General features: G+C 61.1%; 48 protein-coding genes (1 of these 48 running past the window's edge). 7 read left to right on the forward strand and 41 right to left on the reverse strand.

The window, feature by feature from the left end:
- Positions 1–102 precede the first annotated feature (102 nt).
- The 13 genes from DW943_RS06790 to tmk all read right to left on the reverse strand — a co-directional run bounded on the left by DW943_RS06790 (position 103) and on the right by tmk (position 13943).
- Positions 103–1188 carry a hypothetical protein gene (locus tag DW943_RS06790; RefSeq protein ID WP_117862576.1) on the reverse strand — a complete coding sequence of 362 codons (1086 nt, stop codon included), beginning with the start codon at positions 1186–1188 and terminating at the stop codon, positions 103–105.
- 126 nt (positions 1189–1314) lie between these two features.
- On the reverse strand, positions 1315–2400 hold the full coding sequence (locus tag DW943_RS06795; protein WP_117862577.1) for an isocitrate/isopropylmalate dehydrogenase family protein: 1086 nt from the start codon (positions 2398–2400) through the stop codon (positions 1315–1317).
- Positions 2401–2406: 6 nt separating this feature from the next.
- Complete coding sequence (locus DW943_RS06800) at positions 2407–3105, reverse strand: HEAT repeat domain-containing protein (RefSeq protein WP_117862578.1); 699 nt, start codon at positions 3103–3105, stop codon at positions 2407–2409.
- Positions 3106–3120: 15 nt separating this feature from the next.
- Positions 3121–3549 carry a hypothetical protein gene (locus DW943_RS06805; RefSeq protein ID WP_055310425.1) on the reverse strand — a complete coding sequence of 143 codons (429 nt, stop codon included), beginning with the start codon at positions 3547–3549 and terminating at the stop codon, positions 3121–3123.
- A gap of 5 nt (positions 3550–3554) precedes the next feature.
- The gene (locus DW943_RS06810; protein WP_117862579.1) at positions 3555–4634 is read right to left on the reverse strand and encodes an NAD(P)-dependent oxidoreductase; all 1080 of its coding nucleotides are present in this window, start codon (positions 4632–4634) and stop codon (positions 3555–3557) included.
- Positions 4635–4732: 98 nt separating this feature from the next.
- Positions 4733–5686: a DegV family protein gene (locus tag DW943_RS06815; RefSeq protein ID WP_117862580.1), complete on the reverse strand. Its 954-nt coding sequence runs from the start codon at positions 5684–5686 to the stop codon at positions 4733–4735.
- 79 nt (positions 5687–5765) lie between these two features.
- Entirely contained in the window at positions 5766–6350 is a 585-nt protein-coding gene (gene hpf / locus DW943_RS06820) for a ribosome hibernation-promoting factor, HPF/YfiA family (RefSeq protein ID WP_055285508.1), read from the reverse strand.
- Between the two features lie 317 nt (positions 6351–6667).
- The gene (locus DW943_RS06825) at positions 6668–7660 is read right to left on the reverse strand and encodes an ABC transporter substrate-binding protein (RefSeq protein WP_158566129.1); all 993 of its coding nucleotides are present in this window, start codon (positions 7658–7660) and stop codon (positions 6668–6670) included.
- A gap of 750 nt (positions 7661–8410) precedes the next feature.
- Positions 8411–9520 (reverse strand): hypothetical protein, encoded by a 1110-nt coding sequence (locus DW943_RS06830; RefSeq protein ID WP_117862582.1) that lies wholly within the window; start codon positions 9518–9520, stop codon positions 8411–8413.
- Between the two features lie 10 nt (positions 9521–9530).
- A complete protein-coding gene (locus DW943_RS06835; RefSeq protein ID WP_233543618.1) occupies positions 9531–10337 on the reverse strand; it encodes a ComF family protein in 807 nt (268 codons plus the stop codon).
- 102 nt (positions 10338–10439) lie between these two features.
- Complete coding sequence (locus DW943_RS06840; protein WP_117862583.1) at positions 10440–12140, reverse strand: regulatory iron-sulfur-containing complex subunit RicT; 1701 nt, start codon at positions 12138–12140, stop codon at positions 10440–10442.
- Positions 12131–13258 (reverse strand): ATP-binding protein, encoded by a 1128-nt coding sequence (locus tag DW943_RS06845; RefSeq protein WP_117797513.1) that lies wholly within the window; start codon positions 13256–13258, stop codon positions 12131–12133. The genes DW943_RS06840 and DW943_RS06845 overlap by 10 nt, the downstream gene beginning before the upstream one ends.
- 1 nt (position 13259) lies before the next feature.
- On the reverse strand, positions 13260–13943 hold the full coding sequence (tmk, locus tag DW943_RS06850; protein WP_117797514.1) for a dTMP kinase: 684 nt from the start codon (positions 13941–13943) through the stop codon (positions 13260–13262).
- A gap of 239 nt (positions 13944–14182) precedes the next feature.
- On the opposite strand from tmk, the gene DW943_RS06855 reads away from it, so the two are divergent.
- Positions 14183–15166, forward strand: a complete 984-nt coding sequence (locus DW943_RS06855) for a zinc-ribbon domain-containing protein (protein WP_117862584.1) — start codon at positions 14183–14185, stop codon at positions 15164–15166.
- Between the two features lie 142 nt (positions 15167–15308).
- On the opposite strand, the gene DW943_RS06860 is transcribed toward DW943_RS06855, so the two are convergent.
- The 7 genes from DW943_RS06860 to DW943_RS06890 form a co-directional block, all read right to left on the reverse strand.
- Positions 15309–17903, reverse strand: a complete 2595-nt coding sequence (locus tag DW943_RS06860; protein WP_117862585.1) for a DNA topoisomerase I — start codon at positions 17901–17903, stop codon at positions 15309–15311.
- A gap of 54 nt (positions 17904–17957) precedes the next feature.
- Positions 17958–18641: a hydrogenase nickel incorporation protein HypB gene (gene hypB, locus DW943_RS06865; RefSeq protein WP_117583579.1), complete on the reverse strand. Its 684-nt coding sequence runs from the start codon at positions 18639–18641 to the stop codon at positions 17958–17960.
- Positions 18642–18696: 55 nt separating this feature from the next.
- Positions 18697–19053 carry a hydrogenase maturation nickel metallochaperone HypA gene (gene hypA, locus DW943_RS06870; RefSeq protein ID WP_117565013.1) on the reverse strand — a complete coding sequence of 119 codons (357 nt, stop codon included), beginning with the start codon at positions 19051–19053 and terminating at the stop codon, positions 18697–18699.
- Positions 19054–19059: 6 nt separating this feature from the next.
- Positions 19060–19851, reverse strand: a complete 792-nt coding sequence (gene tatC / locus DW943_RS06875) for a twin-arginine translocase subunit TatC (RefSeq protein WP_055285525.1) — start codon at positions 19849–19851, stop codon at positions 19060–19062.
- Positions 19851–20423 carry a twin-arginine translocase TatA/TatE family subunit gene (locus tag DW943_RS06880; protein WP_158564964.1) on the reverse strand — a complete coding sequence of 191 codons (573 nt, stop codon included), beginning with the start codon at positions 20421–20423 and terminating at the stop codon, positions 19851–19853. Before DW943_RS06880 ends, tatC begins: the two co-directional genes overlap by 1 nt.
- Before the next feature lie 153 nt (positions 20424–20576).
- On the reverse strand, positions 20577–20891 hold the full coding sequence (locus DW943_RS06885) for an STAS domain-containing protein (RefSeq protein ID WP_089572422.1): 315 nt from the start codon (positions 20889–20891) through the stop codon (positions 20577–20579).
- Between the two features lie 66 nt (positions 20892–20957).
- Positions 20958–22262 carry an aminotransferase class I/II-fold pyridoxal phosphate-dependent enzyme gene (locus DW943_RS06890; protein ID WP_117806781.1) on the reverse strand — a complete coding sequence of 435 codons (1305 nt, stop codon included), beginning with the start codon at positions 22260–22262 and terminating at the stop codon, positions 20958–20960.
- Between the two features lie 150 nt (positions 22263–22412).
- Between DW943_RS06890 and DW943_RS06895 the strand changes: the two genes are divergently transcribed.
- On the forward strand, positions 22413–22667 hold the full coding sequence (locus DW943_RS06895) for a hypothetical protein (RefSeq protein ID WP_022093864.1): 255 nt from the start codon (positions 22413–22415) through the stop codon (positions 22665–22667).
- A gap of 86 nt (positions 22668–22753) precedes the next feature.
- Here DW943_RS06895 and nhaA read toward each other — a convergent pair whose 3' ends face one another.
- The 3 genes from nhaA to DW943_RS06910 form a co-directional block, all read right to left on the reverse strand.
- Positions 22754–24112, reverse strand: a complete 1359-nt coding sequence (gene nhaA / locus DW943_RS06900; RefSeq protein WP_117757644.1) for a Na+/H+ antiporter NhaA — start codon at positions 24110–24112, stop codon at positions 22754–22756.
- Between the two features lie 268 nt (positions 24113–24380).
- Complete coding sequence (locus DW943_RS06905; RefSeq protein ID WP_006235927.1) at positions 24381–25304, reverse strand: manganese-dependent inorganic pyrophosphatase; 924 nt, start codon at positions 25302–25304, stop codon at positions 24381–24383.
- A gap of 168 nt (positions 25305–25472) precedes the next feature.
- On the reverse strand, positions 25473–26426 hold the full coding sequence (locus DW943_RS06910) for an ROK family protein (RefSeq protein ID WP_233514534.1): 954 nt from the start codon (positions 26424–26426) through the stop codon (positions 25473–25475).
- Positions 26427–26766: 340 nt separating this feature from the next.
- On the opposite strand from DW943_RS06910, the gene DW943_RS06915 reads away from it, so the two are divergent.
- Positions 26767–27486 (forward strand): GntR family transcriptional regulator, encoded by a 720-nt coding sequence (locus tag DW943_RS06915; protein WP_117785968.1) that lies wholly within the window; start codon positions 26767–26769, stop codon positions 27484–27486.
- 75 nt (positions 27487–27561) lie between these two features.
- Entirely contained in the window at positions 27562–28494 is a 933-nt protein-coding gene (gene manA, locus DW943_RS06920) for a mannose-6-phosphate isomerase, class I (protein ID WP_370448075.1), read from the forward strand.
- Positions 28495–28817: 323 nt separating this feature from the next.
- Here the strand turns inward: manA and DW943_RS06925 are convergent, their stop codons facing one another.
- Positions 28818–31718 carry an ATP-dependent helicase gene (locus DW943_RS06925; protein WP_117862587.1) on the reverse strand — a complete coding sequence of 967 codons (2901 nt, stop codon included), beginning with the start codon at positions 31716–31718 and terminating at the stop codon, positions 28818–28820.
- Between the two features lie 251 nt (positions 31719–31969).
- Entirely contained in the window at positions 31970–32944 is a 975-nt protein-coding gene (locus DW943_RS06930; RefSeq protein ID WP_117862588.1) for an undecaprenyl-diphosphate phosphatase, read from the reverse strand.
- A 249-nt stretch (positions 32945–33193) separates the two neighbouring features.
- On the opposite strand from DW943_RS06930, the gene DW943_RS06935 reads away from it, so the two are divergent.
- Positions 33194–33631, forward strand: a complete 438-nt coding sequence (locus tag DW943_RS06935; protein WP_117583590.1) for a universal stress protein — start codon at positions 33194–33196, stop codon at positions 33629–33631.
- Between the two features lie 312 nt (positions 33632–33943).
- Here DW943_RS06935 and DW943_RS06940 read toward each other — a convergent pair whose 3' ends face one another.
- The 4 genes from DW943_RS06940 to purH all read right to left on the reverse strand — a co-directional run bounded on the left by DW943_RS06940 (position 33944) and on the right by purH (position 38410).
- Positions 33944–34987: a sensor histidine kinase gene (locus DW943_RS06940; protein ID WP_117564916.1), complete on the reverse strand. Its 1044-nt coding sequence runs from the start codon at positions 34985–34987 to the stop codon at positions 33944–33946.
- Positions 34988–34996: 9 nt separating this feature from the next.
- On the reverse strand, positions 34997–35668 hold the full coding sequence (locus DW943_RS06945; RefSeq protein WP_117862589.1) for a response regulator transcription factor: 672 nt from the start codon (positions 35666–35668) through the stop codon (positions 34997–34999).
- Positions 35669–35847: 179 nt separating this feature from the next.
- On the reverse strand, positions 35848–36579 hold the full coding sequence (locus tag DW943_RS06950) for a hypothetical protein (protein ID WP_117862590.1): 732 nt from the start codon (positions 36577–36579) through the stop codon (positions 35848–35850).
- A gap of 223 nt (positions 36580–36802) precedes the next feature.
- Complete coding sequence (gene purH, locus DW943_RS06955) at positions 36803–38410, reverse strand: bifunctional phosphoribosylaminoimidazolecarboxamide formyltransferase/IMP cyclohydrolase (protein WP_117862591.1); 1608 nt, start codon at positions 38408–38410, stop codon at positions 36803–36805.
- Between the two features lie 271 nt (positions 38411–38681).
- Here purH and DW943_RS06960 point away from each other — a divergent pair, with 271 nt between their 5' ends.
- Complete coding sequence (locus tag DW943_RS06960) at positions 38682–39323, forward strand: N-acetyltransferase (RefSeq protein WP_117862592.1); 642 nt, start codon at positions 38682–38684, stop codon at positions 39321–39323.
- 452 nt (positions 39324–39775) lie between these two features.
- Here DW943_RS06960 and DW943_RS06965 read toward each other — a convergent pair whose 3' ends face one another.
- The gene (locus DW943_RS06965) at positions 39776–41719 is read right to left on the reverse strand and encodes a DUF2207 domain-containing protein (protein ID WP_158566131.1); all 1944 of its coding nucleotides are present in this window, start codon (positions 41717–41719) and stop codon (positions 39776–39778) included.
- A gap of 395 nt (positions 41720–42114) precedes the next feature.
- Between DW943_RS06965 and gluQRS the strand changes: the two genes are divergently transcribed.
- Positions 42115–43233 (forward strand): tRNA glutamyl-Q(34) synthetase GluQRS, encoded by a 1119-nt coding sequence (gene gluQRS / locus DW943_RS06970; RefSeq protein ID WP_255415008.1) that lies wholly within the window; start codon positions 42115–42117, stop codon positions 43231–43233.
- A 15-nt stretch (positions 43234–43248) separates the two neighbouring features.
- On the opposite strand, the gene DW943_RS06975 is transcribed toward gluQRS, so the two are convergent.
- The 11 genes from DW943_RS06975 to DW943_RS07015 form a co-directional block, all read right to left on the reverse strand.
- Positions 43249–43974, reverse strand: coding sequence for a metallophosphoesterase (locus DW943_RS06975; RefSeq protein ID WP_117862594.1), 726 nt, complete (start codon positions 43972–43974; stop codon positions 43249–43251).
- A complete protein-coding gene (locus DW943_RS06980) occupies positions 43971–44609 on the reverse strand; it encodes a hypothetical protein (protein ID WP_117635617.1) in 639 nt (212 codons plus the stop codon). The genes DW943_RS06975 and DW943_RS06980 overlap by 4 nt, the downstream gene beginning before the upstream one ends.
- 48 nt (positions 44610–44657) lie before the next feature.
- The gene (locus tag DW943_RS06985) at positions 44658–45374 is read right to left on the reverse strand and encodes a metallophosphoesterase (RefSeq protein WP_117635618.1); all 717 of its coding nucleotides are present in this window, start codon (positions 45372–45374) and stop codon (positions 44658–44660) included.
- A gap of 129 nt (positions 45375–45503) precedes the next feature.
- Positions 45504–45869 carry a hypothetical protein gene (locus DW943_RS10375; RefSeq protein WP_147348638.1) on the reverse strand — a complete coding sequence of 122 codons (366 nt, stop codon included), beginning with the start codon at positions 45867–45869 and terminating at the stop codon, positions 45504–45506.
- A gap of 98 nt (positions 45870–45967) precedes the next feature.
- Positions 45968–49318: a CAP domain-containing protein gene (locus tag DW943_RS06990; RefSeq protein ID WP_158566133.1), complete on the reverse strand. Its 3351-nt coding sequence runs from the start codon at positions 49316–49318 to the stop codon at positions 45968–45970.
- Between the two features lie 86 nt (positions 49319–49404).
- The gene (locus DW943_RS10380) at positions 49405–49635 is read right to left on the reverse strand and encodes a hypothetical protein (protein WP_117797533.1); all 231 of its coding nucleotides are present in this window, start codon (positions 49633–49635) and stop codon (positions 49405–49407) included.
- 158 nt (positions 49636–49793) lie between these two features.
- Complete coding sequence (locus DW943_RS06995) at positions 49794–51689, reverse strand: hypothetical protein (RefSeq protein ID WP_117778999.1); 1896 nt, start codon at positions 51687–51689, stop codon at positions 49794–49796.
- Complete coding sequence (locus tag DW943_RS07000) at positions 51673–55623, reverse strand: hypothetical protein (protein ID WP_117862596.1); 3951 nt, start codon at positions 55621–55623, stop codon at positions 51673–51675. The genes DW943_RS06995 and DW943_RS07000 overlap by 17 nt, the downstream gene beginning before the upstream one ends.
- A 134-nt stretch (positions 55624–55757) precedes the next feature.
- Positions 55758–56417: a hypothetical protein gene (locus DW943_RS10585; protein ID WP_199572816.1), complete on the reverse strand. Its 660-nt coding sequence runs from the start codon at positions 56415–56417 to the stop codon at positions 55758–55760.
- Entirely contained in the window at positions 56393–57526 is a 1134-nt protein-coding gene (locus DW943_RS07010) for an AAA family ATPase (RefSeq protein ID WP_117862597.1), read from the reverse strand. The genes DW943_RS10585 and DW943_RS07010 overlap by 25 nt, the downstream gene beginning before the upstream one ends.
- A 61-nt stretch (positions 57527–57587) precedes the next feature.
- Positions 57588–57671 carry the final stretch of a hypothetical protein gene (locus tag DW943_RS07015; protein WP_117766970.1) on the reverse strand. Its footprint extends 123 nt past the window's final position, so the window shows 84 of its 207 coding nt (coding positions 124–207); its start codon lies beyond the right edge, outside the window — the gene reads right to left on this strand; it ends in the stop codon at positions 57588–57590.

Genomic DNA, 57671 nt, shown 5'->3' on the forward strand with positions numbered 1-57671 from the left:
AGCCTCCCATTTCTCATGTCCAAGAAATGGGAGGCAGTTCATATCGTTCTAGCGGGCTTATTCAGATAGTTCGGCTACGCGATCGGTAAGCTCAGGCAGATCTTACGCAAACAGGCCGTAGATGCTGATGTTGGCCTTGGCGTACAGGCCGTTGGCATACTCGGTCCACTTGGAGCTGGCGCTCGAAGCCTGCGAAGAATACTGCTGGTAAGCGGTGTAATAGGCGGTCATGGCCTGCTTATAGGTGGCGCTATCGGCGGTAAAGGCATCGTTAGCGAAGGCCTTAGCGTAGGTGCTGTTCTCGTCCTTCCAGGTGCCCTTCGAGCTATCCCACTCGTCACCGGCAAGGTTGATGATGTAATCGGCGTAATCCTTGCTCGCGGTGTCCTCGTTGCCGTCAGAAGGCTCGGTCGGAGCGGTCGGCATGCTCGCGGAAGCATCGCCCACCTTCTTCTTGTAGAGCTTCTGCAGCGTCGCGGACTGACGGACGATCTGCTTGGCCTGGTCCTTGGACACGCCATACTGCTTGGCCATGGTGTCGTAGTCCGAGGTGCCGATAGAATCCTCGGCGTACTTCTTCATCTCCTTAGAGGAGACGGTAATGCCCTCGTCCTCAGCAGCATCGAGCAGAATCTTGTTGCGTACGTAAGACAGGATGACGTCGGCAGAGGGGGCGGTGTAGTTGCCGTTGCTATCCTTGACGGTATCGAGGCTGTACTGGCTCTCGATGGCCTCGCGCGCGGTGATATCGCTCTTCTTGCCGTTATAGCTATAACTTGCCACGGTCGAATCGAGCTGGTCCTCGGTGAGGGTAGCCGAGCCGACACCCTTGCCGCCAAAGCCGCCATTGCCAATAAAGAAGCCGACCACCGCAGCGATCACGACTGCAACCACGAAGGCGGCGATCATCGTCTTCTTGTGCTTGGATGCATGGTCGTCTTCGTCGGAGTCGTCGTCCTCGTCCTGCTCCTCGGGCATGAGGTTCTCGTCGGCGGCATCCGCAGCGATCTTTGCCTCCAGGCGAGCATCCTCCTCCTCGGCCGTCGTGCCGGCGGCAATGTGCTCGGCAGACGTGCCGACGACCAGGTCGATCTTCTCGTCCTCGTCACCGTCGGGGCCTTCGCCGCGCTCGATGATCTGGATGCCGTCGATCTCGTCCTTCTCGTCCTTCTTTTGAATCAGACCCATATCAATTACTCCTTGTTAGGAAACATAGTCCCCAATAGAATACGCCCGACGAGGCGCCGGGCGTATTGATTCTTAGGTTATACGCAAACACTTAAGTACTATTTAGGCGTTTGCAGCGTGCATACCTTAGACCAGGTGCGCGATAACGGCATCGGCAAAGGCCTGCGTGCCCACGGCGCCCTCAACGGAGCCGGTCTGGGCACGACGCACGTCGCCGGTAACCTGCTCGCCCTCGTCGAGCGTGACAGAAACGGCGGCACGAATGCGATTGGCAGCGTCGTTCTCGCCCAAGTGGTCGAGCATCATTGCAGCAGAGAGGATCTCGGCCGTGGGGTTGGCAATATCCTGCCCCGCGATATCAGGCGCAGAGCCGTGCGTCGCCTCGAAGATGGCGCAGTCGGCACCGATGTTGGAGCCGGGAGCCATACCCAGGCCGCCCACCAGGCCGGCGCACAGGTCGCTCACAATGTCGCCGTACAGGTTTGGCAGCACCAGGACATCGAAGTCGTTGGGGTTCTGGACCAGGCCCATGCAGGTGGCGTCGACGATCTTGTCGTTGAACTCAATGTCGGGATAGTTGGCGGCCACCTCGCGCGCAACGCGCAGGAACAGGCCGTCGGTCGCCTTCATGATATTGGCCTTGTGCACGGCCGTCACCTTTTTGCGGCCGCAGCGGCGGGCATACTCAAAGGCGTACTCCACAATACGGCGGCTCTTGGCGATAGAGATGGGCTTGATCGAGATCGCGGAATCGGCGGCGAAGGTCTTTTGGCCCGAACGCTCGACAAGCTGCGAGAGCTCCTCGACCTCGGCAGCACCCTCATCGAATTCGATACCGGCGTAGAGGTCCTCGGTGTTCTCGCGCACGATGACCAGGTCAACGTCGCGGAAGCGCGAGCCGTCGCCCGGCTGCGACAGACAGGGACGCACGCAGGCATACAGGTCAAAGTGCTTGCGCAGGGCCACGTTAACGCTGCGGAAGCCCGTGCCGACCGGCGTAGTGATGGGGCCCTTGATGGCAACCTTAGTCTCGGCGACCGCGTCGAGCACGTGCTGGGGCAGCGGCGTGCCAAACTCGTCCATGACGCCGGCGCCGGCCTCCTGGACGTTCCAGTTGATCTGGACGCCGGTGGCCTCGACCACGCGGCGCATTGCCTGCGTAATCTCGGGACCGATACCGTCACCGGGAATCAGGACTACATCGTGCGCCATAATCTGTTACTCCTCGTCTTCGGCGTCGTCAGATTTTTTAACGCTAGCACGCTTCTTCTTTTTGGAGAGATCCAGGCCAAAACGTTTAACAAGCATTTCGCAAATCTCGCTCGAACGGGCCTTGAGATAGCTGCCCTTGCCGTTCTCGGCGTCGAACTTAAGGCGCAGCGCAAGCTTCTCTGCGACCTCGGCGTCGATCTCGCCCTGGCAAAACTCGTACAGGCAACCGAGCATGTCGCGATACTCAAGGTCGCCGTGGTAGCACTGGATGGCCTCGTCCAGGATGGGCCAAGCCTCGCGCGAACGCTCGGCACTCGTGGCACCCCACACGCACAGCAGGCGGAAGGCGGCATAGCGCAGCGTGGAGGAGATCTCGTCGAACAGTGCAGTCTCGGCGCCCTCAAAGGCATCGCCCAGCTGCTCAGGGCAGGTGGTGGCGAGCGCCGTCAGGGCATCGAGGGCCTCCCAGCGGGTCTGCGCCTCGGGGCGGTCGAGTGCCTCGATCAACGCGGGCACGCAGGGCACGACGCGCTGCGGATCGCGCTCGGCAAGCAGGTGCAGCACGCGGGCGGCAAACTGGCGGATGCGGCGCGTGGGGCAGCCGAGCTCCTGGACCAGGCGATCGACGGCGTTCTCGTTCTCCTCTGCCAGCTGGAGCTGTGCCAGCTCCTCGTCGGTGAGCTGTTCGTCTTTGTTTTCTGCCATAGTTACCTCTTCTTACTATTTCTTAGCGTGCTTGCCAGCACCCTTGCTGTCATCGGTGACCGAGATGAGCTGTCGGTCGGCCGCGCCATTGCGACGTGCGCGGCGGCGCTCCTCGGCGTCGCCCGCGTCGGCGGCGGCTCGATGAGCCTTGTTGACGTTAAAGACCTCGTCGTGCTTGCGCCACGGACCGACGGACTCGCCAAAGCTCATCTTAAGACCGGCGATAAAGCCACCGAGCCAGCCGATCGGCGCAAACTGCACCAGCGGGAACAGCGAGAACACCCAGGTCAGCAGGACGACTGCCGCCGCTCCTGCAAAGTTGGCAATCCAGTAGTCGCGCTTGGTGATCACGCGCTTTTCGCACGCCCACTGGCCGCACAAAAAGCCGATGTAAATCGCAAAGAGAAAGAGCACCAGCGCAAGCACCACGAACGTCCAGCTCATAGGCGCTACTCCCCGTGATGGTGGCCGCAGCAGCACTCGTGGCCGTCGTCATGGCCGTGGCCGCCGCAGCACTCGTGGTCCTCGCCGTGGTGATGGCCACAACCGCACTCATGGTCCTCGCCGTGCTCGCCGCAACCGCAACCTTCCTCGTGAGCGCCATGCTCCTCGGGGCGATACTGCGACCAGTCCAGACCGGCGGCGATGGCGTCGGCCTCCTCCTTGTAGAGAACCGTGATGGCCTGGGTGCCCAGCTTGGCGCCACCGATGGCGTCGAGCATGTCGTAGAGCGTAAAGGCGACGTCGGCGCCGGGCAGCGCGAGCTCGCGGTCGTCGGCGTAAGCAAGGGCCAGGCGCAGGTCCTTAATGAAATGCTCGACCATAAAGCCGGGCTTGTAGTCGCCGTCGAGCGCCTTGGGGGCCAGGCTCTCCATGGCGCCGGACTTGCCGGTGCCGCCCAGGATCATCTGGCGGGTCTTCTCCAGGTCAAGGCCGCTCAGCTCGGCAAATGCCATGGCGTCTGCCATGCCGACCATGCAGGCGCCCAGCGACACCTGGTTGGCGAGCTTGGCAGCCTGGCCCTTGCCGGCGCCGTCGAAGCAGCAGATGTTGGCCGCAAAGGTGGAAAGGATATCGCGGACCGGGGCAATGTCGTTCTCGGTGGCGCCCACGATAACCGTAAGCGTGCCGGCGATAGCACCCGACTCGCCGCCGGTGACGGGACAGTCAAACGCCATGCGACCGGAGACCTGGGCGGCCTCGGCAATGTCGCGCGCCAGCTCGGGCGAGCTTGTGGTGAGGTCGATCAGGACCGCGCCCGGCTTGGTGCACGCGAGCAGGCCGTCGCCCGCCAGGTAGAGCTCCTCGACCTCGGAGGGATAGCCCACCATGGTAAAGACGACATCGGCGTTCGCCACGGCGTCGGCCGGCGTATCGGCCCAAACGGCACCGCGCTCGATAAGCGCGGCGGCCTTGGACTTGGTGCGGTTGTTGACCGTGACGGGATAGCCGGCATCCAGGATGTGGCCGGCGATGGGGGCACCCATGATTCCGGTGCCGATAAATGCGACAGAGAGCTTGTTTGCCATGAAACCTTTCCTTTTGGGTTGGGTGTTGTTACCAGGTTGAATACTCGGTGCCAGCGTTTGGGCTGTGAGTTGGGATCGATTACGGCCGCGTTACTTGCCTACTGGCCGCGCACGCGGCGGGCGATGCGGTCGGAAAGCGACGCCTTGTCGGCGCGGTTCTTACCCCAAAACGCGCAAGCCACCATGCCGGGGCCCACGTGCGAGCCGATGGTGGGACCCACGGAGCTGCGAATGATCGTGACGTCGGCGCAGCCCTCCTCCTTGCGGATGGCGGCCTCGAGCCAGTCGCCGTCCTTTTCGGCATCGGCCGTCATGATGGCGATGGGCATGGTGCGATCGGGCACATAGTTCTCGCGGAACGACTTGAGAATGGACTTGAGCGCCTTCTTGCGGCCGCGGTTGACGCCGATCAGCGACAGCGAGCCGGCCAGGTCGTAGGAGAGCTCGGGTTTGACGTCGAGCTTTGCCGTGAGCTGTGCCGCCGCGGGCGGAATGCGGCCGCCGGCAGCCAGCGCGTCAAAGCTCTCGAGCGTAAAGTAACCGTGGACATAGGTCTTGGCCTCGTTTGCCCAGTCGACCAGCTGCTTGGCGGTCAGTCCCGCCGAACGCTGGCGCACGGCCTCAAGCGCCAAGAGCTCGCCGGTCGCACAGGGCAGGGCGTTGTCGACCACGTACAGCTCAAAATCGGGATACTCGGCGCGCACGGCGTCCGCCGCCTGGCACGCGGAGTTGTAGCTCGACGACAGCGCCGAGGTAAAGCACAGGTAGACCGTGGGCGTACCCTCTTTGGCGCACTCGGTAAAGAACTCGATATAGCGACCGAGCGACACAGCCGAGGTGGACACGCGGGCACCGGCGCGCATGCGGTCGTAGAACTCCTTGGGTGTGATGCTCGACCAGATGTCATCCGTGCGCTCCTCGCCATCGATAATGAAGGGAAAACCCAAGATATCGACATCGAGGTTCGCAGCGACCTCGGGGCTAAAGTCGCAGCAGGTATCGACGACGATGCGGCAACGGTCAGAATGGCCGGTAGATGCAGCCTTGTCCATCAAAGCGACTCCTTACGTAAAAAGGCGGCCACCCGCATGGGATGGCCGCCAACCGTTAACTCATGCAAGTTAACGTATTTTACTCGTCAAGCGTTTCGATACGGGGCTTGATGATGCCATATCCACCATTCTTACGGTGATACACCACATTGATGAGGCCAGTCGTCGCGTTCTCGAACACGTAGAAGTCGTGACCGAGCAGATCGGTCTGCACCAGCGCCTGCTCCTCAGTCATCGGGGTGACATCGATGACCTTCTCGCGGACGAGCAGGTCGTCGTCCTCCTCGGGCAGCAGCAGGTCGGCCAGATCCTCGACACGCTCGACCGGTGCAACATCCGCTGCGCTGGCACCACCCTGGCGGTTGTCCACAACCTTGGTCTTGAACTTGCGCAGCTGGCGGGTGACCTTATCGGCGGAGAGGTCGATGGCGGCGTACATATCTGCACCATGCTCGGCAACGCGAATCACCGAACCGCGGGCGCGAACCGTAACCTCGACGATTGCCGGGTTGGGGTTCGAGGGGTTCTTCTCATAGCGCAGTACAACGTCGACCGTCATGGGCTCGATATCGAAAACCTTGAGCGCCTCGCCGATCTTCTCATCCACATGCGCACGCAGAGCATCGGTTACCGTCGTCTTGCGTCCAGAAACCTTGATATCCATACGTGGCTCCAATCTGCCTCGGGGACTTACTGTACTGGCTATGTACCCATTGCCATGCATTTAATCACGCGGATTCCTAAAGACCCGAATAACGATTGCTTGATACCGCATACCGAAGTCTCGCACTTTTCCGTGGCAAAGTGCGCTATAGGAGGGAGCCGGCGGCTTTGGTTTTGCACCTAAAAAATGTCTTTGACCTGCTGGTTTTACGGAAACGAAAAAGCCGGGCTCCCCTATTGGGAAAGCCCGGCGGTGCGTGTTGAAACCGTGAAGAGGTGTCCTTTCCAACGTATAGGAGACACCACCCCTAGCAATAACTAGCTATTGAGTTTGTTAATGTCGTCGTCGGTGATGGCGCCTTCCTGACTGGACGATTTGTCCTCGGAGGATGCGGTCTCATTGTTGGAATCGGAGGACTCGCTGCCGGAGGATGCGGAGCCAGACGACCGAAGGTTGACACCAGATACTGTCTTAGTGGTGAGGTCGTAGGGCATCGTGCCATACCAGACGCAGTGGACCGCCTCGAGCGTACCGTCGACCGTGATGCCGTCGAGGGCATCGCTCACGGCACGGCACAGTTCGTCATTGGACGAGAGGCCCGCAACACCAAGCGTCGAGGGCGCCTCGAGCGCACCGACATAGGAGATCTCGCTCATCAGGCGTGCAAGGTAGCCGCCGGCCGTGGAGTCGCAGATCACATAGTCGACCTCGCCGGACTCGAGCGCCTCAAAGCACTCGTTGATGTTGGGGTAGGTCTTTTGGTTGGCGGTGATGCTCTGCTTAGCAAGCGCCTCCTGCGAGGCCGAGGACATCTGGACACCCAGAGTAGACGTGTTAAGGGTATCGGTGGAAACGCTTAGCGACCCACCATCACTGGTTTTACCGAACACGGAAGCGGCATCGTACAGGCAGGTGCCGAGCGAGCTAACGTCCCCGTCCGTGGAGTTGATCTCGCCGATAAAGATATCAGCCTTTTTGTCGCCGAGCGCGGAACCTGCCGAGGACGCATCGACAAAGGCGACCTTAAGGCCCATACGGCTTGCGAGGGCGCGGGCAGCGTCGACTGCATACCCCGTGAGCTCGCCGTCAGCGCCCTGCATGGCCTGCGGCGCATCGGAGGTATCGAGGGCAACCGTCAGGGTACCGGGAGTGACCAGGGCATCATCCGACACCGTGGGCGTGACGGTCTCGTACTCGATCTGGTCGATCGTGGGAGTCGTGAACGTAGACAGCGGGTTGGACGCGCATCCGCTCAGACCCAAAACGGCGATGACCGCTGCGGTCCCAGCACCTAACCGAGCCGCGTGCATCAAGCTGCCCCTCACCATGTCCACTACCCTGCCTTCTGTGTCGTATACGATCCGTGCGATGCGCGGAATATCAGATTGTTCCCACCAGCTGACCTGGTATTTGACCCCACACTTGCGCACCGGGGTGTTTGCTCGGGAGGCCGCAGCCACCTTCACGACTGGCCCGCTCGCCCGCGAGGCGGTATTGCCCCAAAGAAAGTAGAACGGACGGTGCGGCTTACATCTAGGACGCGCCATGATCGCGCCGCGCGCACGCGGTCGCTTACGTGGATCCCTTTGACCGCGTCTGTCTTGGACTAGGGTGGGCATTTCACCCATCCGCAACCACAGCCTGGCAGGAACGTAGCGCATTATAGCTAAGTTCAAGCTAAAGTTTAAGGTTAGGGACGTTATTCGCATCGCGAGTACAGATTTCGCAGGTCGGAGTGGGCTATTCGTGCCCCTGTGAAGCCCGGAGCTCCCCTATGGGGAGCTCCGGGGCACCCTTCCTAGGGTGCTGTGGCCAAAAAATGGCAAATATGAGTACTGTCACCAATTTAGTAACAGGCAGTTTTAGCCTCTCGGACAGATTTTGCGCTCAGTGTCGCCAACCTGATGCTTAGTTATTCTACATTTGTTTATTATCTTCTTACTTTATGACGCCTCCGAGTCCTAAATTCCTTGATTTTGCTGTTACTGATTTAGTGACAGTACTCATATTTGCCATATTTTGGCCAGGGCATATGATTAACCCCCTATTTTCGACGTGAATTAGACCGGCTTAAGCCCAAAACACGCCCGCAGCGTGTTAAGCAACGCCTCTTGCTTCTTCCTGCGGGCATCGACACGATTCCGGTACCGCTTTCGCATACGCTGGTACATGCGCCATGCGAGCGCTTCCATCGCTTCCATGTCACAGAGCATTTCGTTGTTGACCGTCGCGACCTCGATTCCCATAGTAATCAAGCCCGTGTTGCGCTTTTCATCATGGATACGTCCCCTCCGAGAAGAATGGCCCAGCTCACCGTTGTATTCCAGGTCAAACCGGGCTGCCTCCTGATATGCATCGTAAACTGCATGGGGCATCCCCGAGATTGCCTGCGCACGGTCATCGAACTCGATCTTGTAGTCGGTCTTAAAAGGTCCGCAGGCAAACCCGCCATAGGAAAACGGAAGCGAAAACAGGGCGAGCATGATGCACTCCATGGGCGAGAGCAGGTTTTCCGAAAGATAGGGACACAGACGCAGCAGCTGTTTGACCACATTCCCCTTGCATGCCGCAAGGTAATCTGCCAGACGATCGGGCATCAGCACCGGCTCGACTTCAAAGTAGCCCACGTCTGCTGGCTGGTCCTTGTCCTTTGCAAGTTTATTCGTAACAGGCGAGGTGTAGGGAGGCAGATACTTCCCGCGGTCGCTCAGTGAAATCTTAGAGCACAGCTCCTGGGCCAGGGCAAACGCCTGGATGCAGCCGACCTCACGCGCAACGGCAACACAAAGGGCCTCGGGAGATAGGCTGTACACCCCCGGTTCCACCTCTAGAATCGAGCCGGCGGGCAACCCGGAACACACGGACCAGCCTACGCCAGGCATGCGGCGGCGCTGCGCCGCAGATCCCACCAACAAGCACAGATCTTCCTGCACCTCGCCACTTTTGGCTCCAATTCGCACCAAGTCAGGAAGATAGATATCCTCGGTCGAGGGCGACGACGTGCGCAGCACACGGCGCTCTTCATCGGGATTAAGGTCCTTCCAGCTGATATAGCCCATCTGCCGGCGCTCGGCGCGCATCATGCGAAGCGCCGAGGCACCTGTTAGGATTACGGAAGCCGCTAGCTGTTCGCCTGTCGGCTCGTTGCGCCGCTCAATCTTCACTGCCACAAAACCACCCCTACCAAACACGTGCGATAGCAATGCCATCGACTGCCGCAGCGCCGGCGCGCTTGAGTTCCGCCGAAGCCGTGGCCATCGTCGCGCCCGTGGTGATAACGTCATCGATCAGCAGCAGGCGGCGGCCGTGCACGTCCTCAACCGTCTCGTACATGCCTTGGGCACGCTCGCGGCGCTCCTCACGACCGAGTTCGCGCTGGTCGCCATGCCCGTACTTGACGAGAGCATCGAGCAGGGGAACACCCGACAGCTCGCAAAATGGGCGCGCAATAGCCTCCATATGATCAAAACCACGCCGCCGAAACGCTGCCGCCGTCGCAGGCACAAACACCACCGCATCCGCACCGGACAGCACACCTCCTAAGCGTTCGGGCGCTACGACCTGGGCATGCAGGGCGGTGTCGTAAAGCAGCTCCGCCAGATACGGAGCCAGACGTCGCTCGCCCGCATCCTTGTACGCTTTAATGATGCGCGGCAGCGGATGCGCGTAGACGGCGCACGCCAGGCAGCGGTCGAGCGCCTCCGACATTGCCGAGGACGTGCCCTCGACCGAACATTCAGTGCACAGCAAATCCCCAAACGGGGCGCCGCATCGGGTGCAGCTATGACGTGGGTCGATGAGCGTGAGCGCAGCCAGGCAGTCTTGGCAAATAAGCGCACCGGCGCGCTCGCAGCCGGCATATCGTGTTGGCGACAATGCCTCGAGCGCCTCGCGTGCCACCCGCTCGGCAAACGGTAGCAATTCGTCCGCAAACGGTAGGGCGCCGGCACCCTGCAGACGGCTCAATATGTTCAGATGGCTCTTCAAGACACAACCCTCCCTACGTTCGGTCGCAGGGAGGGTTGTTGATTCAGCGCTATGATACCCCGATGCGCTCGGGGCAAGGCGAGCTAAATCCGCTCGCGGGCGTTATTCGCCGGCGGGCGGTTGTGGTGCAGACGAAGACGGGGTCGAGCCCTCGCCACCATCCTGGCGCGGCTTGCGGGAACGGCGACGGCGACGGCGCTTTTGACCCTGGTCGGCCGAGCCCTCGCCACCGCGATCCTCGCGCGGCTCGCGCTCGTCGCGAGCGGCGCCACGCGAAGCCTTGGCAGCAGCTCCCCCGCCATCTCCGGGACGACGGCGCGTGACCTTGACCTCGCCATCCGAGACCTGATCGGCCACGGAGGGCACTGAAGGCTTCTGCTGTGCGCCCGAGGAATGGCGACGGCGCGGACGCGGCGCGCGCTCCTCCTCGCCACGTGACTTGCCGCCCTTGTCGACAGGCGCATCGGAGGCCGAGGGACCCTTGGAAGCGGCACCAGCCTCGCGAGCAGCTGCGGCGCGGAAGGCGTCCTCGCGCTCCTCGCTCGACAGATGACGGCGACGACGGCGTGTGGGATTCATGCCACCGCCGCGATTCTGCTGCTGGGGCTGTTGAACCTCGCGCTCGCGAGCGCCGTTCTTGCCGGCGGCTGCGGCCTCGCCGGCATCGGCAGAGCCCGCACGCTTGCGGCGGCGACGGCCGCCAGCGGCCTCCTCGGCCTCGGGTGCCTCGGCCTTACCACGGCCCTTTCCGCGGCCACGGCCCTCGCCCTGGCCCTGACCGGCGCGAGCATCGGAATCGGCATCGCGACGACGGCGCTTGGGCATCGACGTGCCGGCCAGACGGTCGGCACTCGACAGGCCATCGCCCACGTCGACGCCGTTCTCGCGATCGAGCTCCATGAGCGCCAGGCGCATCTCGGGCGACTCGATGCGCTCGAGCACATCGCGCGTCACGCAGTCGGGGCGGCAGTTGCAGCCCTGCTCGGCGGCCTTCTTCTTGCAGCCCTCCGAGCAGGTCATATCGGCCAGGTTGACCTTAAAGACCTTGCCGTTCTCCAGACGCAGCACCAGCTGCTCGCGCGGCGTGTCATATTCCTGAATACGCGCCTTGCCGAGCGGCGTATCGATGAGCGTCTTCTTTTTGGGCGCGCGGCTCTTAAAGTCCTTGTACGCTTCGAACTCGTAGCGCAAGCAGCACATCAGGCGGCCGCACACGCCGCTGATCTTGGAGGAATTGAGCGGTAGGTCCTGCTCTTTTGCCATGCGGATCGAGACGGGCTCAAACTGTCCGCCAAAGCGCGTGCAGCAGAGCTCCTGTCCGCACTGGGCATAGCCGCCCACCAGGCGGGTCTCGTCGCGCACGCCGATCTGGCGCATGTCGACGCGAATGTGCAGCGTCGAGGACAGATCCTTGACGAGCTGGCGAAAATCGACGCGCTCCTCGGCGGCAAAGTAGAACACGGCCTTCTCGCCGCCAAACAGGTACTCGACGCCGACCGGCTTCATCTCGAGGTCGAGCTCTTTGACCAGACGGCGGAAATCGACCATGGCCTCGTCACCCTGGATGGCCAGGTCGTCGGCAAGCTGCAGGTCGATGTCGCTCGCCACACGCAGCACGGGCTTGAGCGGCTGACCGATCTCGTCTTGCGGTACCTCGAAGGGATCAGCCGTGACCAGGCCGATCTCGGTTCCGCGCTCGGTGGAGCAAATAGCGTAATCTGCCTCGAGGATATCCAGGTCCTGCGGGTCAAACCACAGGTCGCGCGAGGCGTAGGTAAACTTAACGGGTACGACTAACGGCATTTCAGTGCCTTCCTGATATCGAACAGCATGACCTCGATGGCCAGCTGGGGAGTAACGTTTCTGGCGATGTTGCGCTCGGCGGTCGCGACCGCCTCGAGCGCCTGGGTGGCACCCGCAACATTGGTCGCGGCGGCAAGCCGACCGATCGTGTCGCGCACGTCCTCGTTCACCACGTCGGCTGCCTCGTCCTGAAGTGTCAGCAGCACGTCGCGCATGAGCGTCCGCGCGCTCGCCAGCGCTTCCATGATACCCGAACGCTCGCGCGCGTTGAGTTCGCGCTTGTTGCGGTCCTCAAGCTGCTTCAATGCTCCACGCGACAGGTAGTCGGCGTTTTGCTCGAGTACCTTTTCCTGCGTGGACTTGACCTCGGCAAGCGGCGCCTTGACGGCGACGATGAGCGACTTGGCGCGACTGAGCACGTCGGCCTCGTCGGCGGCAATGAGTGAGTCGATGGCACGGACCATCTGACGGCGGGCGTCCTGGCGCTCGGCGCTCTTAAGAAACTCGATGCCGCGTGTGGGGCTTCCCGCCACGGCGACCGCCATGCGGCAACGCGCAGGGTCCTGACCGGTGGCGCGGCTCACGGCCTGCGCGGCGACGGCGGGCGATACCAGCCGAAACGGCACACACTGGCAACGACTCACGATAGTGGGCAGCATCACGTCGGCCGAGGTGCCCAGCAAGATAAACATAACGCCCTCGGGCGGCTCCTCGAGCGTTTTGAGCAGTGCGTTGGCGGTGTTGGCACGCAGTTGCTCGGCACGGTCGATGATGTAGACCTTGGCCTTGGCACGGATGGGCGCCAGTGGCACGTCATCGAGCAGCTCGCGGGTCTGGGCAATGAGGTAACCCGTGGCGCTCTCGGGCGTGTAATAGTGCACGTCGGGGTGCGTATGGCGGGCGACGCGCACGCAGCTATCGCATGAGCCGCAGCCATTCTGCTCGCACAGGAAGGCTTGGGCGAGCGCCCACGCGGCGTCGAGCTTGCCCGCGCCGGGAGCGCCCAAAAACAGGTAGGCGTGCGATGCGCGACCGCTAGCGACGGCATTGGTCAAAAAGTCACGCACGCGCTCTTGGGTGTCGAGCTTGGCCAGCAGGCTTGCCTGAGCGGGGGCCATGTTACTCGGCCTCCTTGGCAAGCGCGGCGGCGACGGCTTCCTGCGGAATGTCGAGACCGTACGCGCGAACCTGCTCGACCGTCTTCTCGAAGACTTCCTCGACGGTCGTAGTGGCGTCGATGAGCTTTACGCGGTCTGGCTCCTCGGCAGCAATTGCGCAAAACCCCTCGTAGACACGCTCCTGGAATGCCATGCCCTTAGCCTCCATGCGATCTGCCGCGCCACGGGCTGCCATGCGTAGCGCCGCCTGCTCGGGCGTGATGTGGTAGACGAGTGTGAGCGCCGGGTGCGTTCCCGCGACGGCCAGGTTGTTGGCGTCGCGCACCATCTGGCGATCGAGGCCGTCGGCAAATGCCTGGTAGCAGGTCGTGGAATCGTAGAAGCGATCGCACAGGACCACCTTGCCGGCCGCAAGGGCGGGGGCTATGACCTCGTGCACCAACTGGGCACGCGCAGCCTCGTAGAGCAACAGCTCGCAGGTATCGCCCATCGCCGTGTTGGCGGGGTCGAGCAGCAGGGCGCGAATCTTTTCGCTGATGGCAGTGCCACCCGGCTCGCGCAGAGTTACGACCTGATAGCCAGCGAGTTCGAGCGCGCGGGCAAGCAGGCGCGCCTGCGTGGACTTGCCGGCACCGTCGACGCCCTCGAGCGTGATAAAGCTATGTTGAGCAGGCTCAAAAGCCATGGGCGCAGCCCCTTCCTACAAGGCGCGTAAATGCAGATATATCAACCAAGCCATGATACCCCAGTGCTCGGCGCGTCCCCAATGGCTAAAGGCGCCTTTCCAAAGTTGCGGTGAAATAGGGACTGATTGAAGCTCTGAGACCGCCAAACAGTCCCTATTTCACCGCAACTTATGATGGGGAATTTTGGATGCTGGGTATAATCGTCGTATTGCATTGAAATGTGGCGAAAGGAGTGGCAATGTCTCGGTATTGCGCCTCGTGCGGCAAGCTTCTTGCAGATGATGCCAAGTTCTGCACCTCATGCGGTGCACCCGTTGAGCAAACAGCCGCAAGCGATAGCCAGCCCGCTTTTGAGCAGACCGGCTCCCTTGATACGCCGCAAGCCAAGGCGGATGACTCCCTCGCCTATAGCCCCGACCCTGCCGCAAGGACCGAGGCCGTCGAGACCACGCAGCGCATACCCGTCGCGAGCGGCTCGCCCCAACAGCAGCCGGCTCCCGCATACGCGCCCGCTTCGCCACAGACCCCCGCTCCCAAAAAGAGCGGCACCGGGCCGCTTATCGCCGTTATTGTTGTGCTGGTGGCGATCATCATCGCCCTGGTCGTTTTCTTTGTGATCAAGCCTTTCGACAACGCCGCCACGCAGACGACTGTCGCGGTAGCTAAGCTGCACCATGACGTCGACGACGATGACCTAAAGCCTCTCGGCGATCCCAACAGCCTGTACGACGATGATGACGATGACGACGAGGATGGCGGCGAAGCAACGCTCTCCGAGCAGAACCTCTACCGTCGCCTGAGCGAATACTACGACCTGCTCGAAGATCTCGACAGCCAGGTCCGTGGCTGCGCGCAGAACTTCAACGGCAACTATCTGGAAGAGGATCGAACCACCCGTCAAAATCTCGCCGACGTCGCCGAGCGCACGGAGGACACCATCGAGCAGTATTACGACATCGTCGAGGACCTGGACGTCCCGACGAGCTCCAAGAACTACAGCTCCTGGAAGGACATCATCGCCCTGTACGACGACCTGGATCACCGCATTGACGCAATCTGTGATGCCTGGGAGATCAGCCTGAAATACGCCAAGCCTGCGGACCACAAGAATGAGATCGTGGCGCCGCTGTCGCGCGACAACGTGGCGGGTACCAATGACAATAAGTACCGCCTAGACTTTGAGGAGCGCTATCCCGGCGCCAAACCCGTCGAGGTGAACTAGCGCTTTGTCGTTCCCGAGCCGGCAGTTAGAGACGTTCCTAAACTGCCGGCAGAAAAGGAACGTCCCTAACTGCCGGTCAAAAAAAACGAGCGAGGATCGTGGGGTCCTCGCTCGTTTTTTAGACAATGTTTCGACCGCGCCGTTACTTGTCGGAGGCTGCTTTCTTGGCAGTCGACTTCTTCGCGGTCGTCTTCTTGGCGGCAGTGGCTTTCTTAGCCGTGGTCTTCTTGGCCGCCGTCGTCTTCTTTGCCGTGCTCGCCTTGGTTGTGGTCTTGCGACCGCGGGCGGGCTTCTTCTCCTTGGTCGGGCAGTCCATGTTGACGCAGATACGCCACGGACCGCGCGCCGTGTTGACCACCACGATGGGGGCGCCGCACTCGGGGCAGGTCTCGCCCGTCGCCTCGAGCTTGCCGCGCGCCGGCAGCGGATAGCTCACGCCGCAGTCATCGTAGTTGGTGCAGCGGATAAAGCGCTTGCCGCTCTTCTCGCTCTTGTGCGCGATCAGGTCGCCATGACGTCCGGCCTCGGCACACACCTTGCACTCGCCCACCTTAAGATCGGGCTCGTAGTTGGTGGGGCACGTGGGGTTCACGCAGATCTCGAAGGCCTTCTGGCGGAATGGCTGGCACTTGATGCGCGGCGCGCCGCACTCGGGGCACACGGAGGCCTCGCCCTCGAGCGGGCTCACCTTGACGCCGCTCGGCACCGGATAGGTCACGTCGCAGTCGGGCCAACCCATGCAGCCGATAAAGCTGCCGCGGGTCTTGGCGCTCGTCTTCATAACCAGGTCCTTGCCGCACTTGGGGCAGGCGCCCACGCGCGCATCGGCCGTGACGGCGTCGCTGATGGCGTCGCCCAGCTCCTGCGTATGCTTGAGCAGCTCGTCGAGCACGCCGGCCAGCAGCGCGCGCGAGTGCGTCACGACATGCTCTTCGGTGTCCTCGCCGCGCTCCACGCGGGTCATGTCGCCGTCGAGCTCGCTGGTCATATCGGGGCTCGTGATGCGCGGGGCAAACTGCGACAGCGCGTCGATGATGGCGATGCCCAGCTGGCTCGGCTCAACGGGATCATTTTTGAGATAGCGCACGGCATACAGGCGCTCGATGATACTCGCGCGCGTGGACTTGGTGCCCAGGCCGCGCTTTTCCATCTCCTGCACGAGCTTGCCCTGGCTGTAGCGCGCGGGCGGCTCGGTCTGCTTGGCCTCGAGCTTAATGTCGAACACGTCGACCGTGTCGCCCTGCTCAAGCGGCGGCATCTGCTCGTCGCGCTTGAGACCGTACGGATATGCCTCGCGGAAGCCCGGGGTCACGAGCACGTCGCCCGAAGCCACGAACGGCTCACCGTTCACATCGAGCTCGAGCTTGGTGTTCTCGATGGTCGCGGGCCCCATGAGCGTTGCCAGGAAGCGACGGGCGATGAGGTCATAGAGTTTGCGCTGGCCGCCGTCGAGCGTGGACGGATCGCCCTCGCCCGTGGGGTAGATAGGCGGGTGGTCGGTGGTCTCGACCTTGCCGCGCGTGGGCTTCATGGGGCCGGCGAGCACCTTTTTGCACACGGGCGCCAGCGCCGGGTTGATCTTTGCCAGGTCGCTCACCACGGCGCCCAGATCGAGCGTCGCGGGATACACGGTGTTGTCGACACGCGGGTAGCTGATGAGACCGGCCATGTAGAGGGACTCGGCGATGCGCATGGTACGCGCAGGTGAGATGCCCTCGGCCGCGGCGGCAGCCTGCAGCGAGGTCGTCGCAAACGGCGTGGGCGGCTGCTGCTTACGCGAGCGCTTGGTCACCGCGGCGACGGTTGCCGTCGTAGCGCCGTCAACGTGACCGTACGCCGTCTCAGCAGCATCCTTGTCGGTAAAGCGCGCCGTCTTGTGCGCGATCTTAAAGCGATCGTCCTCGGCAGCGCCTTGCGCGGCGCCCATGCCGCGAATCTGCCAATAGTCCTCGGGCACAAACGCCATGCGCTCGCGCTCGCGCTCGACCACCAGGGCAAGCGTCGGCGTCTGCACGCGGCCGGCGGAACGCACGTTGCCAAAGCCGCCAAACTTGGCGAGCGTCAGGTAGCGCGTGAGCACTGCACCCCAAATGAGGTCGATGTGCTGACGGCTCTCGCCGGCGTCGGCCAGGTTCTGGTCGAGCGAGACAAGGTTATCGAAGGCCTGCGTGATCTCGGCCTTGGTAAACGAAGAATACTGGGCGCGGGCGACCGGCAAGTCGGGCGCCACCTCGCGCACCTTGTTGAGGGCGTCCGAACCGATCAGCTCGCCCTCGCGATCGAAGTCCGTGGCGATGATGACACTGTCGGACTTTTTGGCGAGGTTCTTGAGCGAGCGGATGAGTTCCTTCTCGGCCGGCAGCTTAATGACGGGTGCCCAGGTGAGATAGGGCAGACTCTCGAGCTTCCAGCCCTTGATGGAGATGCCGTCGGCAAGAAACGGCTTGCGCTTGGTGTCGTACGGCGGGCGGGCCAAGCCATCGGGCATATCGGCCGGCAGCATCTCACCGTCCTCCGTGACCGAATACCAGCCCAGCTTTTTATCGAACAGCACGCTGTCGCAAAAATCGGGCGCAAGGATGTGACCGGCAAGGCCGATCGTCACGCACTCCTCGCCCTTCCACTCAAAACGGTAGATGGCGGTGTTGTACACCTTGTCCTTTTTGGGCTTGCCCGTGGACAGACGCTCGGCAATCTGACGCGCGGCGTCGTTTTTCTCGGCGATGATGAGCTTCAAAAGAGGCTCCTATCTCGTATCTCTGCGGCTACGCCCGCCCGTATGGCGGCCGACTTACGCCCTTGCTTGCTCAATCTGCCCGATGAGCCAATCGCACCAGGCATCCATGCCCTCGCCCTTGCGCGCGCTCACGGCAAACCGCGGCGCCTGCGGATTGAGGTCATCGAGTGTCTTAGTATACCTATCCATGTCAAAATCGAAAGCCGGAGCCACGTCGACCTTGTTGAGCAGCTGCGCGCCGGCGTGTTGGAAGATGCCCGGGTACTTGATGGGCTTGTCGTCGCCCTCGGGCACCGAGAGAATCATGATGGACAGGTTCTCGCCCAGGTCAAAGTCGACCGGGCAGACCAGGTTGCCCACGTTTTCGATAAAGATGACGTCGATGTTCTCCAGACCCACAGCCTGGTCGAAGGCGTCGACGGCCTCCATGATCATGTTGCCCTCGAGGTGGCACAGGCCGCCCGTGTTGATCTGGATGGCGGGCATGCCGGCTTCCTTCATGGTGATGGCATCGACATCCGAGGCGATATCGCCCTCGATGACGGCACAGCGCAGGCCGGCTTTGTCACGCAGGCGCTCGTTGGTGCCCAGAATCGTGGTGGTCTTACCCGAGCCGGGGCTCGACAGCACATTGATCACGTAGGTGCCTGCCTCATTAAATCGCTGACGCAGCTGATCTGCCAGGCGCTCGTTGCGCGACAGGATCGGCGACGCGATATCAATCGTTTTCTCGGCCATACTTAGCGCTCCTTACTTTGGCCCCTTTATACCCCATCATTAGATGGCTAGCGGGCTAATCGTCGGGGGTTTCGATTTCGATACTTGCGATATCGAGCTCGCGGCCGTGCAGCAGGCGCACGTTGGCGCCGCCACACTGGGGGCAGCGACAATGGAAACGGTCGTGCTCAAAGACCTCGCCGCAGTCCAGGCACTCGCTTTGTGGATGGACCTCCTCCACGGCAAGCTCGCAGCCGCGCGTGAGCGGGTCCTCATCGCGAAACGTCTCCCACGCAAAGTCGAGTGCCTCGCGCACGACCTCGGTCATATCCCCGATACGAAGCGTTACCAAAACGGCGCGCGAGGCCCCCGCCCCACGCGCCGCGCGAATCACTGTATCGAGTATGCCGTTGACAATGCCAACCTCGTGCATACCGATTTACTCCTCGTCGTCCTCGTCGTCCGAGAACAGGTCCAGACGGCTCACGAACAGGCCCTCCTTGCCCTCGCGCGCGGTAATGACCACGCGAGCGATGGCGAGCGAAATCTCGTAGAGCGAGAGCAGGGCGCCATACATGAGACCCAGCGTAACGGGCGAGCCGTCGGGCGTAATCACAGCCGAACCCACGAGCAGGCCTACGTACACGTAGCGCCAGGCGCTGCGGAAGGCCGCATAGGACACGATGTGGAAAACGGACAGGTAGAAGATGATGAGCGGCAGCTCAAACGCCACACCAAAGCCGATCATAAAGAGCAGCTCCATGTTGACGTAGTTCTCCAGATCGGGCAACGCCGTAGCGACAGCCGAGGTCTCGCCGATGAGCCACTCAAAGCCCGCCGGGATGATGATGAAGTAGCAGAAGATGGCACCCAGGAAGAACAGCACCGTCGAGGCGAGCACCGTGGGCACAACCCACTTGCGCTCGTTGGGGCGCAGTGCCGGCAGGAAAAATGCCAGAATCTGCCAGATGATCATGGGCGTGCACATGACCACGGCCATCTTGATGGCAAGCGAGAAGCGCAGGCCAAAGCCGCCGAGCGTGGTGGTGATGTAAAACTTACCGTCCGGCACAAAGGAGCGGATGGGGTCCTCAAGAATATCGAGCACCACGGGCGTGGCAAAGTACAGCACGATGGCGGCGGCAAACACCGAAACGACCACGATGGTCAGGCGGCGACGGAGCTCTCCCAGGTGATCGAAGAGCGGCATGCGCGCAGGTCCGATCGGCATTACTCATCGCCTCCCTTCGGGGCGTCGGCGGCAGCAGCCTCGGCATCGTCCTCGACCTCGAGCTCGCGAGCGAGCTGGTCGACGACGGCCTTGCGCTTGCGGGGACGACGGGCGTAGAGGTCAGCCGTCGTGGGCTCTGCCGGCTCGGGCTTGGGCTCTGCAGCAGGCTCGGGCTCGACGGCAGCAGCAGGCTCTGTACCCTCGGCCTCATCAACAGCGCCTTCGCCCTCAGCAGCGCCCTCGCTTGCGGCCTTCTCGGCAGCAAGACGGGCGCGACGCTCGGCAAAGGTCTCCTTCTTGGCGGGCGCTGCCGTCTCGGCGGCATCCTCGTCCGCATCGGAATCGTCGTCGGTCGCAGCAGTCTTCTTGGGCTTGACCGGGGCCGACGCGGCCTCGCTCACCGGATCGATAATCTCGGACTGAACAACGGCCGTCATCTTTTCCTGCGTCTCGCGGAACTGACGGATAGCACGGCCGATCGTGCGGCCCATCTGCGGGAGCTTATCCGGGCCAAACAGCAAAAAGCCGAAGACCACGATGATCGCGAGCTCACCCTCTCCAATACCAAACACACATACCTCCAAGGCTCGATGTGAGTCGAGCCCGCACCGCGCCATTCGGCCGGAACTCGTCTATTCATTCGGTCAAGTATAGCGCCCGGACGCCAAAACGTCCGAGCGCATCACAAACATATGCCAAACGGCACGCCCTTTTGGGAGCAAAGATTATGCAGCGGTGATCGAAATCTCCTGGTCGACGCCCAACAGCTGAACCACGCGCATCACCGGGGGCTGCACGTTGACGCAGCTAAAACGCTTACCATGATCAGCTGCGTGGTGTGCGGCGCCCACAAGCACGCCAATGCCCGTCGAATCGATGTAGCTCACCTGGGCAAAATCGAGCTCAACGGCCTCAGTGGGCTGCTCGAGCGCCAGGTCGATGGCATTGCGCAGGCTATCGGCGTTAGAGATATCGATCTCACCGGTCACCTTAATGGTGTAGAGCTCTGGCGTGGGGTTGGTGGAAATACCCAAATCCATGTATACGCTCCTTTACGTATCGAAAGTGCGGATAGTACTAGGCGCGGACTTGCGGGGTCCTACGCGTTAGGCGCGCTCGGAACGCGCAAGCTCGGCAGCGACGAGCTTGACGGCCAGCACCAGCACATCGAGCGCGGCCTCCAGGTCCTCGACCGTGGGATAGCTCGGCGCGATGCGGATGTTGGTGTCGCGCGGATCCTTGCCATAAGGCCAGGTGGCACCAGCCGGCGTGAGCTTGACGCCCAGGTCGGCACAAAGCGCGGCGACCTTCTGGGCCGAGCCCTCGGGGCCATCGAAACTCACAAAGTAGCCGCCATGGGGATGAGTCCAAGTGGCGCAACCCGTGTTGCCCAAGCCCTCGGTGAGTTTACGCTCAACGGCCTCAAAGCGCGGGCGCAGGAACTCGGCATGCTTTTTCATGTGCTCCTTGACCGCCTCGATGGTGGGAAGGAAACGCACGTGACGCAGCTGGTTGAGCTTGTCGGCGCTAATAAGACCGGCCTTCAGGCGCTTGGAGAACTCGGCGATGACCGCGGGGCTCGCACCGATAAAGCCGATGCCGGCACCCGGGAAGGTGATCTTGGACGTCGAGGCAAAGGCCACCACGCGGTCCTCGGTGCCCGCCGCGCGGGCAAGATCGAAGATGTTGGCGAGCTCGTCGGTCTCGTCGTACAGGTCGTGCACGCAGTAGGCGTTGTCCCAGAAGATGCGGAAATCGGGCGCGGCCGTGGGCATCTCGACCAGGCGACGCACAGTGTCCTCGCTAAAGGTGATGCCCGTGGGGTTGGAATACTTGGGCACGCACCAGATGCCCTTGATGGAGTCGTCGGTGGCAACCAGGCGCTCAACCTCGTCCATGTCGGGGCCGTTGTCGGTCATCGCGACGGGGACGTTCTCGATGCCCAAGTCGGCGGTGATGCCAAAGTGGCGATCGTAGCCGGGAACGGGGCACAGGAACTTGACCTTCTTGCCGTCGTGCGCTGCCTCGTAAGCCTCCCAAGGGTCGCTGCCGCACGAGCCGCAACGCCAGAACATACCGGCGATATCGTGCTCGATCAGCAGGCTCGATGAGCCCAGTACGAGCGTCTGCTCGGCAGGACAACCCAGGAACTCCCCCGCCAGCTTGCGTGCCGAGGGAATGCCCTCGAAGCAACCGTAGTTGGAGCAGTCGACATTGCCGTCGTGCAGATCGGCATCGGCATTGAGGATATCGAGCATGGGGCGAGAAATGTTCACCTGGGAGGGCGACGGCTTGCCGCGCGCCATGTCGAGCGCCAGGCCCTTGGCCTTGACCTCGGCAACCTCGGCTTTAAGCGCCTCGATGGCGGCATCGAGTTCGGTGGTTTCCATCTTCTGGTAGATCGTCTGCATGGGGTGCGACCTTTCGCGAAGCGGTACGTTGCAGTTCGTCTAAGTATAGACCGCCATCGTCGCAACGTTATGAAGCCGTGATAGATTAAGTTCATCGCAATCAATTACGAATCGCCGCGCATGCCGGCGTGGGGCGCCCAAGGAGGCACTATGGAGTACGGATCGTTTCAGGCCGAGGAATTCGGCGACTTGCAGCGCCTGGTCGACGGACTGTTTTACGACCGCCACGCCATCGACCGCCTGGATCTGATCGTACAGGCCGAAATCTTGGACCTGGCGCCCGACCTCATGGAGATCGTGAATCTTTTGCCGCCCGGCTACTACGACCGCCAGTCACTTTGCGACCAGCTCAACTCCGCCTTGGCCGCCCACGGCTGGGGCGCCGTCTACGGAACGGTGGAATAAGCCTAGTCATTTAAGAACGTCCCCAATGACTAAAACGCTGCCCGTGATGGTATTCACAGGCAGCGTTTTCAAACTTGTATGTGCCCCTACTCGTCCTTGGGCGCGGGATGCTTGCAGACCACGCTCATGTAGATCATGCCGAGCACGGCTGCGGTGACCGAACCGGCGAGAATAGCGGCCTTGGCTGCAAGAACCTCAAACTGGGCCGTCGGGAAGGCAAGGCCGCTGATGAGAATCGACATGGTAAAGCCGATACCGCCCAGAATGCCCACGCCGGCAATCATGTGCCAGTTGACATTGTGCGGCAGCTCGCAGGCCTTAAGCTTAACCAGGGCAAACGTCATACCAAAGATGCCGATCGGCTTGCCCAGCAGCATGCCAAAGTACACGCCGAGCGTCACCGGATCGGTGAGCAGCGTGCTCATGTCCACGCCCACTAAGCGAACCTGAGCGTTTACGAACGCAAAGATCGGCAGGATCACAAAGTTGACCGGCGTGGAGATCAGACGCTCCATACGGATAAGCGGCGGGGTCACGCGGTGCATGACGCGCTCGACCTTGGTAGTCGAGACGGTAAAGTCATGCTGGCCCAGGATGTGTGCCTCGTCGTCGTAGCGGTCATCGAGCAGCGGCAGGCACTCGCCCAGCCAATCGGTGAGACTATCGAGCTTGACGCCGCACTTGGCCGGAATGGTGAAGGCCAGGATGACGCCAGCAAGCGTGGCATGTACGCCGCTCTTGAACATGCAGAACCACAACAGCAGCCCCAGTACCGAATACGGGGCAAGGCGGTAATGCTGCGTCTTGTTGAGCCACACGAGCGCGCAGGTCACAAGCGCGGCGGCGCCCAACCAAAACGGATTGGGGCTCTGACCGTAGAAGATGGCGATGGCGGCGATGGAGATCAGGTCGTCGGCGATAGCGAGCGTCGAGAAGAACACGCGCACGCCGTTGGGAACGCGGTTGCCCAAAAGCGACAGCACGCCCAGCGCAAAGGCAATATCGGTTGCCATGGGGATGGCCCAACCGTTGCGGGCGCCGGCATGGTTAAAGATCAGGTAGATGCAGGCGGGAACGACGACGCCGCCCACCGCCGCCAACATGGGAAGCATGGCCTGACGCGGATTCTTGAGCTCGCCGACCGTCATCTCGTACTTAAGCTCAATGCCCACCAACAAAAAGAAAATCGCCATGAGGAAGTCGTTGACGAAAAGCTCAACGGTGAGACCAGCCGTAAGGTTGCCCAGACCCACATACAGCGGGGTCTCCAAAAAGTGATGGATGGCCTCGTAGGCATCGGTATTGGCGCAGATGACGGCGGCGATGGCGGCGATCACCATGACGGCGGCAGAAATGGTGCCGTTCTCGGCAATGCGCTCCCAGATGTCGTGACGTTCAAAGCGCTTGCGCTCACGAACATTGAACAGCTGCTCAGTTGCTGCCATGGGCGGCTCCTTTCACGGGAAAGCTCCCGTCTTAAAAAAGCACGGCCCGCCCAGATGGCGGCGCCGCGCTCTAACGTATTACGCTTGCATCTAGCCTACCCTGCGCGACAAGCGCGCAAGCGCGGCCGAAAAGCGGAACCACAGGTTGAACATTATTTGCTCAACGGCACAGGCACGCCTGTCCAAGAGACGACGCGGCGACGTGCACAAAAAAACGACCGGAGCGCGGGGCGTCCGCGATCCGGTCGGGGCGTTTGGTCAACTAAACCTAGCAGGCGGCCATGATGGGGGCAGCGACCTGCTTCTTACGGGAGAGGACGCCCGGCATCCAGACGCCGTCGTGCTCGTCGGCAATGCCCAGGCCCTTCTGAGCAGCCTCGGTCTCGCCCTCGAGCAGGACCTGCGAGCCCTCCTCCATGATGTCGGTGATGCACAGGACAATGCCGTCGGCGCCCTTCTCGGCGGCGTAGGCGCGCATGGCCTCGCGGATCTCGTCGATCATGCCGAGTGCGCGGCTCTTGTCGACGGTCTCGTACTGGCCAATGAGCAGCTTCTTGCCAGCGGGCTCGAACATCTTGATGTCGTTGCCGACCATCTCGGCTGCAGTGAAGGAGCCGGACGGACGGGTGAGGAAGACCTCCATGCCAAACTTGACCGGGTCGACGCCCACCTGCTCGCCGAGCTTGGCGGCGACGGCGCGGTCGACATCGGTGGTGGTGGGGCTCTTGAGCATGAGCGTGTCGGTCATCATGGCCGAGAGCAGCAGCTTGGCCTGGACGTCGGAAAGCTCAACGCCGAGCACGCCGGCGAGCTTGGTGACGATGGTGCAGCTGGAGCCCCAGGGCAGGCAGATGTAATGCAGCGGGCCGGCGGTCTCGAAGTCGCCGATGCGGTGATGGTCGACAACGCCAAAGACCGTGGCGTCCTTAAGACCGGCGACGGACTGGGCAGACTCGTTGTGGTCGGTGAGAACGACGAGCTGACCGGCCTCGACGGACTCGATCACGCGGGGCTCGGCAATGCCGGCGTCGGCAAGCAGCTTGGCGGACTCGGCCGGAAGCTGACCAAGGGCGCAGGCCTCGTAGGTGTTGCCGGCATACTCAACCTGGTTGAGCAGCTGGGACAGGACGACGGCGCTCATGATGGCGTCGTTATCGGGGTTCTGGTGACCAAAGACAAGAACGTTTGCCATGGATATCCTCCACTTGATATGTGTACTTGGACGTAGCTATGGTAGCACGCCGATGCCGAGCCTTCGCAGACGGAAGGGCCACGGCATATTTTGGGGCGCAGGCACGGGGGCCAAGGCTGTCCCTTTTGCACCATGTTGGTGCAAAGTAACCTGTCCCCCTTGCACCAACTATTTGCCGGCGGCGCGCAGGGCTACGTAGGCGGCACCGATGATGCCGGCGTCGTTTTCGAGCGAAGCGACCTTAATGGGCGTCTCGCGCGAGGCGGAAAGCGCGTACTGCTTAAAGTGCTCGCGGACCTTGTCGAGGTAGACATCGGCCGAGGCGGAGGCGCCGCCGCCGATGAGGAACATCTCGGGATCAACCACGTTGGCGATAAGCGCCAGTGCGCGGCCGAGATAGTCGGCCATGGTATCGGCCGCGGCCAGCGCGAGCTTGTCGCCCTCGCGGCAGGCCTGGAACACGTCCTTGGAATCAGAAGGCCCAGTGAGCTCGATGGGCTCGACGCCGGCCTTTTTGCACTCGGCAAGGTAGTTGCTCACCACGCCGGTGGCGCTGGAATACTGCTCCAGGTGGCCATGTCCGCCGCAGCCGCAGGTGCGCTCCTCTTCGGGGTTCAGGCACATGTGGCCAATCTCGCCGCCGGCGCCCACAACGCCCGACACCACGTCGCCGTTGACGATAACGCCGCCACCCACGCCGGTACCAATGGTGACCATCACCACGTTCTGTACGCCCTTGGCAGAGCCGAGCCAGGCCTCGCCCATGGCAGCGGCGTTGGCATCGTTCTCGTATTTAACAACCGCGTCGGGGCAGTGCTCCTGAATGGCGACTCTTAGCTCGGGCAGGTTAATGGCAATGTTGGCCTTGACCTTGGCATCGCCCGATGCCGGGATGGGGCACGGAACGGCCAGGCCAATACCCGCCACAAAGGCGCGCGGAATCTGGGCCTTGGCGACCACCTGGTCGATAGCCTCGGTCACCGCGGCAAAGCCCGCGGCGTCAACGATAGGCGGCGTGGGCACGCTGGCCTTGGCCAGCAGGTTACCATCCTCGTCGAACAGGCCCTCCTTAACCGAAGTGCCGCCGACGTCGATGCCGATGTAATACTGCTTAGGTTCCATGGGAGCCCGCCTTTCTCGTTTAAACATTGCCTGTATGGTACCGCTCCCAAGGCAAAAACCTGCCAAAAAGGGACAGGTTTGTTTTGGCAGGTTTTATCTGTGAAAACGCAGGGCATGGTATTTGGTTCGTTGGGCGGTAAAACGGCTCAACCCCATCCTCGAGTCGATCAATTTGCTCAATACCACATTATTCGAATGCATATTCATTTAGAGCGCTCTAGTTTTTAAAGAGAAGCGTTTTTTAATTAAACCTTTCTCGAACTTTTCAAAAACGCAATAGGGATGCTTAGGTGTTGACTATACTTTCTTCTGTACTCAATCAAGCCGGAAAGGAGGTTCCATGATTCCCAAATACGAGGCGATAGCTGCAGATATCCGTCGAAGCATCGAGGACGGCTCCCTTAAGCCGGGCGACAAGCTACCCACCGTCGTTGAGTTCTGCGAGCTCTATAGCGTTTCCAAAATCACCGTCAAACGAGCTATCGAGCAGATCACCGAGGAGGGCCTTGTCACCAGCCGGCGCGGGTCGGGCACCTACGTTAAGGACACGGCGGGTCTCCCCGACCAGGCATTTTTCCAGGGCAAAAATGACCGCGCCCAGGGTTTTTCGTATGAGCACCGCGGGGAGAAGGTGACCTCGGTGGTCTACGATTTCTCGATTGTCAATCCACCGGCGGACGTCGCTACTCAGCTGGGAATTGCCGAGGACGACTTTGCCTATCACATCGTGCGCGTGCGCCAGGTCAACGAGAAGCCCATCGTCATCGAGTACACCTACATGCCTCTCGAGCTGATACCGGGCCTTAAAAAGAAAGACCTGTATGGATCGGTCTACAGCTTCATCCGCGAGCAATGCGGGCTGAAGATTTCGAGCTTCCACCGCACCATCCGCGCCGTAGCGGCAACCGAGGAAGAGGCTGAGCGCCTGGACACCGAACCCGGCGCTCCCCTGCTCGAGCTCAACCAGATTGGCTTTTTGGATAGCGGCAACGCCTTTGAGTACTCGATTTCGCGCAACGTCGGCGACCGCTTTGAGCTGCACAACGTAACGTTGGCATAGGTTTTTGTAGTCATGCGGGCGCACGTTATGGCTCGTTTAGAGTGGGCGACCGCACAACACCATGGGGGTATGAACATGTCCGATTTGATTAAACTGACGCCGATCTTCCACGAGAAGATCTGGGGCGGCCGCCAGCTCGAAACCGTATTTGGTTACGACATTCCCGAGGGTCCCATCGGTGAGTGCTGGGCCATCTCGGCACACCCCAACGGCGACTGCCAGATCGCGGAGGGCCCGTATGCCGGCCACACACTGTCGTGGCTGTGGGCCGAGCACCGCGAGCTCTTTGGCAACTGCGAGGGCAAGGAGTTCCCGCTGCTCATTAAGATCCTGGACGCCAAGGACGACCTTTCGATCCAGATTCATCCCAACGACGAGTATGCCGCCGAGCATGAGAACGGTAGCCTGGGCAAGACCGAGTGCTGGTACGTGCTGGACTGCGAGCCCGGCGCCACGATTATCGTCGGGCAGCGCGCCAAGGATCGTGCCGAGGCCGCACAGATGATCGAAGACGGCCACTGGGACGACATGCTCAACGTGCTGCCGATTCACAAGGGTGACTTTTTCCAGATTGATTCCGGTACCGTGCACGCCATCAAGACCGGCACGCTCATTTTAGAGACGCAGCAATCGAGCGACGTGACGTATCGCCTGTACGACTACGACCGCCCCGGCACCGACGGCAAGCTGCGCCCGCTGCACATTGAGCAGAGCCTCGATTGCATCGACTTTAACGCGCAGGCTCCGACCGACGGCACGGTGACCGCGCCCGAGGTCGATGGCGTGACCGAGCTCGAGTCCAACCCCTGCTACACCGTCGATCGCGTGCGCGTCGACGGCAGCAAGACCCTCGAGCAGCGCTGGCCCTTCATGTGCCTGTCGGTCATCGACGGCGAAGGCACCGTCTGCGGCGACCCCGTCCACAAGGGAAGCCACCTTCTAGCTCCGAGTACCGTCAGCTCCATCGACCTCGAAGGCAAGATGGAACTGATCATCAGCCACCTGTAAGCTACCGATCCCCGAGCGCTCGCCGGGATGGGGCGCGGGGTTTGGGACAACAAGCTAAAAAGCAACAAGGGGCTCCCCCGTTCTTTAACGGGGGAGCCCCTTGCCATGTCTAAGTATTCAGCCCACCCGGCTCTCCAGACCAAAAAACGAACGAGCAAAGCGACGTTCGCAAGCAGCGTTATCAAAGGACCTGGGAGGGCGTATAGGGCAACATCGATCGCGAGTTCCGCACGCAAAGGAGAGCACTTAATGTGCTCTCCGTCTTGCGCAGGACTGTCCGAGCAGGCGATGTTGCCCTATACGCCCGCCCAGGTCCGCCGGGATTACGACAGCTTGACGATCGGTGCGAAGCCCTTCATGAGCTTTTTGGTCTGGCCGGTCTTTTCGAATTGGACCTCGATCATGTCTCCGGCGACCGAGATCACGGTACCCGTGCCAAAGGTCTTGTGACTCACGGTATCGCCCGCGGCAAAGTCCTGCGATGCGCTGGTGCGATCGACCTTGCGCTCCACCGTCGGCGACACCTTGGACGACGGCTTTTTGGCTCGCGGTGCGCCCGAGCCAAAGGTCGAGGCAACACGGCCGGCGTCGGGCGAGACCCCACGATGGCGCTCGGTCCCATAGCTGCTGCCGCCAAAGAAATCGTCGAAGCTCGATCCGCCGCGCGAACCGGAACCGCCGGTCGAGCGCGTATGCGAGCCAAACACCTTGCCGCCATACATATCCGAGCCCATGCCCGAGCCAAAGGTGCCGTGACGGTCGCCGCGTTTCTCCCAGCCCGTGCCCTCAAAACCGGCAGAACCGATGCCGCTAAACTCGATGTCCTCGAACGGAATCTCGTTGAGGAAGCGCGAGCGCGGGTTGGCAGAGGTCGAGCCGTAAGTGCGACGCGTGGCCGCATAGGTCAGGAACAGGCGCTTGCGAGCACGCGTGATGGCGACGTAGGCCAGGCGACGCTCTTCCTCGAGCTTGCCCGGATCGTCACTACCGCCAAAGTCGTGCACGTGCGGGAAGATACCCTCCTCCATGCCGGCCACGAACACCGCGGGGAACTCCAGGCCCTTAGCGGAGTGGATGGTCATCATGGTGATGGCATGTGTCTCGCCGGCCAGGGAATCCAAGTCGGAGCGCAGGGCCAGCCACTCCATGAGTGCCGGCAGCGCCTTGCAGGTGAGCGGGCCGTAGGTGCGCTCGATCTCGTCGGCATGCACGGCAACCGCCGGCATCTCCGTCGGCGCGGCATACGCGTTGCCCGCGATGGCGGCGGCCAAGGCATCCTGCGGCGAGAGCGCCGGGGCGGTTAGGCTATCGAGCGGATTGGAGCCCGCGGCGTCACGAGCGCCGACGAGTGCCTCAAACGAGGATGCCGGTGCAGACGGCCCCGGCTCGGGCGCGGGCGCACTCACCACGACGGGCTCGGACTCGGCGCCGGCAGGCACGTCGGCAACACCGGCTGCGCGCAGCTCTTCTAGACTCTCGAGCGTGCCCTCGATATCCTCGTGCGTCTCCTCAAATTCGGCGGCGACGCCCAGGAATTCCTGGATGTTCTCGGCGCGGCTCTCGGACTCCATGGTGCCCTCGGCGCGGAACGCCTGCAGCAGGCCCGTCTTGTCGACAATCATCTCGACGACGTCCTTGAGCTCGCCGTCCATGCGACGGCCCTCGCGCACCAGCGCCACAAAACTCGACAGGCCGTTGCGCACCTTGGCACTAAACATGCCCGTCTCGGCTGTTGCGATCTCGCAGGCCTGGAAGAACGAGCAACGGTTGTCGCGCGCCAGCTGCTCAATCTTTTGGATCGAAGTGGAGCCGATGCCGCGGCGCGGCGTGTTGATGACGCGCTTGACGCTCATCTCGTCGGCCGGGTTCACGATCATCTTGAGGTAGGCCATGACATCGCGGATCTCGGCGCGGTCGAAGAATCGCGTGCCGCCGACGATCTTGTAGGGCACGCCCGCGCGCAGGAACATATCTTCGAGGATACGCGACTGGGCGTTGGTGCGGTAGAACACGGCGATATCGTCGTAGCTCGTACCCTTGGCATGCAGCTTCTCGATCTCGCCGGCAATCCAGCGACCCTCGTCGCGCTCGTCGCTTGCCTGGAAAGCCTGAATCTTCTCGCCATCGCCCTCGGCCGTAAACAGGCGCTTGTCCTTGCGCTGCGAGTTGTGACGCACCACGGCATTGGCGGCGCTCAGGATGTGACCCGTGGAGCGATAGTTCTGCTCCAACTTGACGGTCTTGCAGTTTTTAAAGTCCTTCTCAAAGTCCAGGATATTGGTGATGTCGGCGCCACGCCAGCTATAAATGGACTGGTCGTCGTCGCCCACGACCATAAGGTTTTGGTACTTGGCGGACAACAGGTTGGCGATCTCGTATTGGACGTGGTTGGTGTCCTGATACTCGTCGACGCTAATGTAGCGGAAGCGCTCCTGGTACTTATCGAGCACCTCGGGGCGGGTGCGCAGCAGCTCGAGAGCGCGCACGAGCAGGTCGTCAAAGTCCATCGCGTTGGCGGCGCGCAGGCGGCGCTCCAGCTCCAGGTAGACCTGCGCGGCCTTTTTGTCGTTGGGGCTATCGGCGCTCTTGAGCATGTCCTCGGGCCCAATCATGGCGTTTTTGGCCGAGCTGATCTTGCTGCGGATCATGTTGATGGGGAACTGCTTTTGCTCAATGCCGAGCGCCTGCATAATGTCACGCACCATGCGCTTTGAGTCATCGTCGTCATAGATGGTGAACTGACCGGTGTAGCCCAGCAAGTCGGCGTCCTCGCGCAGCATGCGCACGCACATGGCGTGGAAGGTGCACACCCACATGCCGCGGGTGCCACTGGGGATGAGTGCTGCCAGACGCTCGCGCATCTCGGCCGCGGCCTTGTTGGTAAACGTGATGGCCAGGACCTGCCAGGGCTTAACGCCCAGGTCGCCAAGCATATGTGCGATGCGGAAGGTCAGGACGCGGGTCTTGCCCGAGCCGGCGCCGGCAAGGACCAGCAGCGGGCCCTCGGTGGTCAGGACCGCCTCGCGCTGGGCGGGGTTCAGGCTATCGATATCGACGAACGGCTTGGCGGGCTTGGGCGCCGGAGCCGGGGCGTCGTAGATGTCGAGCGGAACGAGCTCGGGTTCCGGCGCGGCGGGGACGGTGTACGCATCGAGCGGCACGGGCTCCGGCGCGGGCGATACGTTCTCGGCCGTGTTCTTTTCCCAGGGCAGGGGCTGGGTCATGGGCGACTCCTCATCTGACGAATGGCGCGCCTGCGGGCAGCGCCATAGTTTGAGCCGTACCAGTATACCGAGCCGCACGGACACCGACGCAAATCACACCGCGACTCCGTGCGCCGCTGTCAGGCCCGCCCCAGCGAATTTGGTGCAAAGGTGTCAGGTTTGTCTGCACCAAGCTGGTGTAAAGAAACCTGACCCCAATGCACCAATCACGAAACCGCCGATGTCATGGCCGCTGCGCAGCGTCGACTAAGTTAGAGGCCGAGCATCGGCTCCAGGACGAAGAAGTACGCAAGCACCACGATGCCCAGGACAATGCGGTAGACGCCGAAACATTTAAAATCGTGACGGCGGACGAAGCCCATGAGCCACTTGATGGCGATGAGCGAAACCACAAAGGCGACGATGCAGCCCACGCCCAGGATGGCGAGTTCGTTGGCGCCAAACGTACCGCCCTTAACGAAGTACTTGACCAGCTTGAGCGCACTTGCGCCAAACATGACAGGGATGGCCAGGAAGAACGTGAACTTAGACGCCACCGAGCGCGTGCAGCCCAAAAGCAGGCCACCGATGATGGTAGAACCGGAACGAGACGTACCAGGCACCAGCGAAAGCACCTGGAAGCAGCCAATACCCAGCGCAGTCTTCCAGCTCAGGTCCTCAAGCGTAGCGATAGAACCAAAGTCCAGGTTATCGTCATCGTCCGTGCCGGCAGCCGCAGCGGGCACGGCAAAGTGCGCGCCAGCAGGGCGTCCGCCCGCCGTCACGGCACGCGAACCAAACGAACCGGCAACGGCCATTTCCTCGCGCTTGCTCGCGCGCCAGTTCTCGATCACGATAAACAGCACGCCGTACACAATGAGCGCCAGCGCCACGACGGGAGCGTTGTAGAAATGCTCCTCCATCCAGTCGTTGAGCGGCAGGCCGATCGCCGCCGCAGGAATGCAACCGAGCACAATCTTGCCCCACAGCACCCAGGTGTCGCGACGGCCCTCCTTGCCCTTGCTGGGCGAGAACGGGTTGAGCTCGTGGAAAAACAGCACGCAGACGGCCAGAATGGCGCCGAGCTGAATCACGACCAGGAACATATTCCAGAACGTCTCGCTCACGTTCATCTTGACGAACTCGTCCACCAAGATCATGTGGCCCGTCGACGAAACGGGCAGCCATTCGGTGATGCCCTCGACCAGGCCCATGAAGGCAGATTTTAGAAGCTCGATAATATCCAAAGGGACCCCCTCGTTAGACACCCGCCGGTAGATATTCTGCGGACGATGCGGGCGATGTCCCATTATCAACCGTTGGCGGTGCGACCGCGCCTACCCTTACCAAAAAACTCGCCCGTTCACAGAATTGCGAGCAGTTAAACCGAAATCCTTGGGTATAACTGCAACAAGATAAAGTGTCCGGCGGTCAACGCACCCGCGCCCGCCCGACGCACGAGCCCCGCGCCCGTGCGATAGACCAAGGAGGAAACCATGAACGAGGGTTACACCAAGGTATTTGTTTCACTCGACGGTACTGAGCAGCAGGATTTTGTGCTCGCACGCGCCATCAAGGTCGCCGCGAACAACGGCGCCAAGCTGATTATCGGCCACGTTATCGATTCCACGGCGCTCGAGAGCGCCGGCTCCTATCCGGTCGATTTGGTCAACGGTCTGGAGGAGGCCTTTAAGAACTCCATCGAAAAGCAGCTCGAAGAGGCCAAGGCCAATCCCGATATTCCCGAGGTCGAGGTCATGATACGCGCCGGTCGTATTCGCGAGACGCTCAAAGACGAGATGCTCGACGTGGTCAAGCCCGACCTGGTGCTCTGCGGCGCTCGCGGCCTGTCCTCGATCAAGTATGCGCTTCTGGGTTCGATTTCGACGTTCCTGCTGCGCAATACCGACTGCGACATTTTGGTCGTAAAGTAGCGTTGCTCCCACCGGCCGCGGGGCCTGCGGGGTTTCCACGGGCACGTCCTCGCCGCGTTGCGGCTGCGGGATGTGCCCTTAGGAAACCCCTCCCGGCCTCGCGGCCTTCGCAGCCTTACTTCAGCGAGTTGGCTGATAAAAGATGGCGTGCCGCCCCGTTTGGGGCGGCACGTTTTGTTTGGGCTGCACGTTTTTGTTTTGGGAGATCCATTTGAGCCTCATAGTTATGTTCACGTTCGGGAACATAACGCCAGTTGCCTTAGCTAAGTTCACGTTCGGGAACATAGCCGTCCGCAGCGCAAGACGGCCCGGCTACTCAAAGTATTGGAACTTGTTCGTCGAGAAGGCGAACGTTACGACAAAGCCTTCGCCGGAGTCGGATGCCGCCGTGACGTCGATGCCCATCTTGGAGCATAGGCGCGCCACCAGGTAGAGGCCGATGCCCGTTGCGCGCTTGGTGGTGCGGCCGTTGTCGCCGGTAAAGCCCTTCTCGAACACGCGTGGCAGGTCTGCCGCACACACGCCGCAGCCGTTGTCCGCAACGGTGAGCTCGATGCGCTCGCTCGCCAGGCCCTCGTCCAGTAACGCGCCCGAAAACACGATCTTCGCGCCGTCCTCGCGCGCATATTTAATGCTGTTCTGAATGAGCTGGCCCAGGATAAACTCGAGCCATTTTTCGTCGGTAAAGACCTCGAAGTCGAGGTTCTCGCACACCGGAGCCACGTGCGCCGCAATGAGCTCGCGCGCGTTGGCCTTAATCGCACCCGTCACCAAGGTCTTAAGGTCCCAGCGGCGAATCAGGTAGTCGCGCTCCACGACTTCCGAGCGCGCGTAGTACAGCGCCTGGTCGATATAGCGTTCCACGCGAGCCAACTCGCGACCCAGGTCATCGACACGTGTTGGGTCATCTGCGCCGCCGTCGAGGTTTTCCAGAATCAGGTGAGCCGCCGCCAGGGGCAGCTTGGCCTCGTGGACCCAGCTCTCGATATAGTCGCGATAGTCTTCGGTCTGACGCCGGCCCTCGGCAACCTCGTCGCAGGCGGCTTTGCCCACCCGGCACAGGACCTCGTACTCGAGCTCGCCCTCGGCATAGGTTGGGCATTGCACCATCTCCTGCACCCATGCGGGACTCTCGAGCTCCTCTGCCGCGCGCTCCAACTGACGCAGAAAACGGCGACGGCGAGCGTACTCGATCACGATGCCGAGCATACCGAAGATAAAGGACACGCCAACCGCCACGACCACGATAGAAACGGGTGCGCCGGCGACCGTCAGCACAAAGCAGCTCAGCAGCACGCCGCACGTCCACACGGCGACGGGAAGCAGTGCATCTTTAAAGAACTTGCCAAACGACATAGCCGGCCCCTAGACCGAATAGCCTTGGCCGCGATGCGTCGTCAAATACCCCTTGATGCCGATTTTTTCGAGCGTGGTGCGCAGGCGGTTGATGTTGACGGTGAGCGTATTGTCGTCCACGAAGGCGTCGGAGTCCCACAGGTCCTGCATGATGGCCGAGCGCGAGACGATCTTGCCCGCGCGGCTCAGGAGCAGCGAGAGAATGCGCAGCTCATTTTTGGTGAGCTCGGTGCTGTCGCCGGTCGCCGTGTTGGTGACCATAGAGCGGGCGAGGTCGAGCTCCAGCCCCTTGTGGACGAGCGTGCTGCGCTCGCCTGACGCCGCGGTGCGACGCAGCAGTGCGTTGATGCGCGCCACGAGCACGCGCGCGCTATAGGGCTTGGGAACAAAGTCGTCCGCGCCGAGCGTCATGGCCATGACCTCGTCGATCTCGGTCGTGCGCGAGGTGAGGACGATGATGGGGACCTCGGATTCGCGGCGAACCTCGTGGCAGATATGCTGGCCGTCCTTGACGGGAAGCGTGAGGTCGAGCAGCACCAGGTCGGGCGCGGCGGCGAGAATATCGCGCGAGACATGCTCGAACGATTCGCAGGCCTCGACCTCAAAACCGGCACGGGCAAGGATGTCGGCAAGCTCACGACGAATGGGCTCGTCGTCCTCAACGATATAGATTAGCGCCATGAATTCCGCTCCCCTCTTGGTTGTCTTGCCACCATTATGGCTGCGAAACTGCAGGTGTGCACCGCGCGCGGTGCCAAGATGACAGAACTGTTCGCGAGCGGGGGCGTTTTGTCCGCCTCGCACTCGCAGCGGTGGCGGGGACCAAAATGATTCTTTAATCCCCGTCCCAGAATAATCATTTAGCGGCGGGCGCGAAGCTTTTCGTAGCCGTCGGCGAAGAAGGCGACCGTCGCGGCGTCAGCCTCGGCGGTGCCCGTCTCGGCAGCGGGGACCACGCCGTGCTCGTCGCTCACCAGGAACAGCGCGCCCTTAAGCTGCGCGGGAATGTCTACGCGCGTGACCGGGATGCCCTTGGTCTGGGCCAGCTGCTCGATGAGCGTCGCCGTGCCGCACAGGCACTCGTCCGCTGGCACCACAAAGGCGAGCTCGCCGTTGTTGACGGCGGCGAGCAGCTCGGGCGCCACGCCGGTCTCGTCGGCTTCGGAGCGGGCCTCGGCGGAGCGGGCACGCAGCGCCTTGGCCGACGTATCGGCGAGCGGCTCGTACTCCCCCACTGTCATGGCGGCGTTGCCGTTGATGTCGATCACCAGCATGAGCACACCGTCGTGTGCGGTGTAATCGCCCTCGGCTAGTGACCACTCAACGTGCTGCTTGGCCCAGCTGAGCATGTTATGGGTGAGCGGCTCGCCCTGCACCAGACGCTCGGACAGTGCACGGATGTGGCGGTTGAGCATGGGCACCTTTTTATTGGACATGCGCCAGCGGCAGACAAGCGCGGGCTTGTCGAGCGTGAACTTCTCGACCGCCTCCTGATTGGCGCAAAAGTCCTCGTACGCACGCTGATCCTCGGCATTGCCAAACAGCTCGGCATCATCAATCTGGGGCATGGTCATACCTTTCGTGTTAGTCATTCCGTCCTCTTATACCAAAAAGACGGCCCTCCAAACGGAGCGACCGTCTTTTGCAGAGATTATTTTGACGATATGGTCAGGCGACCGAACAGTTTAATGGGATAGAGAAACATCCCATTAAGGGTTTTCCAAGTGCCCGAGATTGCCCCGAAAGAGGAGCGCCGCGTACTAAATGTACGCAAGCGACGGTTTGAGGGGCAAGGTCGGGTGCTTGGGAAAGCCTCTAGTGCCTAAAATGCCTAGCTCCGGTGAAGACCATCGCAATACCATGCTCGTTGCAGGCCTGGATGCTCTCGTCGTCGCGCTTGGAGCCGCCGGGCTGAATGATGCAGGTCACGCCGTGCGCGGCAAGCACGTCGACGTTGTCGCGGAACGGGAAGAACGCGTCGCTTGCGCAGGCAAAGCCGCCCTTCTCCACGCCCTCGCGTTCGCAGAAGTCCTCAGCACGCTCGCAGGCCAGCAACGCGGAATCCACGCGGTTGGGCTGACCGGGGCCCATGCCAATGCCGGCCTTACCCTTGGAGACCAGGATGGCGTTGGACTTGACGCCCTTGCAGACCTTCCAGGCAAACTCGAGCTCGGCCATCTCGGCGTCGGTGGGCTTGCGGTCGGTGGGGAACGTAAAGGTCGCGGGGTCCTCGGTCACGTGGTCGACTTCCTGCACCAGCATGCCGCCGTCGATGGAGCGCAGCTCCACATGGGCACCGTGGTCCACGCCGCCGGTAGCCAGCACGCGCAGGTTGGGGCGCTTGGCCATGCGCTCGAGCGCCTCGGCGGTATAGCTCGGGGCGATGATGACCTCGACGAACTGCTTGTTCTGGTCGGCGAAGTGCTCAACCAGCTCAAAGGGAACTTCGCGGTTGCAGGCGATGATGCCGCCGAAGGCGCTCTTGGGATCGCAGGCAAAGGCGCGATCGTAGGCGGCCGTGATGTCCTCGGCAACGGCGGAACCGCAGGGGTTCTGGTGCTTGAGGATCACGCAGGCAGGCTCGTCGAACTCGCGGACCAGGTTCCAAGCGGCATCGGCATCCAGATAGTTATTGTAGCTGAGCGGCTTGCCCTGGATCTGCTCGGAGCCCACGAGCGGAAACTGCGAGCTCGCGGTGTTCTCGCAACCCTCGGCAAAGCGGTAGACCGTAGCCTTCTGCTGAGGATTCTCGCCATAGCGCAGGTCGTCGACCTTCTCCAGCGAAATCTCGAGCTTGGCAGAGGTATCCGCCACGTCACTTGCCTGGGCGGCAAGCCAACGGGAGATAGCCGTGTCGTAGGCGGCGGTGGTCTGGTAGACCTTCACCTGCAGGCGACGACGGGTGGAAAGCGTGGTGCAACCGCCGGTCTCGTGCATCTCGGCCAGGACGGCGTCGTAGTCGGCCGGATCGGAGATGACGGTAACGCTCGTGGCGTTCTTGGCAGCAGAGCGCAGCATGGAGGGACCGCCGATGTCGATGTGCTCGATGGCATCCGCGAAGGTGACCTCGGGGTTGGCAACGGTCTTCTCGAACTCGTACAGGTTGACGACGACCAGGTCGATCAGCTTAATGCCGTGCTGAGCGGCCTCCTGCATGTGCTGCTCGGAATCGCGGCGGGCCAGCAGCGCGCCGTGAACCTTGGGGTGCAGGGTCTTAACGCGGCCGTCCATCATCTCGGGATAGCCCGTGAACTCCTCGATGGGGGTTACGGGAACGCCCGCGTCCTCGATGGCACGAGCCGTGCCGCCCGTAGAGATGATCTCGACGCCAAAGTCATCGACCAGCGTCCGTGCGAAATCGACGACGCCCGTCTTATCGGTAACCGAGATCAACGCGCGTGCGATCTTCACATCAGATCCCATGCAGTCCTCCTGTCTGGTACGCCGCCGTGCTCTGTGAGTCGGTGATACGTCGATCTGCAGCGCTCGCGCAGCGGCATTGAAAATACTGATTCAATGTAGCGCATCGAGCGCGACGTTGCACCCCGCAACGGTCGCATGTGCAGAAAAAGCTCGCGAGTGGAGGGCGCGGCGTCGGGCGCGGTGAGTTCATGGAACACAGGGGCACCATAATTAGATGCCAACGGCGTGGTAGAACTGTGCTCGATATGCATCCGCAAAAGAAAGAGGCACTATGGTCTCGCGGGTTCTCTACCGACCGTTTGACACCGAAGACTTCGACGCTATCGCGCTGATTCTGCAGCAGCTTTGGCATAACAATTCGGATAACGATGAGTACAACCGCCTTGAGGCCGCATGCGACCTCGCCTACTGCCTTTCGTCGTCGACGTTTTCTCAGGTTGCCGTCATCGACGGCCAGGCGCGCGGCATTTCGCTTGCGCGTGCGGGACAGAGCTCCGGCACCGCCGTCAGGGAACATTGGATGGATACTGAGCGTGCACTGCTGTCGCAGATGCGTGAGCTAGAACCCGAGTCGTGCGCCGAGTATCTCTCGTTTGTGCGCGCCACTATTCGAACCAACAACCGCCTGCTCGAGAAAAGCCCACTGCCGCATGACAACGAGGTCACGCTGCTCGCCGTCGACCCCGACGTCCACGGCCTGGGCGTGGGATCGGTGCTGCTCGACGCCGCAATCTCGCATCTGTCCTCGTGCGGGGCGACCAGCGCACACCTGTACACCGATTCCAACTGCTCGTGGAAGTTCTACGAGCTGCACGGCTTTAAGCGCACCGCCACGCACCGCGCCAACCGCGAAGAACGCCGCCACGCCATGCCGCGCGAAAGCTTCCTCTACGAACTCGACCTAACCGTCTAGGCCCAGCAGCCACGCCTAGTCATTTAAGAACGTCCCCAATGACTGATCCCCAACGACTGGTCATTTAAGTCTGTCCCCAATGAATAGCCTAGAGGGTCTGCAAATGGCTGTGGTCAAAAAACATCAAATATGAGTACTGTTACCTTTTTAGTAGCAGCGATTTGGGGCATTTTTGAGGCTTGTAGGCATGACGACCAGCTGCACGTGCTGACATAGCTCCCCAAATGTTCAATAAAATGGGCTCCTAACGAGAAATACTCTCATTAGAAACCCATTATTATGTGCAAACATATGCGACCATCGCAGCAACAGTACTCATATTTGGTATTTTTTGTCCACTGCCCCTAGCGCGAAGGTCCTCAGCGGAAAGTTTGGCCCGTTTCGATGCACAAAAATGGGATGAATCTTCCCTGGCAACCGCACAGAAAGATCCACCCCAAAGCAAGCGCTCGCTAGAACGTTCCGCCGCCGCCTCCGCCGACGCCGCCGCCTCCGCCGCCCGAGAAGCCACCGCCTCCGCCGCCGCTCGAGCTATCGGAACTCGAAGCCAGCTCACGGATGCTCTCGTGATACACGTCATCGAACGAATCGAGCGGGGACTGGTTTCCGTAGTGATGGTAGTACCACCAGTAGCAGGGGTAATTGTCGTAGAAACCGTCGGCCTCGCGCACTTCGGGAGGAACAGCCTCGGCAAGCTGACGCAGGACTTCCTTCGAAACGCCCAGCGCCGCACCCATCACCAGAAGTTTATTCCACAGGACCAGATCGCCGGGGACGGCTTCCTTTAGGCGCGTGAAGTCCTCGAGCCAATGTTTGAGCGCCTTGCAGCGAGCCGCCACCTCGGCGCCCTCCGGCGTAAAGCGACGGAACGTAAGGCCCACGCCAATACCCACCAGCACAATCGGCACCGAGATAACCGCGGCGATAATGTTCGCCCGTGCGCCGTCGGTAAAGAAGATGGATCCCACGGGAACAAAGGCAATCAGAATACCAAGAACCAGGCAAAACACCATTGCGACAATGCCGTCCGAGGCAACGTACTCGCTATCGGCCAGCTTGCCCTTAACGGTGTTCTGATAGTCCTCGAGCTTGTCGCCCACGGGCGTAGCGTGCTGCTTGACGTAGTGCTGCAGCTCGTCAAACGTGCGCGAGTGATCGCCGTTCTCGTCGGGCTTAGCACCGGCAAAGAAGACCTTGAGCACCATGTGGTCAATGCCCTTGGCCGATTTCCAGCCCGCATCACTCACCGTCACGCGATACGTCTGCTCTTCTTTTTCACGCCCCAACAGACCCTTCTTGGCCTTAGTCACGGTCGCCTGCTCCAGCTTGATCACACGGTCGTCAGTGAGCTTCATGAGCGTGGCGATATATGCCTGATCGGGCACCTCGTTCCAGCTCATGAGAGCCGAAAGCACGGCGGGATGGTCGGCCGAAGGCACATCGCGGAAATAATCGTCCTGGAAAAGCGGCTTGGGCTTGGGCTTGCGCAGCTTGAGCACAACGATTGTGCCGGTAAAGGCCACCGCCGCGACAACACTTAGCACGGCAAGTGCATTGGCAATCATGCGAGCGCGAGCGCGGCGGGCGTTAGCTTCGTCGGCCCATTCCTTCTCTTCGCTCAGGATCGTTGACATGCGCTCTTCGCCCGAGGCGGCAAGCTGCGGCACCCAGTCGCTGGGGAAGGCGATGCGTGCCTCGGCGAATTCGCCCTGATGCACGCAGGGAATGGTATAGGTGACCATGGGTTCGTCCGCATCGAGCGATACGTCGCCCGTCAGCGGGCCGTGGCCCCATGCGCGGAAGTTATCGCCCTTGACGGCCGCCGTCCCGGCAGCGGCATTTGCGAAGCGCACTTCCATCTCGACATCGTCGGAATCCGCAGACCAGCCGTCACCCACGAACTTCCAGTAGAGCTCGGCGGTATCGGCCCAGTTCATGACCGCACCGGTCATGGTATAGCTCACGTAATAGGTCGCGCTGTCGCCGCTCTCGTGAGGGCTGAATACCTTAATCTTTACGCCGTCACCAGTCTGCTCGACCGTGTAGACGCCAGAGTCACCCTTATTCGCGCTATCGACTTTGTTAAACGCGGTGTCCTCTTCCTCGACACTCAGCACGTCGACGCCCGCCGAGCCACCCTGCTGGTTGGAGCCCGTATTGATCTCCCAAAACACGCCGTTGATGTCGTCGTCGAAATCAAACTGGCGCCCCTCGACAACGGTCAGCGAGCCGTCGGCCTCGACCGTGGCGCCGATATAGGTTTGGGTCATGGAGTAGCCGTCGGCGCACGCGGCGGCGGGAAGCAGCAGCAGCGCAAACGCGACAAACGCGCAGACGGAAACGAATCGCGCAAACAAGCGGCGCTGCCGGCAGGCATTGGCAACGGGGGCGTTCATAGGCACATCCTTTTGTCTGTAAAACCAACATCGCCATTGTCCCACGTTTGCGGGCACACATGACGAATATCTGGGCCAACGGAACGTCAAATGGGACAAAAGTCCCACCCGAGTCTGGCACTTAGGGACGTTCCTTATCTGCCGGCAGTTTGGGACAGTCCTTGGCATGGCCTGCGCCAACGATAGATACCACTCCACAGCTCCGTCACAGGTGTAGCGGCTTTGTGTTGCCGCGGAATACGCTGATTGAGCCTGCGGTCGAAGGGCATAAAGCAGTTGAGCGAAAACGGTTTGCCCCTTTGCCGTCCGCTTGAGGATCATGTCCCCCTTTTCCGCGGAAACCCCGGCAGTTGCGAAGAGCTGCCGGGGTTTCTGTCGTTTGAGGGCTAGATTGATTGACGACGATTAAGGCGCCGAGCCGGTGGTCCGGCACGCGCAACGTGTGGCCTCAGCAACTTGCAGGCCACGGCAGCGTCTCCCCCACCACGCCCCGCGCTATACTCGTCCGCATGGACATCAACGCACGCAACATAGCAACAACCGCCGCCGACGCGCCAACGACGCCGGCCGCTCCCGCGCCCGTCGTGGGGCGCTTCGCCCCGTCGCCCTCGGGCCGTATGCACCTGGGCAACGTGTTCAGCTGCCTGTGCGCATGGCTTTCGGCCCGCAGCCAGGGCGGCAGCATCGTGTTACGCATTGAGGACCTGGACGATCGCTGCAAGCGCCCGGAACTTGCCGCCCAATTGATTGACGACCTGGCCTGGCTGGGGCTGGAGTGGGACGAAGGCCCCTACTACCAGCACGACCGCCTAGACCTGTACGAGAGCGCCTTGCGCCGGCTGAAAGACGCCGGCCTCACCTATCCCTGCTTTTGCACACGCGCCGAGCTCCACGCCGCGAGTGCACCGCACGCGAGCGACGGCACGCCCATCTACCGTGGCGCCTGCCGAAGTCTTTCGGCCGAGGAGGTGGCCCGCCGCAGCGCCCTGCGCGCCCCGGCCACACGTCTGCGCGTGCCCACCGTCGACGACCTCGCAGACGACGTGATCGAATTTGTGGATCGCACGTACGGCGCCCAATGCGAAGCACTCGCCACCGAGTGCGGCGACTTTTTGGTGCGCCGCAGCGACGGCGTGTTTGCCTATCAGCTAGCCGTGGTGGTCGACGACGCTGCCATGGGCGTCACCGAGGTCGTGCGCGGATGCGACCTGCTGGGGTCCACGCCGCGCCAGATCTATCTGCAGCACCTGTTGGGACTGCCCACGCCGCACTACGCACATATTCCGCTGCTCATGGCACCGGACGGCCGCCGCCTTTCCAAACGAGACCGCGATCTGGACCTGGGCGAACTCCGCGCCCGCTTTGGCACGCCCGAAGCGCTGCTGGGCTGGCTCGCCGGGCAAACGGGCATCGCGCCGGGCACCACGCCGCGCTCTGCCGAGCAGCTGGTCGAGCATTTTAGCTGGGATGTTATCCGCAAGCACAGGGAGAACATTACCGTAACGGCTGAGTAATCAGGCACCCCACCCCTACGCAACGTCCCAGGGCTGGAGCTCGCCGCCCAGGCGAACGATGCAGTCGTAGAGCACGGTGTGGCGCTCGGCCGGGTTGGCATCCCGATGAAAATGCCCGTAGTACCAGCGCTTGTAGTCCAAGCGATCTTCCAGCTCGTCGAAAAATGCCGTAAGCCGATCGACAGCTGGATAATTCCAGCCAGGTGCCGGATAGAGCGTGGGCGAGAGCATGCGCGTGGAGCAGGTGTGGGTGATCACGTAGTCGACCTTCCAGCCCACGCTATCGAGCTTTGCCCGCGCCTCCTCAAAGTTGCGCTCGCCCGGCAGCTCCTGCGGCCACCAGCTGGAATACGGGATGCGGTATTCCTTGTCCACACTCGTGGCGCCGCCCATGGTAAAGACCGTTGAGCCGTCGAGTTCAAAAACCTCGCCGCGCGTCAGGCGCCGTATAGGCGAGGTGTCCGACAGGCGTTGCGTCAGTCCACCGTGCCACAACTCCAGGGGGCGCTCCGCCCAATGGTCGTAGCGTTCGTGGTTGCCGTCGACGAACAGCACGGTATAGGGGCGCGACTCCAGCCAGGCGATATCGGCGCATTCCTCGGCAGAAAAATCCCACGGAAAGCCAAAGTCTCCCGCGATAATCAGATAGTCGTCGCTCGTCAGACTATCCCCAAGCTCCCAGTCGCGGAGCTTTTGCATGTCGATGCCACCGTGGACATCACCCGTCACATAAACCGTCATCGGATCACCACTTCCCTCTTATAGGCTTCGAGATCGTGCTCGATCTGCTCGTCGCCCGTGGCGTTGACCCACCACGGCCATTTAACGCAACACGCCGGCTCGTCGACCTGCGCAAACCACGACTTGAGCTCCTCCAGGCTCACCGGGGCGTAGCCGTTGGCGTCCACGCCCACGTCATAGCGCAGCAGCCCCTGCCTAAGGTTGAACGTGTTGTACGCGCCGCCGCAGCTGTGGATATGTCCGTGAAGATGCCAGCCGCCGTGCGACATGCCTTGCCAGTCGACCATGGGATAGTGGCTCAGCACGATTTTTTGGCGGTCGATCTTGAGCACACAAATGGGCGGCTCGACGATAAAAGCATCCGCCACCGCAGGCTGCGTCCAGTCTTTGTCGTGGTTGCCAGGCAGCAGATGGACGTGCTTGCATGCAATGCTCTTACGCAGCTCGTAGGCGTCTTGCACCGTCATCTTAAAGCTGAAGTCGCCCAGAATATAAAGCTCGTCGTCCAAAGCGACCTTGCTATTAATGTTGGCGACCATGGCGTCGTTCATCTGCGCACCAGTCGACCAAGGCCTGTCGGCGAGCCGCAGCATGTTCTCGTGTCCAAAGTGGGTATCGCTGGTAAACCAGATCATGGGAACCTCCTAACGCTGTTGCCCAGAATTTCCACTCGCCGCCCCACCCTACTCATCGGTGCATCGCGCCTCAATCGGCACGATATCTTGGTAGATCAGGCGATGCTTGTCGTCGCGCCATTCATCGTCATGGTAATGGCCAAAGAACCAGGTGCGGTAGTCGAGTCGCCCGTCGAGCTCGCCCAAAAAGGCCTGCAGCGAATCGTCGTAGAACTCGCGATTGCACTCCATGCACAGCTCGTCTGCCAAATCGACCGGCGCCTCGTGAGTCACAACATAGTCGACCTTCCAGCCCACACGATCGAGCGAGGCGCGACAGTATTCCATCTCGCTCTCACTCGGCATTTCCTCGGGCCACCACGTCTTTCCCTCCCGGCGCCACTGTTTGTCATGGCTCGCGGCGCCACCCATGGCGAGCACCGTGTTCCCCGCGATGTCGAACACCTCTCCGCGCATCAGGTGCAGCACATGCGGGCGAGCCTCGTGAACGAGGCCCCCGTTCCACTCTCGGATCGGCAGCCCCGCCAGCAGATGATAGTTCTCGTGATTGCCGTCGACAAAACACGTAGTCCAGGGCTTGGACTCAAACCAGTCGAGCCAGTATTTGTCGGTGTTTGAGCCACTCCATATAAAGCCAAAGTCGCCGGCAACGATCACCACGTCATCGCGCGTCAGCGTACGGCCCAATGGCCAAACGCGCGACGAGAAGCGGCTCGCCCCGTACTCGGCAACACCGTGAACGTCTCCGGTAACGAAAATGGACATTAAGCGGCACCTCCGTGCTGTGCGACTCTAGACAAATCGATGGCAGAAATTGCGGATCAGCCCCGGCATCCGCACCCCTTAGGGCTTACCCCTCGTTCTTCCATCCAAACGGATCAAACACCCAAAAAACTAGATCGAGCACACTGTTGGCGGGCAGCATGTTGGGCAGGGCGTCTTGCCTCGCTTGAGTGCGGTTGCCAATGGCACGCTCGTTTTAATGGCGTTTCGGGACAAGTTTTTGCATCCCGCAGAACGGTGGTAAATCTTGCCGTTCTTGGTGACGGTTACCTTGATTTTTGAGGTATCCACACTGCGGGGCTCGATGGGCGCGGCCACCTCTTGACGAGCTGGCGCTGTTTTCCAAGGCTTGCCTCTCGAAAAACCAAAATCGCAGAATCGATTGATATAGCTGTCGAAACATCCATCGAACAGCAACCCCGTTGCCAGGCCCGCCATGAACCCACAGGCAATCGCAGCTTCTCCTCTGATTTGCATATGTCCCTCCATAATCAATCTCGAAGATTAAAAACGGCGCGCGCCGCAGGGCCTATCCCTTGCGGCGCGCGCCGAAAATGATCCGTTTTCCTCCGTCCCTAACGGATCAGCTGGCGGCGCTTATCGGACAGGAATACGCCGGCGGCCACCAGGACCGTGCCGCCGATCACGAAGGTCTCACCCAGCAGCTCGGACGCATCGCCCGTGGCGGGCATCGCCGTCTGCCAAGTCGTGGCCTCGGTCTTTGCCTCCGCATGCTTGGCCTGGTACGTCACTTGCGTGACGGGCTGGGTCTGCTCGCCGTTTCCGCGGTCGGCGGCCTCTTGGCGAGCGATCTCGGCGTTAAGCTCGGCAATAGCCTGGTCGAGCTCGACCTTGGCGGCGGTGTAGTTGGCGAGCGCCTCCAAGTATGCCGGCGCCACGGCATCCGTCGCAGCCACGGCGTCATCGAGTTCGGCCTTGGCGGTCGCGGCACGCTCGGCGGCATCGTGGGCCGCAGCGATCTTGGCGTTAAGTACCTCGTCCGCATCGTCTGTGCTGCCGTTGACAATGGCTTCGGCAATATTGATTCTGCGCAGGCGGGCAACCGCGGCGGCAGAGGCGTCGCGCGCGACAGTCGCATCCACCACGGCATCGTCAGCCTCCACCACGTCATACTCGGCATCGCTCACGGCCATCGCCGCTGCATCGAGCGCGGCATCGGCAGTCGCTTTGTCCCCAGTGGCCTTGGCAAGTGCTGCGGCGGCATTCTTAAGCTGAGGGGCGCGGGCGGCAGCTGCATCAGATTTTGCCTGAGCCGTTGCCACGACGGCGTCGGCATCGCTTGCAGCCCGCTGCGCCATATCGAGCTCCACCTGAGTGGCAGCAGCATCGATGCCTGCCTGATCGGCATCGCCTTGGGTGGCAAGAAGTTCGGCCTCCGCCTCGCGCTGATTGGCACGCGCGCTTTCGAGTGCAGACGACGCCGCATCAAACGCACGCTGAGCAGCGGCGATATCGGCTGAGTACGCCGCTAGCTCATCCTGGGCCGCGGCAAGTGCATCCCGTTTGTCGCCAACACCGGCACGAGCGGCGTCCAGTGCGCGCTTGGCAGCAGCCACCTTGCCCTTGGCAATGTCGAGCTCGCCAGACTTGGCGGCCACGGCGTCCTGCGCTGCCGCAACAGCGGCGTTGGCAGCGCTCAAATCGGCGCGGGCATCGCTGACGGCACGCGCGGCGGCGTCAGCTGCAGCCTGCTTTTGCGCCACGGCAGCCTGGGCCTCCGAGGCCTTGGTTGCCGCGACATCAACGTTAGCGGCAGCGCGCTCAACCTGGGTTTGCTTTGCTGCAACGGCCTGCGATGCTGCACTCACCTTGCTGCCGGCATCGTCGGCAACGCCCTGCGCCACAGCAAGCTCCTTGCGTGCCGCATCCACGCCCTGCTCGGGATTTGCCAACGAGTCACACCACGCATTCAACGCAGCCTCATACTCTGCAACCGTCATCGGATTGAGGTTATACGGCTTATACCATTGACCAGAATATACAAATGTTTGCGCCTGTGTACTCCCGTACAGCGTCCCTCGCGTGCAAACGCCCATGCCCGTCACGGTGTAATCGGGGTTGATCACGTTGATGTAATGTCCGACCGAAGGGTTTGGTCCACCGTGCAGTGCGGCGTAGTTATCAATCTGGGAGCTATGCGCTGTATAGAAATCGTAAGCGGCCTTTCCCGTAAGGCCCGACGCGCCCAGCGAGGCGGCGGCAGCATCAAAGATGGCCTTCTCCTGATCGACCCACTGCTTAAACGGATTGCTTCCGTAGTTCCACGCCACATTCTCGCCCACGTTAAACTGCTGAGCGTGCGCGACCTTCGTATCGGAGAAGTTCGCGTCGGCGATGGCGGTCGCCATCATGGCATATGTCACCTTGAGCTCGCCTAGGCCAACGCTTGCGCGATACTCGTTGCACGCTCTGAGCCACACAACCGCCTGCTTCATATTGGTCAGGCTCGTCGCGTCGACTTCCTCGCCCACCTTGTTGTAGCCAGCGAGTTTGCAGTTGAGGATGATATCCGCCGCATCGTCGGCACCCACACTCTTAAAGAATGCGATGGCACCCTGGCGGTAGTTCTCCGCCGATGCATTCGCCGTTGCCTGAGCGGCATCGAGCTTTGCCTGGGCCTGAGCCACAGCCTGGTCGGCCTGCTGCTTTTGGGCCTTCGCCTGATCGAGCGCCTTGTCGGCAGCGTCTTTCTCGTCCTTGGCCGCCGAAAGCTTGGCCTGGGCATCGGCCAGCTCCGTGAGCGCACTGGCATGATCGGTCTTGGCCTGGTCAAGAGCGGCGTCGGCAGCGGTCTTGGCAGCAGCGGCGGCATCCAGCTTTGACTGGGCATCGGCAGCGGCCTGCTGCTGATCGGCAACTGCCTGCTGAGCAGTCTGAACCTCGCCCTCGGCGGCGGCAACGTCCTGCTCAGCGGCAGCAAGCTCGCTCTCGCACTTCGACTGCGCGGCCTTGGCGGCCGTCAGCGCTTCGGACGCAGCAGCCACCTTTGCCTTGGCGGCCTCGTACTCCGGGCCCGCGGCGCCCTGCTCGGCTCGATCCAGATCGGCCTTGGCCGCGTCATAGCTCGTCTGCGCGGCATCCACGTCCGCATCTGCCGCGGCCTTTGCCTGCTGAGCTGCCGAAAGCTTGCCCTGCGCGTCCTGCTGCTTGGCAGCGGCGGCAGTGGCAGCGTCTTGAGCATCCGAGAGCTTGGCCTGCGCATCAACGACCTGCTGCTTCGCCTGTTCCAGGTCACTCGCAGCCTGCCCTGCGGCAGCCTGGGCGGCAGCTACAGCCTCGGGCGTAGCATCGGATGCAGCAGCCTGTGCGGCCTCAAGCGCAGACTGGGCATCACGGGATGCCCTCTGGGCAGCAGTCAGGGCTTCATCCTTGTCCGCCAGCTCCTTCTTGGCAGCATCGAGCGCAGCCTGAGCGTCCTCAAACGCCTTGACATCCTGATCGGCCTTGTCCTGCGCAGCGCCCAGCTGCTTTTCCAGCTCGGCCGAAGCAGCGGAGGCCGCGCTATCGCTCGCACCGCGGGCCGCGTCATAGGCGCCCCGCGCCTGCTGCTGGTTGACGGCGGCAGCATCGTAGGGAGCGGCAGCCGCTTCCAGATCGGCCTTGGCGGTAGCAGCTTTAGCGCGCGCCGCATCAACTGCAGCCTGCAGGTCGGCGACCTTTTGCGCTGCAGACACGGCACCCGCGCCAGTACCGGCGGCCGCAGTACTCGTCAGCGGCGACATCACCGCAGCCGTTGCACCCGTGGCGCCAACGCCATCCGCATCCTGTGCCACCGCGACCAGGGGCGACAGCATCGAGCCGCCCGTCATGGCAATCGTCGCCGCAGCAACCGTCACCACGCGTCCAGCCGCCTTGGCCTTACCCAAAGCCTTGCCGTCCATGTCCTTGTTCATATTCTTGCTCATTGTCGATTCCTTCCCACGGTGAGCCGTTGTTTGACACAGATAGTCGATCCAACTTGCCCCATTAAAAAGAGGTGATAACGGGGTAATTAAATTGAGCGATTTGAATCGCGGCGAACCTGGCATTCGCAAAAGCCAAACTCATAGTTCCGCTCGCGCTCAATCTCATCCAAATACTCGAGATCTTCGCCACTTGGCGCCTCTTCACCTAGGCATACAGGCCAGTTCTCTGTGCGAGAACGGTCAGTACGGCCATAAATGGTCTCGAGATTAATGAAATCGATATTGCCGTTGTTAAAGGAGAAATTGCTGGTGCTCATGCTCAAGTCCCGTCCACATAAACTCAAATTGCTGTGCTTGGCCTCTTTTAGAGACCCCATCTCATACGCTATGACTGTAGTATATGCGCTCTGCTTGCATGTTGCAAGAACATTTTTATTATTCTAGCGCTTATAGCTAATCTGTTTCCTCTGTTTCCTCACGAGCAAATACCAGGCTCCCCCGCCGCGCCCTCACGCGCGGCACATTCGTTGAGATACTTCACCGGAATCGGCCACCTGGAGGGAGCTCCGTGGCGCGAAAGCCCCACATTGACCAGCTGAACCAGCAGCTCGGACAGATCGTCGCCTTCGAGCACCTCAATCGAGCGCACATGAATCGCCGTCGCCAGGTCCTCCTTGGTGCCGTTGTTGACGCCCACAAAGTAGCAGGTCATCCCTGCACGTTCAAACGTTCCAATGCCGTAATAGGGCGAGTTGTAGCTTTCGAAAAACTCCTTCTTACGGCCCGCTTTGCCCGTAAGCTGGTAATCGCGCACCAAGGTCGCAAAGTTGTTAGAGAAGGTCGTCAAGCCCGTATCGCGCACGCGCGCGAGCATAGACTGTCCACCTGCCCGCACGTCAAAGATATAGGCATCCTTGTCGAGCTTGCCGTCGGCCGTCAACAGCTCAAGCTCTATCTCGTCCACGGGACCATCCTCGATGGAATGCGAGGTGTAGTCCATGGCCCCGTCAGCACCAATCGTTAGCGTTGCAAGGCGCGCATCCAGCTCAATCTTGTCTTCCTCTTTACGCGGAACATTGACCACGCCGCAGACCGTCACCGACTCAACGCCAAAAGAGCCAAGGTCAAACGCCTGCATCCGTCCGTCGACGACGTTCTGCTTTACCAGCAGCTCTTTGAGCATGGCTCCCAGGATTCCCTCCTGTGCGCCCCGTACCTTTGTATTCGGCATCGCCTTAACCAGCGGCTCGCACACATCCGGCGTCACATGCTGCTCCACCACGCCAGCGTGCAGAGCATAGCCATCGTCCTCGGCGACCTCGTTGGCTACCACAACGATATTCCACGCCAGCGGATCAACAGCCCTGCCGCCATACGACGCGCGCACGCCCCACGAGGAATCGTTGAGCCGATCGGCCAACTGGCGCGCTACCCTATCAAGCCCGTCACCCGCGAACGAAACCACAACCCGCCGCCCCAACGAACGCTCCGCAACCACATGGGCGTATCGGTCGCTTTTCAGAACCTCGTAGAAGCTCTTGCGCGGATACTCCCTGAGCGATATCTGGGCAAAATCGCTGTACCGACGCTCAAGAATCTGCAGCTCTCGGTACAGGATTCCCTTCTTGGTATAGGCGACCTTTTCCGCCTGGGCAGAAAACGTAAGGTCACGGCGTTTGGACGGCTTATCGCCCTTGGCACGGCGCAGGATATACTCATCGCTTTGTCCGTGAGCCAGCACCACCGTAGCCACAGGCGACAGCCTGTAACCCACCTGGCTGTTGATCTTCTCGAGTTCCAGCTTGTCGCCTGCCGCACGACCGATGAGCACCCGCCGCTTGGCAAACGTTCGGATCTTAAGTTCAAAGGTGCAGTCCTCGTTGATAACAGTCTCGACCGTCTCAATCTTGGCAGGGCCCGTTCCTGCTTCCTCAATGGCGTCGCGGCGGTCGCCCTTGGCACTAATGACATACAGGTGTCCCGTGTCATTGGGAATCTCGTCCTCGACCCCCTCAAACTGCGAGCAAGAGTTGAATAGCAGGCGCAACACGACGCAATCTTCCAGCTCGTCCCAATGAGTTTTAATCGGAACCATTTGCTCATGGGCGAGCGGGGCGTTAAGGTCGCCCGTCTGCGCGCCCGCCTTGACCATCAGAAAGACGCGGTTGTCCTCGAGCTGGGTGAGCGCCACGACCTTGCCCGTCTGGCACACATCGGCCATAAAGTCCGCCACGGCATGCTTGCCTGCATCGCCAACGTTGCACCAAAAGACCGAGTAGCGCTTCTCGGCAGCCGCGGCATCGAGCTGCAACACAAGCTCGGACACAGCGATGTCTCCCAGGCCACACGGCTGGTTATGCTTCGATTGCACGGCCGATCGCCTCCATCATCTCCAGACTGATTGCTCCATCAGCTGCCATATAGGGGAAGGAGTAGACCATTCCCACGTCATCGATTGGCTTTTGACGAAGCTCCAGCGCCGCCTCATCGGCCAAAACATTCACGATCAGCAGGCGCTTTGCCCCAACCTTTTGAGCCTTTGCCTTAAAGCACTCGGCATCCGTAGTCTCGCCGCCGCTGCGCCTGTAGGCCTCGTAGGTGCCGATGCGATAGTGCTTAAAATCGATCCACACCCCGGTCTTGTTGCCAGCGGCATCGAGCACCTCAAAATCGCCGCCCGTCTCGGCATGGGCCGCATCGCCACGAGCAAGCGAATAGCGGCCGTCATAATACGCCTCGAAGACGGCCCTACCAGCAGACTCTCCCAGTCCCCCCAGGTACACCGCCTGGAACATATAGGGCGTCATGTGCGCCGTCGCCGCCGGCTGCAGCGCCGCAGGCACCCCGTCGTGCGACCAACGCTCGCGCACCTCCCGAATCGACAGCAACTCGGGCACGCGGGCCGCCGCCTGGCTTACCTGGCGAACCTTCGCGCCCTCAAGGCCCTCGTTATAGCGGCAGCGCTCCTCCAGGCGGGCAGCAATCTGCTCGACAGGTTCACCCTCATAGCTGGGAAACTCAAAATGCGGCACCTTACACGCTCCGCCCTGCGCATACGCATAGCCACTCGCGGCAAACGGCATGTGCAGTGCGGTGCTTTTGCGCGCAGGATAGCTTGCGAGGTCCTCCCACGGCAGGCAAAAATGATGCAGATAAAAGTCGCGCTCGCCATCGAAGGCGGCCAGATCTTCCTCGCGCGCATCGAGGGAGGTAACCTTCCATGCCAGCTTTTCGTGCTTCTCTTTCGCCAGGTTGTTCCTAAAGGCAGCAAGGTTCTGCTGTTTGTTAGCAGCGTGCTGCTTCTTGTCCGCCATGTGATTGTTGACGGCCGCGCAGGCGCCAACCACCTGCTCCAGCTCGTAGCCCATCGGCAAATCGTGCAGGAACGAAAAGTCGCAATCGCCGGCGATTTTGCGATCGAGCATCACCTGCACGTGCGGCATCTTTACGCTCGTACGCATCAAGCGACCCACCGCCTGCGCCACAATGCGGGCACCTTCGACCTGATACGAGAGGGTGTCGCGAACTGGCAGACTCTGCTTGGCTCCGGACAGCAACAGTCGTACGTTGCGGCGCTTTTGAGTAAACGGGACCTCTCCGCGCGCCACCAGCTCCTCTTGCTCGATCACACCGAGCAGCGCCTGCTGGACAAACTTCGTTGAGTCAACCTCAACACCCCAGGTCAAGCGACTTGTGGGCGACTCAATGTACAGAAAGTCAAGATCCATCTTGGGACGGCAGTCGATGCTCTCAAAGCCGCAATCAACCTGTCGCACCATACGGCACAGGCTCTCCGGAACCTTGTATTTGAGATTTTTTGAAAAACCGCCCACCGACAAATTGATGAACATCAGGGTTGGTTGGCCCATCTCGAGGCGCTTTTGAGTATCGTCCCAGCCGGTATCCCATTCTGCAGCGTTAAAGCACGGCACCATATCCTTGGCCTCCGCGAGCGACTCCTCGTACGACGCCTCGGGACGCTTAACGTTCCGAATCACCAGTTCGGCAACGATTTCTCGGCCAAGATCCAGCGCCAAACTATTAAAGTCGCCATGGTTTCCCATGTGACGGGTGGTAAAAACGGCACCCGCCTGCTGTTCGTTGCGCGCGACGCCGCGCGCCCAGGCGCTCACGGCAACGAGCGCTTTACTCAGGCGTTCCAGCTCAAACTCGATGCTTTTGGCATCGCTCGTGCCCACCCTATCGGCAACCTTTCGGCGCAGACGCACCGCAAGACCTTCACTCACGCCAATTCCGCCAAAGAACTCCATCGCGCACCCGTACGTCTCGTCGGGCGATACGATTGCGCCGCCAAAAGCGCCGCCGGCCAACGCAGCCATACCGGCAAGATTCTTGTCCTCGTCAACCCAAGCAACGTCAATGTCGTACGTCTTTGCCGCCCGTTTGTTAAACAGCTTGGTCTGTCGTACGATCTCTTGGTTGAGCTCGCCGATCCACATATCCTTGCGAACCACGCCGTGAACCTCATCGAGGTAATCCAGGTTAAAGTTCTTTACGGTCGGCGCGCTCCATGTTGCGCTCATGCACACACAGGGCGCTTTGGCAGCAATGGAGGCCAAGTATGCCTCGGGCATGCGCTCAATGCCATGACTGGTTAGGTACGTGGTTAACATATGGTCTAGTGTGGTTTCCATTACTAGGTAGTCAACGCCATGCGCATACATCGAGTCATCGGCTGCATCAATATCGTCGTTCTTACGGTTCTTAAAGAACAGCGCCATCATCAACGCATTCCAAAAGCATTTCTCACTGGTTTGGTCGTTCCTAATGCCCAGCGCATCGATGATGTTCTTGCGCGAAAGATCGTCCTTGTACGAAATGCTGCCGTAATACAGGCTATCCATAAGGCTGGCGCAGATGGCAAGGTGACCTACTACCATCCTAACGACGCCGCGCGCACGACGAACCGCCTTGTTAACGGTTTGCTGTCCATTCGCCCCATGAGCCGTAATCATATTGCGGGTACCGTCCTCATTGAGCTTGTAGCACAACGGGTTTACCGAGTTATCGCCCACCGAGACATCATCACTGCCAAACAGACGACGACCGGCAAGCTGCTCGTCTTTTGCCTCGTCAGACAGCGCAAAAGGCGGGCGCAGTTTCATTTCCTTAATGCAGGAGGCGAGTGCCTTTTGAATATTCTCGGCATCCTTGGCGATTCCTTCGGCAGCTTCCTCTACGCTCGCTCGCGAAACCCTGTTCCTCTCGGCATTCGACCCCTTGTGATCGCCCGACGTAGAAGCGTGTGTGTAGACCGCCATCCATTGATCTCGATTTCCCAACAGCAAGGGGTCCACCACGCCGCCGTTAAAATGACGATCAAGGATGCGCAGCGCCTCATCCGGCTGAAACGTCACGGGGTCGTCCGTCAGCGTCGACAGCATGTCAGCCTTCATGTGGTCGATTTCGTCAAAGATGAATAGGCACTTCTCTGCAGCCGCCGCGTTAAAGAGCACAACGCCCGGACCGGTCACCGTATCGATTCTGTTGACGAGCTTTTGGGGTGTAAGGGCAATCACATGTGGCATGCTCTCGTCGTTGAGCAGCGCAGATGGCCAAATCTGAGGGATTACCTCCATGCCTCGCGTAATGTTCTTGAGTTCACAACTCACTGCCCAACGCAGGCTCGCATCGGCTAACGACAGCTTGTCCCACAGGCTGGGGGTCAGACAATCGACAACGTTTCCCAGACTTTTCTTTGTATCAAGAATGTGCAGAAGGTTATCGGCAACCTCCATAGTGTTACGCCATGCTCGCTTAATGACGCGATGAGAGCTCTCGTCATCTGCTTCGATGGGACACGAGATTTCGCGCACGCCCACGGCACCCTTGCCGCGGGTGGCCTCAATCCAATTCAGAATGTTCTCGCCCGCGCGCGGAAGATCGAACACCATGCGTGCCGCTTCATCACAACTCATGCCCTGGCCAGCCAACAATTCACGCACGCTTGCAACATAGTTGTCGCGATTGTCTTTACCCGGAACAACAAACACCAAGGTACGGCGGCCGGGACACTTGTTAAAACAGCCCGACTCATCCCAGCCGCCGGCAATCAGGTCGGCCGTGACCTGCTCGGCCGTGTAGTTTTTGCCCGAGCCCGTCGTGGCGCCCAAAAAGTACAGGCCGTTGTTGTCCTGGTCCTTAGCGCCGTCCTGATCCTGGGGAACAAACAGCGCACGCTCAAAAAACTCGCGCATCGCCTTTTGACGTGCAAGATAGGGAGCAAGCTCCTTGTCGCCCGCAGACGACAGCATCGATTGACAGTTGAGTTCCCACGTAGCCATGGTCAAACCTCCGATTTAGTTGTTGCATGTGTTGAATACCATCCCGTGCGGACAAAAACTCACGCGAGGTGGTTGAGGTGGCGGCGTCTATGCCGCCGAGAAAGGGAAAGAAAAGAAAGAGAAACAGTCGGCGATTACTCGCACGAAGCGAGCAGCTTCTTAAGATCGCACTCCAATGCCTCACGCTCCTCAACGTCCATCACTGCAAGGGCGACACGCATCAGGGACACCTTGGCGGCAAGCTCCTTAACCTGGTCGGGGCGCTTGCTAAAGTGGTCGTAAATCCGCAGGGCCTCCCCGGCCGCCAGGTACTGCCACTTTTCCAACGAAGGCTTTTCGGACCTGCTCATGGCATCGACCCACTCGCCAAGACCCTGAAAACCGTTGCCCGTAGTCGTGCCGTTCATAACCACATCGAGCGGGCTCAGCAAGCAATCGGGCGATTTTTTGTACACCAATTTGGTGAGCATAAGCACCTGGGCAAGGTTGCGATACTTGTCCTGATCGGCATAGAGCACGTCGTTGTAGCAGGCGCACGCCTTAAGCAGCTCGTGGGCGGCAATGCGCTCCGGCCCATCAAACGGAACGCCGCGCAACAAGACCCCAGCAAGATCGAATGCTTTGCCGCCCTGCACGATCTTGTCGAGCGCCGAGCCGTCCATCAAATCCGCCAGCCAAGCAAGCTCGGGCTGATACGGCCTATGCTCGTCCTTGTCCTCATGCTCCATCCAGCTGTTCACCAGCGCCAGGGCTTCAATCTCCCTCCCGTTCAGAAAGGGCGAATTCTCCCCCATCTCTTCCTGCAAAAACCCCGCGGCTCATGAGAGCGCTCGTACGCAACCGCAAGTTCCCCGTCGCTCACGACCAAGGTCGCACGGGAAATATAGGTATCTTCCCGCATGTCCCTCCAGGCGTACATCATAAGGGGACGCAGCTGACGGAGCATGCCGCGCGCGCCGGCACCTTCCTTAACCGCGCGCTTCGCCGCAAGGCGAGCAGCATCTGCCGTCAGCTCCATCTTGGCGCCATTTCCCATCATATTGTTGTGCTTGGGTAGGTACTGTTCATACGCAATCTGGACCAGATCGTCCACGCTCAAGGCGTTAAAGTTAATCACCGAGCCAATGCGCCCGCACAGCTCGGACATAATACCCCAAGTCTCAACATCCTCGATGGTCGCACTGTCTCGCAGCTCGTTTGCCGATTTTGCGGCGGTGCGCACGGCGGCATACGAGGATCCGAAGCCGACCGTGGTGCCAGACTTGTCACCCAGGCGCTTGCGCACCAGAGCGTCCAAGCCCATAAAGGCGCCGCCCAAAATGCAGACAACCTGATCGAGGTTGAGCGTCTTAATAGCCGCACTCTTGGAGGTATCACATTCGAACGGCATCTCCCCGCCTTCCAAAAGCTTAAGGAACGACTGCGATGGACTAAAACTCGATGCAACTTCTCCCCCATCGGGTTCGACACGAACCGCCTTGTCAAACTCGTCAAAGAGCACCAAACAAATTTCACCGGGATTCGCAGCCTGATAGTCCGCGACCTGCGATAGGCAGTTGATCATGCTGGCACCGCGCCAGCCCTCGCCCGTCATGGTGGAGACATCGAACACGAACAGCTTGAGCCCTGCGGCATCTGCCACGGCCTTGATGGTGTGGGTCTTTCCCGTACCAGTGGAACCCATCACCAAAATGGCGGCGGGCGAAAGAACGTCGCGCGGATCGGCGCCGCGTGCCAACATCACGCAGCGGTTGACCTCAAAGCTCAGCGCCGTCACAAAGGCCTCCAAGCTTCCTTCGTGGCCAATAACACTCTGACGCGTCTGCTCCACCAGACGCGAGGGCGCAATTCGAGTGAGCAGGTCCCGGTAGCGATCGATGTTTCGATACTGCTTCTGAGCCATGGGTGTTTTCCTTTCTATATTGGTTTTCTTACCTATGACGTGGCCCCGAGCCCATAAACTCCTACAGTGCCAGCGATGTCGCCGACTCCAGATAGATCACGTTGCCCGGCTGGGTAAAGACCGGAATGTGGTAGAGCAGCTGCAA

Origin of the sequence: Collinsella sp. AM44-11, assembly GCF_003467145.1 — a bacterium.
Taxonomy (GTDB): Bacteria; Actinomycetota; Coriobacteriia; order Coriobacteriales; family Coriobacteriaceae; genus Collinsella.

Excerpts from the sequence above, each read along its gene's own strand:
- DW943_RS06790 (WP_117862576.1), bottom strand. The coding sequence starts at position 1,188 with ATGGGTCTGATTCAAAAGAAGGACGAGAAGGACGAGATCGACGGCATC.
- DW943_RS06795 (WP_117862577.1), bottom strand. The coding sequence starts at position 2,400 with ATGGCGCACGATGTAGTCCTGATTCCCGGTGACGGTATCGGTCCCGAG.
- DW943_RS06800 (WP_117862578.1), bottom strand. The coding sequence starts at position 3,105 with ATGGCAGAAAACAAAGACGAACAGCTCACCGACGAGGAGCTGGCACAG.
- DW943_RS06805 (WP_055310425.1), bottom strand. The coding sequence starts at position 3,549 with ATGAGCTGGACGTTCGTGGTGCTTGCGCTGGTGCTCTTTCTCTTTGCG.
- DW943_RS06810 (WP_117862579.1), bottom strand. The coding sequence starts at position 4,634 with ATGGCAAACAAGCTCTCTGTCGCATTTATCGGCACCGGAATCATGGGT.
- DW943_RS06815 (WP_117862580.1), bottom strand. The coding sequence starts at position 5,686 with ATGGACAAGGCTGCATCTACCGGCCATTCTGACCGTTGCCGCATCGTC.
- hpf (WP_055285508.1), bottom strand. The coding sequence starts at position 6,350 with ATGGATATCAAGGTTTCTGGACGCAAGACGACGGTAACCGATGCTCTG.
- DW943_RS06825 (WP_158566129.1), bottom strand. The coding sequence starts at position 7,660 with ATGCACGCGGCTCGGTTAGGTGCTGGGACCGCAGCGGTCATCGCCGTT.
- DW943_RS06840 (WP_117862583.1), bottom strand. The coding sequence starts at position 12,140 with ATGCCGTTAGTCGTACCCGTTAAGTTTACCTACGCCTCGCGCGACCTG.
- DW943_RS06845 (WP_117797513.1), bottom strand. The coding sequence starts at position 13,258 with ATGGCCCCCGCTCAGGCAAGCCTGCTGGCCAAGCTCGACACCCAAGAG.
- tmk (WP_117797514.1), bottom strand. The coding sequence starts at position 13,943 with ATGGCTTTTGAGCCTGCTCAACATAGCTTTATCACGCTCGAGGGCGTC.
- DW943_RS06855 (WP_117862584.1), top strand. The coding sequence starts at position 14,183 with ATGTCTCGGTATTGCGCCTCGTGCGGCAAGCTTCTTGCAGATGATGCC.
- hypB (WP_117583579.1), bottom strand. The coding sequence starts at position 18,641 with ATGGCCGAGAAAACGATTGATATCGCGTCGCCGATCCTGTCGCGCAAC.
- hypA (WP_117565013.1), bottom strand. The coding sequence starts at position 19,053 with ATGCACGAGGTTGGCATTGTCAACGGCATACTCGATACAGTGATTCGC.
- tatC (WP_055285525.1), bottom strand. The coding sequence starts at position 19,851 with ATGCCGATCGGACCTGCGCGCATGCCGCTCTTCGATCACCTGGGAGAG.
- DW943_RS06885 (WP_089572422.1), bottom strand. The coding sequence starts at position 20,891 with ATGGATTTGGGTATTTCCACCAACCCCACGCCAGAGCTCTACACCATT.
- DW943_RS06890 (WP_117806781.1), bottom strand. The coding sequence starts at position 22,262 with ATGCAGACGATCTACCAGAAGATGGAAACCACCGAACTCGATGCCGCC.
- DW943_RS06895 (WP_022093864.1), top strand. The coding sequence starts at position 22,413 with ATGGAGTACGGATCGTTTCAGGCCGAGGAATTCGGCGACTTGCAGCGC.
- nhaA (WP_117757644.1), bottom strand. The coding sequence starts at position 24,112 with ATGGCAGCAACTGAGCAGCTGTTCAATGTTCGTGAGCGCAAGCGCTTT.
- DW943_RS06905 (WP_006235927.1), bottom strand. The coding sequence starts at position 25,304 with ATGGCAAACGTTCTTGTCTTTGGTCACCAGAACCCCGATAACGACGCC.
- DW943_RS06910 (WP_233514534.1), bottom strand. The coding sequence starts at position 26,426 with ATGGAACCTAAGCAGTATTACATCGGCATCGACGTCGGCGGCACTTCG.
- DW943_RS06915 (WP_117785968.1), top strand. The coding sequence starts at position 26,767 with ATGATTCCCAAATACGAGGCGATAGCTGCAGATATCCGTCGAAGCATC.
- manA (WP_370448075.1), top strand. The coding sequence starts at position 27,562 with ATGTCCGATTTGATTAAACTGACGCCGATCTTCCACGAGAAGATCTGG.
- DW943_RS06925 (WP_117862587.1), bottom strand. The coding sequence starts at position 31,718 with ATGACCCAGCCCCTGCCCTGGGAAAAGAACACGGCCGAGAACGTATCG.
- DW943_RS06935 (WP_117583590.1), top strand. The coding sequence starts at position 33,194 with ATGAACGAGGGTTACACCAAGGTATTTGTTTCACTCGACGGTACTGAG.
- DW943_RS06940 (WP_117564916.1), bottom strand. The coding sequence starts at position 34,987 with ATGTCGTTTGGCAAGTTCTTTAAAGATGCACTGCTTCCCGTCGCCGTG.
- DW943_RS06945 (WP_117862589.1), bottom strand. The coding sequence starts at position 35,668 with ATGGCGCTAATCTATATCGTTGAGGACGACGAGCCCATTCGTCGTGAG.
- DW943_RS06950 (WP_117862590.1), bottom strand. The coding sequence starts at position 36,579 with ATGACTAACACGAAAGGTATGACCATGCCCCAGATTGATGATGCCGAG.
- purH (WP_117862591.1), bottom strand. The coding sequence starts at position 38,410 with ATGGGATCTGATGTGAAGATCGCACGCGCGTTGATCTCGGTTACCGAT.
- DW943_RS06960 (WP_117862592.1), top strand. The coding sequence starts at position 38,682 with ATGGTCTCGCGGGTTCTCTACCGACCGTTTGACACCGAAGACTTCGAC.
- DW943_RS06965 (WP_158566131.1), bottom strand. The coding sequence starts at position 41,719 with ATGAACGCCCCCGTTGCCAATGCCTGCCGGCAGCGCCGCTTGTTTGCG.
- DW943_RS06975 (WP_117862594.1), bottom strand. The coding sequence starts at position 43,974 with ATGACGGTTTATGTGACGGGTGATGTCCACGGTGGCATCGACATGCAA.
- DW943_RS06980 (WP_117635617.1), bottom strand. The coding sequence starts at position 44,609 with ATGATCTGGTTTACCAGCGATACCCACTTTGGACACGAGAACATGCTG.
- DW943_RS06985 (WP_117635618.1), bottom strand. The coding sequence starts at position 45,374 with ATGTCCATTTTCGTTACCGGAGACGTTCACGGTGTTGCCGAGTACGGG.
- DW943_RS10375 (WP_147348638.1), bottom strand. The coding sequence starts at position 45,869 with ATGCAAATCAGAGGAGAAGCTGCGATTGCCTGTGGGTTCATGGCGGGC.
- DW943_RS06990 (WP_158566133.1), bottom strand. The coding sequence starts at position 49,318 with ATGAGCAAGAATATGAACAAGGACATGGACGGCAAGGCTTTGGGTAAG.
- DW943_RS10380 (WP_117797533.1), bottom strand. The coding sequence starts at position 49,635 with ATGAGCACCAGCAATTTCTCCTTTAACAACGGCAATATCGATTTCATT.
- DW943_RS07000 (WP_117862596.1), bottom strand. The coding sequence starts at position 55,623 with ATGGCTACGTGGGAACTCAACTGTCAATCGATGCTGTCGTCTGCGGGC.
- DW943_RS10585 (WP_199572816.1), bottom strand. The coding sequence starts at position 56,417 with ATGGGGGAGAATTCGCCCTTTCTGAACGGGAGGGAGATTGAAGCCCTG.
- DW943_RS07010 (WP_117862597.1), bottom strand. The coding sequence starts at position 57,526 with ATGGCTCAGAAGCAGTATCGAAACATCGATCGCTACCGGGACCTGCTC.